Source organism: Paenibacillus sp. KS1, from assembly GCF_001680695.1.
In the GTDB taxonomy this organism is placed as follows: domain Bacteria; phylum Bacillota; class Bacilli; order Paenibacillales; family Paenibacillaceae; genus Paenibacillus_B; species Paenibacillus_B suaedae.
Map to the genome: position 1 here is coordinate 1 of NZ_MAIS01000056.1, position 40,863 is coordinate 40,863.

Here is a 40,863-nt window from a genome sequence, read left to right on the forward strand (position 1 = left end):
GTAACTTTGTAACTTTGTAACTTTGTAACTCTGTAACTAAATTGCGTTCAATCAGAACCCCCATTATTTCATCTGTTGCTCTGCTTCCTGCCAGACAGCGTGGCGTGCAGACAATCCCCACATTTTAAGTATAGTCATAATGGCAGGCAATGCCTGTTGAATAATGAGTGCGGTAATTCCGGTGAACACGGCCGCCGCCGTTGTGGACAATATGCCTACGCCAATCGTGATACCAATAAAGAGAAGTGACAATCCTAGAATGGGAAGCAAGCGACGAGTTCCGGCTCTGACAGATCGAATTAACGGTGTTTCTGAGGCAGCGCCGAAGTTAAGGAATAAGAACAATTGATGAACAAGCCAGCCGCCAATGAACCAAGCGATTACAAACGGTGCCACTGCCACGAGTAAGGAAGACAGAGAAGCCGATGTGGACAGGGCATGGGCCGCATAAGGAACGAACCATATAGCGGGTGCGATAATGAGCAGTGTCTCGAGTAGATAGAGGACAAGCATTGGCTTCCAAGCGAGCTTGATCCCTTGGAAGAAGGCAAGCCCCTGCTGCTTGGGCCGTGACATAGCATGGAATACACCCGCGTGAATGAAGGGGGTAAGCAGCATATGGACGGCAACGAATCCGAGGATAGCCCATAAGTAAGGGAAATAGTCATTCGTCTTCATTAGATAGAACTGGCTTTCGGTCAGAAAGAGCTGCCTGCTCATCTCGGTAGGTGCTGGATCTGGGTAACGGCGCAGGATAGGTGTTACCACTCCATCGACGAAGCGATAGAGGAAGAACCCCCATAACAGTTGGTACAAGAATAGAATGACCCATATATAGATGTGCTCTTTGCACCAATTCCAGCCTGAACGCACATAAGCCTTCACACTATCACCACCCCAAAATGTTCGTAACAGCTTCGATTACCTTGATGACGGATAAATTAACTCGTGTACGGACAGGTTCATCGACATGAGCACGCATATAATTATTGATGTGCTTGTTCTCAACGACAATCGAATATAGAGGATCAACCATGACCCAGCTGAGCGGCGCTTTATGGGTGACGGTATATTGGATGCGGTCTCCCTCTCCATTCCATCCCTTGCGAGTCGTCGTGCCATCCGAGAATCCGAATACGATCGGAATGGATGGATAATTGGCACCGAGCTTGCGGATATAGACAGTCGCTTCATATTGGGTAGACCCATTCGATTCAATCGTACGTGAATCAATGTTCTCCACGGCGAAGTCTGCCATCATGCCGTTGTACACATATTGTTGGAAGAAATCATTCCACTTGCGGTTAGTTACCTGCTCAACAACTCGCTGAAAGTCTGATGTAGTTGGGTACTTGAAACGGTACTTCTGCGTATAAGTTCTCATAATGCGGCTCATCATTTTTTCCCCGACCTGCTTCTCGATTGCAAGCAGCACCAGCTTGGCACGCATGTACACATTTTCCGCATAATGATTTTGATTTTTGTAGCGCCATGCATTCAGCTTCAGTGGAGCTGGATCTGTGATGTAGCTGGCTTGTATTGCGTTATTTGGAAGTACTCCGAATTCTTGCTCCATCAGCTTGTCTTCTGCATAGGAAGTGAACCCTTCATCGAGCCATGCTTCCTCGAATTCGTTTGAGGCGAGAAGTCCATAAAAGTATTGATGTCCAATCTCATGAACGACGGTACGTTCCAAATCGTAACCTGGACTCTCATCTTCTGCACCGAATGCTGTAATCAAGGTCGGGTATTCCATTCCTCCAGCTCCGTTGCCCAATTTAGGAGGCACGATAATGGACAAGGTAGAGTACGGGTATTTGCCGTACCATTCGCTGAACTTGGACAGCGCCGTCTTCGCAGCGTAGAAATAACGCTCCTTCAAATCTTTATGCTTCGGGTCTAAATATAACTTGATACGAACCCCTGGTACTTGGCTAGAAGAGAACGGCTCTTCAAAATAGACAAAGTTTGGAGATGCGGCCCACGCAAAATCATGAACATCATCCGCATAGAATTGATAAAATTTCTTTCTGTCTGCTATCGTAGGGGTTTTCGTTGGAAAGCCTGTAGCGCCTACGATGTAATTGTCGGGTACTTGAATGCGTACACTGTAAATGCCGTAATTGGAGTAAAATTCGGAATTACCGTGATATTGGTGCAGATCCCAGCCTTCTGATGCCCGGCCGCGTACCCCTGCCTTTTCATAGGCAGCAATCTTAGGGAACCATTGGCCAGCCATCACGAAATTATCGGCGTATCCCATACGTGCAAATATTTTCGGCAGTTTTACTTCAAAATCCATGCGAAGTGTGACTTTCTCTTGACTTCGTACTGGCTTGGTAAGACGCAGCTTCAGAAGCGTCTCATCCTTCGCGTTTCCGTCATCTGGCTGAATGTACTGTACCCGGTTCATCAGGGACATACCGTCAACCGTGGATAATGATTTTAGCGTCATGCTGCCATATCCATCCGCAGGGAACTTGTCTTCCCGCAATTTCCCGCCAGACTCCTTCATGAAGGTGGTATCGGGCGAACGGAAAGCGTTCGGATACATGTGGAAGAACAGTTCATTGACAGTCGATCTCCCAGGATTGGTCCAAGTTACGGTTTGCTTGCCGATAAGGGTATGTGTAGACTCATCCAGTTTAACTTCAATATGGTATTCGGCAATACGCTCACTCAGTACCTCCGCATTGGGGGTCTCCACGGCTTGCTGCGTAATGGGTTCCTGAACCGCCTGCTTGTTCACCTCGGGTCCAAGGGACGGAACGGATCCAGACGGCCAGAACCGAACGAGGAGGAAGCTGCAGGCGGCTAGGAACAAGGCAGTGAATAGAAGCCGGCGATATACATTGCTTCGGGTCATACGTTTTTACCTCCCGTTGACAAGCATCTACAGCATGTATATGTTGGCTTTTTGCAGATTATTAGCTAAAATGAAAATGATTTTGAGTACGTGGTAAGGAAGGAGCGCATGACGAAATGGAATCTTCAGATAAGAAAGTAAAGAAGCCGCTGGCATTGAACGTAATGAGCAGTGGTAAGCATAAAGGATTCGGTTCGGGTAGTATCGATCTGAACAACGTGTCGCCCGTCATCATCGATGAAGGAACGGCGTACATCGATCTAGGCGCGATGCATGCGAAGAGTAAGGTGGAGCGTGGAATTAAGTTCTCTACGAATAAAGAGGATGTTCCGAATGGCCGCCAATGCTGGATCGTATGGGTGGCAGTCGATCGTTCTGCGGAAGGTGCGTTCTACGGCGGCTTGGCTGCTTGTGAAATGCTGATCGACACGGAGGCGAAGCGCGGCTGGAAGATGCTCGCAGACCACGTCAATCGGATGGACTATGCAATGAAGCGCCGCGTGCTCGTCGAAGAGCTGAATACAGAAGACAAGGCAGCGCTGCGTGAGCTGCTTATGACGCACAATGCTGAGTGGTGGGAGCGTACGCCAGAAGAAGTGAAGGCACAGCTTGCCTAGCATAATCATTTACATCTAAAGAAGGCCGCTATTCCGATCTCGTGATCGGTGCAGCGGCCTTCTATTATTATAGAGATGAGTTTTGTTCCTACTCATACCTAGCAAGCGACTCATTACAACAAGGTGATTTAGGCGCGATATACAGGCATCTTCTTCACCTGTGCGACTCCTGTTTCGATTGCGACCTGAGCAATCGCAGATGCAACGCTAGGCACGACACGCTTATCGAGCGGGTTCGGAATAATATACGTTGGGCTGAGCTCTGCATCGGTAACAATAGCCGCAATACCGCGTGCTGCCGCCAGCTTCATATCATCCGTAATATCTGTAGCGCGAACATCGAGTGCGCCGCGGAAGATGCCAGGGAAAGCGAGCAGGTTGTTCACTTGGTTCGGGAAGTCCGAACGACCTGTACATACTACTGCCGCTCCAGCAGCAAGCGCTTCGTCCGGGAAGATCTCCGGCGTTGGATTCGCCATTGCGAATACAATCGGCTTCACATTCATGGAGCGCACATGCTCCTGCGTCAGCACCTTCGGTGCGGATACCCCGATGAATACATCTGCTCCGCATACAACATCGGTCAGCGTACCGTGTAGATGTCCGCGATTCGTTACCTTCGCCATGTCTGCTTGCGCAGGATTCATCCATTCCTCGCCTTCACACACGACACCCTTCAGATCCACTAGGGCAACATGCTGAATGCCTGCCTTCAACAGCAGCTTCGCTATGGCAATTCCAGCAGAGCCGGCGCCATTGATGACAACGCGTACGTCCTCCATCTGCTTGTCTACCACTTTCAGTGCATTGATTAACGCAGAGAGCAGCACGATAGCAGTGCCATGCTGATCGTCATGGAAGACGGGGATATTCGTTTCTTCCTTTAAGCGCCGTTCAATTTCGAAGCAACGTGGTGCCGATATGTCCTCCAAGTTAATACCGGAGAAGGTAGGCTCCATATTTTTGACGATGTTCACGATCTCATCTACACTTTGCGTGGATAGACAGATTGGGAAGGCATCGACATTGCCGAACTGCTTGAAGAGCATGCACTTGCCTTCCATGACCGGCATAGCCGCATAGGGACCGATGTCGCCGAGGCCGAGAACGGCCGAACCGTCTGTCACAACGGCAATCATGTTGCCACGTGACGTATACTCGTTGGCAGCATTCACATCATTTGCAATCAGGCGGCATGATTCAGCCACCCCTGGTGTATATACAAGGCTCAGATCCTCTGGGGATGTCACCTCAATTTTGCTAGTCACTTCAATCTTGCCGTGCAGCTTCTTATGAAGTTGTAACGACTCTTCTTTGATGTCCAGTGCGACTGGCATACTACAATCAGCTCCCTGTTTATCATTCCAAGGAGACTCGCTGCTGAACATAAGCCCCGCAAGCCCCATGCTACCATTGTGCTACGTTAGTGGGGAAAAGGGAAATACGTTCCGCATATAAGCTAATAAATTTTATTTATAGTAACGAAATGGAAGTTATGTCCTCTGTTATTTATCCGTTCGGCGTTATGCTTCTTGAAGTGGGAGCTGGCGCATGCACTCGATCATGCTGAGGCAGTCTTGCGACAGATGATGTCCTTCCTTCCAGCATAAATAAATATAGAAGTACAACGGATCCTCAAGTGGTATGGCTACAAGACCAGGCATATTTTTGACCGCCATAGAGACGATTAGGGAAATGCCTGCCCCACTGGCTACCATCGACTTAACGGTTTGAATTTCATCTGATTCAAATACAATATTCGGCTTGAATCCGTATGTTCCACAAGCGAGCATCAGTTGTTCATGATGTACATAAGCTTCCGTCAGCACGATAAAATGTTCATGCTTGAGTTCAGCAATGGATATGGACTCTCGAGTCGCGAGTGGGTGAGTGTCAGGCACACACACGTTTAAGTGATCCTCATAGAGCAGCACAGAATGGAGATCGGAGATTGGTTCTTGATCTGCCTGTCCGATAATGCCTAAATCCAGCTTACCCTCTTGCAGCAGCTCTGTTGTAATGCGAGAACCGTACTCGGTTACTTTAAATTGCACATGCGGATACCGCTTCCTTATGTAAGCGAACATGGAAGGGAACAGATAGGCTCCGATAATTGGCGGCAAGCCAAAATGAATGTTGGAGCTGTTATAATTACGAACCTCTACAATAGCTTCATCAATTTCAGACAAAATGTTATCGACTCTGGCTAGAAATAACGCCCCTTGCGGCGTGACATGCACAGCCTTCTCCTTCTTATTGCGTTCGAGCAATTGCACACCTAGAAATTCCTCCAGCCGATTTACAGCGGCTGTAATGCAAGGCTGGGACACATACAGCTGTTCAGCTGCTTTTGTAAAGCTATGCTGTTCAGTAACGGCCTTGAAATATTCAAGTTCCCGCAAATTCATGATGCTTGGTTCCCTCCGATATGATAATCCGATGCGAGTCCTATTCTACAAGAAACGAAGACGTTCATCGATGGATAAAGATTACAAAAGAATGAACTTAGGTATAACCATTGTACATCAAGATGATCCTAAGGGAAGCAAGTAGGGGTTGGGCAGGGTATCCAGCTGTCCCTTTACCGATATTCTAAAATGTGGTAATATATATGAATAACATGTTCTTCGGACTGAAGAACAGGAACAGGAGGTGAGGTAGGAGATGAATTTCAATACGCCGAACATTCGTATTAGCCAACTGCCAATGGCAATGTTTGGAATTACTCATGATGTACCTTTCAACGGGATACGTGTGTCCATTTTTACTAATACGAATACGACAATACGGCGTGAAGACTCTCCTGCCTTAACCTGATCGGATTTAGGTTTATTTAGGGCTGTAGGGATTTTTCCCTGCAGCCTTTTTTTGTTCCAGATCGGGAGGCAGCGTCTTGCTCACGCCCCGAGGGGGATATCGACATGATCATTAGCCTATGGCATGTGAAAAAATATTACGGAGCAAACTTGGTGCTCTCAGATGTGTCATTTGAAGTAAAAGACGGAGAAAAAGTCGGGCTGATTGGCCGCAATGGAACGGGGAAGACAACAATTTTGCAGATGCTAAGCGGGGCATCCACACCGGATCAAGGGGATCTGTTTATCCGCAAAGGCGCGACAATTGGATTGCTCGATCAGGTACCTTCTGCCCATGAATCCGCTTCTGTATATGATGTATTGGCTGAGAGTTATGCGGAAGTGCGCCGCCTAGAGCAAGAAATGAAGCAAGTGGAAATGACCATGTCAGACCCTGATGTCTCTGCAGATGAGAAGAAACTGAACCATATTCTGCAGCAGTATGGACAGATGATGGAGCAATTCGAGCGGGCAGGCGGCTATGAAATGGAGGCATCGATTCGGCGGATCAGTGCAGGACTCGGGATCGCGGAAGAGCAATATAGCCGCCCCTTCTCCTCGTTATCTGGGGGAGAGAAGACGAAGGTCGGCCTGGCTGCGCTGCTCCTGAAGCAGCCTGACATTCTGCTGCTTGATGAACCAACGAATCATTTGGATATGGCGGCCATCGAATGGCTGGAATCCTTCTTGCTGGCCTATTCGGGGGCGGTTATGATTGTCTCGCATGATCGTTATTTCCTGGATCGAGTTGCAGGTAAAATGATTGAGATCGAAGATGGAGAAGCGTTCATTTATCATACGAACTATACCGGCTATCAGAAGGAGAAGGAAGAGCGGCTGCTGCAGCAATTCGCTAGCTATCAAGAGCAGCAGAAGAAGATTAAGAAGATGCAGGATACAATTAAGCAGCTGATCGAATGGGGGAATCGTGCGAATCCGCCGAATCCAGGATTTCATCGCCGGGCAGCATCGATGCAGAAGGCGCTCGATCGTATGGAGAAGCTCAAGCGTCCGATATTGGAGCGGAAGACGATGGATTTGAAGCTGAAGCAGGAGGGTCGTTCTGGCAAGCAAGTGCTCGTGCTGGATGGGGTTACGAAAGCCTATGGGGAGCGCAAGCTGCTTAGCGGGGTGAGCGGGCTTCTGCTGTACGGCGAGCGTACAGCATTGCTTGGCAGTAATGGTGCTGGGAAGAGCACCTTGATGAAGATGCTGCTTGGCCAGGTTGATCCAGATGGCGGAGATCTCCGAGTCGGTTCGCGCGTGGAGGTTGGCTATTTGGCGCAGGAGGAAGCTCCGCCTTCCGAAAATAAGACGGTTCTTCGATATTTCTGTGAGGAAGTGGCCATGGAAGAGGGAGAGGCTAGGGGAGAACTGGCTAGATTCCTGTTCTATGGAGCGGATGTGTTCAAGCGAATTGCGCAGCTGTCAGGAGGAGAATGGAGCAGACTTCGATTGGCTCTGCTCATGTACCGGAAGCCGAATTTGCTCCTGCTCGATGAGCCAACCAACCATTTGGATATCGACTCCAGAGAAGCATTGGAGGAAGCGTTGGAGAACTTTCCAGGTACACTTCTGGTTATCTCGCATGATCGTTATTTCATTAATCGGGTTGTAAGCAAGCTGTGGGTGCTGGAGCAGGCAAGATTGTCTGTGCATATTGGGAACTATGATGAATGCCGGGAGAAGCTACAGACCTGGATGGATCACTCACGACAGCTGGGGGCGGTGTCTACTGGTGCACATACGGATGTGAACACGGTAGAGAGGAAGTCGCAGCAGCAAGATTCGAAGGCAAGCGATCCTGCTAAGAGACATGCAGATGACGTGCTTCCAAAGCAAGTGACGCGGAAGGGACAGACTGCACCCCAATGGGAGCGGGACATTGCGCTAGTAGAGGAGCAGCTGCGACAACTGGACGAGGAGATGGCTGCCTTGTCCATGCAGACCGATCAGGAGGTAGATTGGACGCTGTTGATGGCCAAGCAGCAAGAACTGCGGCAGCAACTCGAAGAGTTGTATGCTGGGTGGCTATCTATGGAGGAATAGTGGATTTGCCTAGAAATCAACAAACAATGGAATCCGCCGTTCTGCAGGGTCAATAACAATGGAATCAGGCCCCACTAAAAATAGAAAGACGCTTCCCAAACCACTGGATTCGTGGGAAGGGAAGCGTCTTTTTTTCATACGTGTTCCTATCGAGAAATAGGTCATCAAATTGCTGGGACACTGGGACAGCCTCGTTTCACATAGATACCGTTCCTTAATCCCCCCACCAGCGCTTCAAGTGCTGCCACCACGAACGTTTCTCAAGCTCTTTCGTTGGTCGCTTCTCTTCGTCTTTCCTCTGGTCTGTCGGGGATTGAACATGAAGATCGCACCAAGCGGTGGGCTCGGTTCCACTTACGAATGTCTCCAGGCGTTTATTCGGGCAGTTATCTCCTGCGAGCTTCCCAGTATCCGGATCAATATAGACGCTAACTACATTGTCCGGAACGGTAAATATTTTGGGTGGGACGTTGGACAATGCCTGTTCGGTATATTCAGCGAATATAGGCGCTGCCTTATGAGATTCCGTAACCGATATCATTCTGTCCTTGTCGTAGCCGACCCAGACGGCAGTTGAGAGTTCCGGCGTATATCCGACGATCCAAGCGTCCGTATCTGTCGTTCCTGTCTTGCCGGCGACAGGGCGTTTCATGCTGGTCGCTACGCGGCTGCCTGTTCCACCGGTTTCGAATACGCTCTCCATCAGGCTGGTGAGCACATACGCATCTGCTGGATTGACTACCTGCTCTTGTTGAATCGGTGGAGCCTCGTATAAGACACTGCCGCCGCTGTCGGTGACCTTCAAGACGGAGCGGGGGATCACACGCTTGCCTTGGTTACTGAACACACCGTATGCGGATGCCATCTCCAGTGGACTTACTGGGAATGTACCTAGCGCAAGAGAGGGGAGTGGCTTCATGTCACTGTCGATGCCAAGCCGCCGCGCAAGGGAGATCACCTGCTCAGGGCCAATCTGCATAATGGTACTTACCGCATAGATATTGTCTGACACAGCAATGGCGCGGCGCAGATCGATCTCGCCATAATACTTGCCGCCATAATTACTTGGCTTATATTGCTGTCTGCCATTGTCATATGTGAATGAAGTCGGCTGACTGACGAAGTGAGTCGCCGCTGTGATGGCTCGCTTCTCGAGTGCTGCTAGATAGACCAGCGGCTTGAAGGATGATCCAGGCTGGCGCGTATTGGCGAATACACGATTATACTGATTTAGCCGATAATTCTTGCCGCCAACCATCGCCTTCAAATAGCCGTTGCGTGGATCGATCGAGATAAGCGCAGCCTGCAAATCCCCTTCTGCAGGAATATACTTGGCGACAGCCTGCTCTGCTGCCGCCTGAGCCCGTTTATCAAGTGTTGTATATACACGCAGCCCCCCAGCCTCGATTGCTTGATCGGAAATGCCGAGTGAATCGAGCTCCTGCCGGACATAATCGCGGAAATAGGGGGCAACAAGCAGCTCGCTTCGCTCCTCCCTCGGTCGAATGGCCAGCGTTTCATTGTAGGCTTGTTGTGCCTGCTCTTGCGTGATGTATCCGGTCTCCACCATGCCCTGAAGCACAACCTTTTGTCTGTCCTTCGCATTTTTCATATTGAAATAGGGAGAATAATAGCTTGGGCCGCGTGGAATGCCTACAAGAATTGCACTCTCTGCCAGCGTCAGGTCACGAGCCTTCTTGCCAAGGTAGAGCTGAGCGGCGGCCTCGATACCGTATGCGCCATGGCCGTAATATACCTGATTCAAATACTGCTCCAAAATATCGTCCTTGCTGTATTTCATCTCCAGTTGAAGTGCATATTGCGCTTCCTTCACCTTGCGAGCCCATGTCCGATCGTGGTTGAGATACAGGTTGCGGGCAAGCTGCTGTGTCAAGGTGCTGGCGCCTTGTTTTTTGGACATTGATTCTATATTGACGAGCATTGCGCGAGCAATTCCTTTGAAGTCGATCCCGATATGACGGTAGAATTGCCGATCCTCTGTGGCAATGGTTGCATGAATGACGTCCGGAGCGATATCGGTCAGCGTAACCGGATGCTGCTGCTTCTGCCCGCTTGTTAGTGATGTAAGTTCCGCCCCCTGGCTGTCATAAATGAAGGAGGGCTTCTGCATATCAGACACAGGCAGATCCGTCATATATAGATACCCGAGCAGGATGCCGCAAGCACCTAGAAGGAGCGCGATTGAACCGCCAATGATTTTCAGCCATAGCCGCCACCCGCGCTTCCGCTTTCTCTCAGTCTTTTTGCCGCTTAACCGCTGCATGGCAGCGCCTCCTGTTCGACCGTCATCAGGCCATTTTGTGGTTACCATTCAGTATGGAAAAAGAGGAGGAAGGTTATTCCTTTTTGCTAGAATAAATTCACCGTTCACAAACTGTAAAAGGGTTGAAAACTATGAAAAACAGAATATTCTAGAGCATTTGTCAAAATTTCAAAAATCCAGTGATAAAGCAGCTTTCAGAGCTCTAATAGCTCTGAAAATTGTGCAAATATTCAACTTGACTTCGGAAAATGATTGCATTTTGGGGGGGAACCGATATAATACTTTGTGTTTGGTGCAAAATGGAGATGAAGTGTTACGAATGTTACACATAGGAACCATTACGAGCATTTCGGGAACTAAGCCAACGATACCATGATTATGAAAGAAGGTTGATGTTATGGAATTGTGGTTTACAGAGAAGCAAACGCCTACCTTTGGCATTACGGCAAAAATCCGCGAAACATTCGTGGAGGAGCAAACGCCGTTTCAGCATTTAGCGATGCTGGATACCGAAGAATTTGGACGGATGCTCGTATTGGATGGCATGGTTATGACGACGATCAAAGACGAGTTCGTATACCATGAGATGGTGGCACACCCGGCCCTTGTAACTCATCCGAATCCGAAAAAAGTACTTGTCGTCGGCGGCGGCGACGGCGGAGTTATCCGCGAAATCATGAAGCACCCTGGAGTAGAGAAGGCAGTCCTCGTTGAAATCGACGGCAAAGTCATCGAATACTCCAAGCAGTACTTGCCTGAAATTGCGGGCGAGCTGGACAACCCGCGTGTAGAAGTTATCGTGAATGATGGATACATGCATATTTTGAACAGCAAAAATGAATACGACGTCATTATGGTCGACTCCACAGAGCCGGTAGGGCCTGCGGCACCATTGTTCGAGCGCGGCTTCTACCAAGGCATCTATGATGCTTTGAAGGAAGATGGCCTGTTCGTAGCGCAGACGGATAACCCTTGGTTCAAGGCTGACTTGATCCAGCAGGTGAACCGTGACGTGAAGGAAATCTTCCCGATCGTACGCGTGTACGGTGCGAATATTCCGACCTATCCAAGTGGTCTCTGGACGTTCACAATGGGCAGCAAGCAGCACGATCCGCTGCAAGTGGACGAAGCGCAGATTCCGGAAATGGAGACGAAGTACTACTCTTCTCGTCTGCACAAAGCAGCCTTCTGTCTGCCTAAATTTGTAGAGGATCTGTGCAAATAAGATAGCGCAGGAAGATGGAGGAGCGAAGACAATGAAAATAGATCAAAAATATTCGGGCAATGTGTTCATTTGCAGCTCTGATGATTACGAGGGAGCAAAGGCCGTCATTTATGGCATGCCAATGGATTACACGGTATCCTTCCGCCCAGGATCGCGCTTCGGCCCAGGCCGTATCCGCGAGGCATCGGTAGGCTTGGAAGAGTACAGCCCGTATCTCGATAGAAGCATTGAGGAATTGAATTACTTCGATGCAGGCGACTTGCTGCTGCCATTCGGCAATGCGGCGAAGAGCCTGGATATCATCGGGGAATTCGTAGGCAAGCTGCTGGGCGATGGGAAGTTCCCAATCGGCCTTGGCGGGGAGCACCTAGTGACATGGCCTGTCCTGCAAGAGGTGTACAAGAAATACCCTGATCTCGCTATTATTCATATTGATGCGCACGCTGACTTGCGGGAGCAGTATGAGGGTGAGCCTTTGTCTCACTCCACACCAATCCGCAAGGCTGCTGAGATGATCGGCGGCAAGAACGTGTACCAGTTCGGCATCCGCTCTGGTTCGCGTGAAGAGTGGACGTATGCTCGCGAGAACATCAATTTCTTCCCGTTCGAAGTAGCTGAGCCTCTGAAGAAGGTTCTGCCTGAGCTGGCTGGCCGTCCGGTCTATGTCACGATCGATATTGACGTGCTTGATCCAAGCTGCGCACCGGGAACAGGAACGGCAGAAGCGGGCGGCATTACGTCGAAGGAATTGCTTGAAGCGGTTCATTCGATTGCCCGTTCGGAAGCCAATATTATTGGATGTGACTTGGTGGAAGTTGCGCCAATCTACGATCCAACCGAGCAAACGCCGATTACGGCGAGCAAAATCATTCGTGAGATGCTGCTCGGGTTCGTAAAGTAATGTAGTCTGTAACAAAGCAGCATCGTCCAAGCGCACGGAATCTGCATGCAGCAGAGGAAGTGCGCTTGTTTTTTAAGAAGCAGCAAAAGGGCAGGGCTTAGACATGCGTTACGATCCCCTTTAAAATATAGAGAAAGGGAGGATGAGAATGAGTAAGATGAAGATTTTACTTATTTCGATCACAACCGTATTCATTATTATCATCGTTGCATTAGGATTCATAGGGAATCATTTTTACAACATAGCGCTTAATCCGGAGACGGAGCGTCCGTTCCTCGACAACAATCCGGATCTTGATCGTGCGGTTCCGACGATGCAAGTAGATGGACAGGAGACGCAAGGAAATGAGGTGGCAAAAGAATGGATCGAAACGAAGCATCACGACGAGGTCACGTTAGCTTCTTTCGATGGTTTGAAGCTGCAGGGCTATGAGTATCGGCAAGAGAATCCCACGAATAGGTGGGCCATTGTCGTTCATGGCTATACGAGCTCCGGTAAGCAGATGTCGTATGCGGTCAAGAGATTCTATGATAAAGGCTATCATGTACTGCTCGTCGACTTACGAGGACATGGAAAGAGCGAGGGCTCCTATATTGGAATGGGCTGGCATGATCGACTAGACATGATGGGTTGGGTTCGCCAAATCGTCGAAGCTAACCCCGAGTCTCAAATTGCCCTGTATGGGGTCTCCATGGGAGGAGCGACGGTTATGATGACCTCGGGAGAAGAACTTCCTGCGAATGTCAAGGTGATTGTCGAGGACTGTGGGTACACGTCGGCTTACGATGAATTCAGCTACCAATTGAAACGGCTATTTCATTTGCCTGCCTTCCCGATTATGACGGCTTCCAATGTGGTCGCTAATATTAGAGCCGGTTATGACTTGCAGGAAGCCTCTGCCTTGAAGCAAGTAGCAAAGAGCAAGACTCCTATTCTATTCATTCACGGGGATTCCGACATGTTCGTTCCATATGAAATGGTTCATGAGTTATATGATGCGGCAAAGGTCGAGAAGGATCTACTGGTGATCAAGGGTGCAGGACACGGCGGCGCTCATCTTGCTGGAGCGGTATATTGGAATAAAGTATGGGAATTCACAGATAAGTTTATGGCGTCCTAACGAAATGACAAAATGAACAGAAGCCCTGCCGCCTCAAAAGGCTGCGGGGCTTTCGTGTGCAAACGACTGTTAAGATAAGAGAAACTTCCAAGCTAACCAGCATATCCCCACTCCGACCCACGAGATGAAGCCAAAGATAACGACGATCTTGTTCTCACTCCAACCGTATTTGAGTGAGTAATGATAGTGGATGGGCGCCATTCGGAACATTCTCAGCTTCGTTCTGCGGTAGTACCATACTTGTAGAATAACAGACAGTTGTTCTGCAAAGTAGACGAAGAAGAGGACCGGAATCAGGATCTCTACCTTCTCGAGTACCGCAAGGAATGACAGGGAGCCGCCGATGGCGAGCGATCCGGTATCCCCCATGAATGCACGCGCAGGATAAATATTATAAATGAACAGCCCAAGCAGACAGGCAATCATGATGAGCGAGAACATCTTCACTTCCATATGATCGGATATGAGGAAGAAGAAGAAATAAGTCGGGATCGACACATTGATAAGCAACCCATCCAGACCATCTGTAAAGTTAATCGCATTTGCCGAACCTACCACGAACAGTACCATAATTGGCACATACACGAGTAGAGGAAGATCGAGCGTTAGCCCGCCCCCAAGCACAATGGTCGTACTGACGTCAAAATGCTGAATGAGCACGTACAACAGAACTCCGGTAAAGGAGAATTGGAAGACAAGCTTCGCTTTGCCCGATATCCCGGAGGGATCCTGAAATACGGCCTTCTTCAAGTCATCCATTAGACCAACGGAACCGAATAGCAGAAACGTCGCTGCCAGAAACATCGTCATTGGCGATGGGTGATAGGAGACAGAGGTAATTACACCGATAATCAGAATAAGGCCGGCCATCAGCGGTGTGCCGCGCTTAGCTTGATGATCAGGCGGAAGCTCGGCTCGAATTGGCTGCGTCAGCTTCAGTGTCCGCAATCCCCAGATGAGCAGTGGGGTCAATGCGGCAACGAGCAGGAAGGACACACTCGAAATGCCTAATAAGGAAGGGTTCACAGACATTCACCTATTTGTATGTATTTTGTATAACTGAGTACAGTTTATTATAATTCACGGCAATGGACAAATATTCCTCTTGCATCGACAAGCACAGCATCCGCCGCATCGCCAACTTGTGGCGACTGGCGTACGCCTTCTTGACTTGGTGGGCACGTCGGGTCACTCCTCTAATAAATGGATAGTGCGTTGCGGTTCCTTCATATAAACACTGGATTTCTCTATCAACAAGATTAGCATGAAAGAAGATGGGAGAAAAATAAAGATAAAGCATAGATCATAACGTGAAAAAGGAGCTGTCTAGGACAGCTCCCGTTCTATTCCGTATCGTTAGACTGCAGAGGTTCCTGTACGTCTACGGTGGTTGCGATGTGCGGTTCGTTTTGTGTTTCGAATCATCATATAAATGCATAGCCCGAACAGCGGAGCGATGACCACAATGGTCGTCATGCCGACTGTAAAGAAGACAGAGTGTTCAATGCGGATGCTGTCGATAACAACCCATACTGACGAAGCTAGGTGGAGTACGAGCGTTATCAGGAGCAGCCAGTCGCTATGGTTCGTTAACCAAGTTAGAAGTACCGTCCATTCCACCATTTATCGCCCCCATACTCCTCGAAATAATGACATAAGCTGAGCAAATTATGCAGCAGCGGACAATCGAGGAATCATTTACTACTATCATTATAATTGAGGGAAGATTCGAATTTCCACGTCTTTCTTGAGGTATAACCTTACAAATTCGTAAGTTATCGTATTATGCCATAGATTGTCGGTTTATTGACCCTGCTATGCTTAGCTGCATCCCTAGGGCGCAAATAGGAAAAGGAGGTTGCAAAAGGCGGGCGTATACCGGATAATTTAGAAATCAGACTTTGGAGAATGGAGCTTGACAATGACGGAGCATCAGAGGGAAGCGGCTGATAGATTGCCGGTTCTTATCACGATTGACAGCCGACAAGATGATGAACGGGTCACGGAGCACGTACGGGGCGATTTATATCGGAAGGGTTCACATTTCTATATTCGCTATACTGAGACTCAGTCCCAGCCGGAGCGGGTGAAGCGACGAAGTGATTCTGCCGAAGATGCGAGTCGTACACAGGTTACACTGAAGGTGAGTGAGAACCAGGTGAAGCTAACGCGTAGAGGACAGGTTGAAGCAGAGCAGACATTTGCTCTTGGAGCGAGACAGAACGGTTACTATCGTTCATCTGCGATTCGCTTTCCTCTAACAACAGCGACATCGAAGCTGTCTTGGGACAAGCCTTGGCCGTTCGAAGGGCCGCTACAATTCGACGAATTGCGTATAGCGTGGTCGTATCAATTATATATAGAAGAACGCTGCACGGGGAAATTCAATATTCAATTACGTATTACACCCGCCTGAAACAGGCATGAACGATAAGATGCAGGAGGAACGAGACATATGAGCAGTGTAATGGAACGAGTAAACAATCAAGTGAAGCAAGCAATTGAGGATGCAATCGTACAGGCAGGTCTTGTAGCGCGCGAGGATATCCCTGCGTTCGTTATTGAGGTGCCGAAGGATAAGACGCACGGTGATCTGGCATCCAATATAGCGATGCAGTTGACGCGCATTGCGAAGCGCAATCCACGCCAAATTGCTGAAACGATCATCGAGAACCTGAACACAGAAGCGGCTTCCATTGAAAGCGCAGAGATCGCTGGACCTGGATTTATTAATTTCCGTGTGAACAAGAGCTATCTTTACGACATCTTGCACGAAGTGAATGAAAAAGGCAGCGACTACGGACGGATTGCGGCTGGCAGCGGTCAACGCGTACAGGTAGAGTTCGTATCTGCGAACCCTACAGGAAGCCTTCATCTTGGACACGCACGCGGTGCGGCTGTCGGCGATGCATTGTGCAACCTGCTTGATTACGCGGGTTATGAAGTAACGCGCGAATATTATATTAACGATGCAGGGAACCAAGTGAACAATCTTGCGAAATCGATTGAATGCCGCTATAAGCAAGCATTGGGACAGGATGCAGAAATGCCGGAAGATGGATATCACGGTGTAGATATTAAGGGCTTTGCGGAAGAGCTTGTTCAAGCAGAGGGCGATCGTCTGCTGTCCTTGTCTGAAGAAGAGCGCGAGCGTTATTTCCGTACTTACGGTCTCTCGAAGGAATTGGATAAAATCAAGCGCGACTTGAATCGCTTCCGTGTTCCGTTCGATGTATGGTTCAGCGAGACATCGCTATACGAGAACAATGAAGTGACGAAGGCGCTGGATGCGCTTCGTGCAAGCGGACATGTATTCGAGCATGAAGGTGCAACATGGCTGCGCACAACGACATTCGGCGATGACAAGGATCGCGTATTGGTGAAGAATGATGGTTCTTACACGTATCTGACTCCAGATATTTCGTATCATATGGATAAATACGGCCGTGGCTTTGACAAAATGATTAACATTTGGGGTGCTGACCACCATGGATACATCCCACGTATGAAGGCGGCTATGGAAGCACTCGGTAATGATCCAGATAAGCTGGTTGTGTTGATCGCGCAAATGGTTAGCTTGTTCCAAGATGGCGAGAAAGTGAAAATGTCCAAGCGTACAGGGAAAGCCGTAACCATGGAAGATTTGATGGATGAAGTGGGCGTTGATGCAATCCGTTACTTCTTCACAATGCGCTCGATGGATTCCCACCTTGACTTTGATATGGACTTGGCGATCTCCACATCCAATGAGAACCCTGTCTATTACGTACAGTATGCGCATGCGCGTATTTGCAGCATTTATCGTCAGGCGGAAGAACAAGGGGTTGCGTTGCAGCCGTTGAATGAGCTGAATTTGGCGAAGCTGACGGCTGAGCATGAATTCGACCTGCTTCGCAAGCTGGGTGAGCTTCCAGAGGAAATTGCGGTTGCTGCCCGCGACTATGCGCCACATCGTTTGGTTCGTTATGTGTACGAGCTGGCATCGCTCTTCCACAGCTACTACAGAGCAGAGCGTGTCATTACAGAGGATGCAGAGCAGACACAAGCTCGTCTAGCATTGCTCGGCGCTGTTCGTACGACAATTGCGAATGTACTTCGTCTCGTTGGCGTATCTGCTCCAGAACAGATGTAAGACAGCGCCTAACGAGAGTTAAATGTTCATTGCCTAATATAGAGCGTCCTGTGAGCTGAAACTAGCTTGCAGGACGCTTTCTTGTTCCCACAATAGTTAGTTATTCGGTAAAATAAGACCAAGAACCATCGAGAGGATCGAGCTAGAGAGAAAGTAGGTGACGAGGATGCTGTATCTGCTTCCGCTGATGATCGAGCGGGTTGGCGTATTACTGATCATCGCATTTGTGCTGTCGCGTATGAAGTCATTTCGACATATTGTTCATAATGAACACGGTACAGCTGAGAAATGGCTGCTGATCTTCGTGTTCGGCGCGTTTGGGGTAATCAGCAACTATACTGGTGTGCAAATTCATAATAGCTCGGTATATTCGCAAGCTTGGCATATGGATATAGAGACGGGGAGTGCCATTGCAAATACACGCATTATGGGTGTTGTCATTGGAGGACTGCTTGGCGGTCCATTTGTCGGAACAGGTGTTGGGTTAATTGCGGGCTTGCATCGCCTATCGCTTGGCGGCTATACCGCTGCTGCTTGTGGGATATCGACGATAATGGCCGGTATTATCACTGGGCTCGTTGGAAAGCGCTTTCGTATAATTCAAGGCAAGCATGCTGCATGGCATGCAGCGTTGATCGGCATAGGGATGGAGTGTGCGCAGATGGGCACCATCTTGCTCGTAGCGGAACCTTGGAGCTCTGCTTGGGAACTCGTCAAGCTGATCAGTGTGCCGATGGTCGCGGTCAATGGATTCGGCATTCTATTATTCATGCTGATTATTCAATCCATCTATGAGGAAGAGGAGCGCTCTCGGGCGCTGTTGACCCATAACGCTCTTCATATCGCCGATCAGACCTTGCCGTTTTTCCGTCAAGGGTTAAATAGCGATTCATGCCGAGAAGCGGCGTTGATCATATGGAAAGGTACGAATGCTGACGCGATCTCCATTACAGATGAGCATCACATTCTTGCGCACGTGGGCGCGGGGGACGACCATCATGTGCCGTTGCATGGAATATCCACGCAGTTGACGAAGCAAGTGCTGGAGGAGGGCATTGTTCATAAGGCATCCTCACGAGAAGAGATTCAGTGTTTCGAGCCGAGTTGTCCTTTGCAAGCTGCATACGTATTACCACTTAAGGTGCATGACCGTACGGTGGGCACATTGAAGCTGTACTTCAAGCAGCCCTCACGGCTGGATCGAGTAGAACGAGAGCTTGCAGAGGGTCTTGGCAAGCTGTTCTCCACCCAGTTGGAATTGGCGGAAGCAGAACGGCAGAGTCGGCTGCTAAAAGATGCGGAGATCAAGGCGCTGCAAGCTCAGGTTCACCCGCACTTTCTATTTAATGCCTTCAATACCATATCCGTTCTCTGCCGCACCGATTCGGAGAAGGCGCGCAAATTGCTGCAGCAGCTCAGTGTGTTTTTCCGCAGCAATCTGCAGGGCGCACGTAAGATGCTTATCCCGCTGCACAAGGAATTAGAGCATGTAGAAGCGTATTTGTCATTGGAACAGGCGAGATTCCCCGGCAAATATGTCGTAGAGACGGACATTGACGGTTCTCTTATGGACGTACTAATACCGCCATTCACGCTTCAGCCACTGGTGGAGAATGCGATTCGGCATGCCTTCTCCAAGGGATTTACTTTGTCGCAAGGAATAGTATCGATTCGGGCGCAGGTGAATGGAGCTAGCGTGACGATTACGACCAAGGATAATGGGAAGGGCATAGCACCAGAGTCCATGGCCGCGCTTGGCAATGAGGCGGTTCCGTCTGCAGAAGGAACAGGCACAGCGCTGTGCAATATTGTGAAGCGAATAGAAGAACTGTATGGAAGCAGGGGCTCGATTCAAATCGATAGTACAATTAGAGAAGGGACATCGGTCACGATTACGTTGCCGATTCATTATAGCGAACGGGGGGACATCGATGTTGAAAGTATTTATCGTGGATGATGAGCCGCTAGCGCGTGACGAACTCTGTTATCTGCTTCGCCGCACGAAACGGGTTGACGTTGTAGGAGAGGCAGAATCTATGGAAGAGGCGTTGAAGCGCATAGGGGCGCTACGTCCGGACGTCGTAGTTTCTCGATATTCAACTTGCCGAAGCGAGTGGGTTGGAGGCAGCAGAACGGTTGTGCGCGTTGGATGAGCCACCTGCGATTGTATTCGCAACGGCGTATGATGAATATGCGTTGCGTGCTTTCGAGTTGAACGCTGCTGACTATATTTTAAAGCCGTTCGATGAGCAGCGCATTCAGCTAACCGTCGAGAAGCTGGAGAAGCAGGGCTCGCGTTCAGTTACATTGATTCAGAATGAGGTAATATCACATTCCCGGTCTACCCCGACAGAACGGGTAGAGCGGCTTGCCATTACGACGGTGGATGAGCGCATTGTTGTTCTGCATGTGGATCGCATCGTGTACATCGGGTTTGAAGAGGGAAAGACAGTCGTCGCAACGACAGAACAGCGCTATCGTGTAGGAGAACCACTTAGTGTACTGGAGCGGAAGCTGATTCACCCATCCATTATTCGTGTGCATCGGGCCTACTTGGTGAATGTGGATCGCATTGTAGAGATTGAGCCATGGTTCCACTCCACATGCCAACTGAAGATGCAGGACGGATCCAGCTTGCCTGTGAGTCGTACCTATATGAAGGAACTTAAGCAGCTTCTAGGATTTTAAAATAATGGCGTTCACTAATCATCCAATCAATTTTGGTATGAGATGGAGAAGAGGCGAATAAGGATAGAAGAGAGGGTTGAAACGTTTGCATTTCAATCCTTTTTTTGTGCACTTCATCATGGACATGCGGCATTCTGCTTTGAAAACAGGGTAATGCTGTTTTCATAAGGTAAGATAACAGCAACAGCTCGAAAGGAGTGGACGATCATGAATGCGGTTTCAATAGTGATTGGTTCGATTTGCATCTTGATGATCACCTATCGCCTCTACGGAACATTTATGGCAAACAAAGTGTTAAAGCTAGACGATTCCAAGCCTGCTCCGGCGCACGAATTAAATGACGGCAAGGATTATGTGCCGACGAATAAATGGGTGACCTTCGGTCATCACTTCGCAGCCATTGCTGCGGCAGGGCCGTTAGTTGGTCCGATATTAGCTGCCCAGTTCGGTTATCTGCCAGGGCTGCTCTGGTTGTTGATCGGTGCCGTTATCGGCGGTGCTGTACATGATGCGGTTGTATTGTTCGCTTCCATGCGCAAGCAAGGCAAGTCGCTCTCTGAGGTAGCGAAGGATGAGCTTGGGCCAGTGGCAGGCTTCTGTACGGGCCTAGCGATGCTGTTCATTATTACGATTACGATGGCGGGTCTGTCGATGGTAGTGCTCCATGCGCTTGAACACAATCCATGGGGAACCTTCTCGGTAGGCATCACGATCCCGATTGCCATGATGGTTGGGATTTGGTACAAGAAGACAGGCAATTTGAAGCTTGCCTCTACCGTTGGTTTTGTACTTTTGATGGTCGGTGTATTTATGGGTCCCTACATTCAAGGTACCGCGCTTGGCCAATGGTTGACCTTTGATATGAAGACGCTGGCAATTATTTTGCCGATATATGCATTCTTTGCGGCAGCACTGCCTGTATGGCTTCTCCTTGCACCGCGCGACTACTTGAGCAGCTTTATGAAGATCGGAGTATTCATTGCTCTTATCGTTGGTGTGTTCATTATCAATCCTGATATTCCATTCCCTGCCGTAACTGAATTCATCAACGGCGGAGGCCCAATACTGGCAGGCCCAGTATGGCCGTTCATCTCGATCACGATAGCTTGTGGAGCAATCTCTGGCTTCCACGCCTTCGTAGGATCGGGTACGACACCGAAAATGCTGGATCGCTGGAGCGATATTAAAGTCGTTGGCTTCGGCGCGATGCTGGTCGAATGCGTTGTAGGGATTATGGCACTTATAGCGGCAACTGCCTTGCAGCCTGCTGATTACTTCGCAATTAACTCAACGCCAGAAGCGTTTAAGACGCTGGGCATGAATGTGGTTCATTTGCCGGATCTCGCGCGCGAGATCGGTTTGAACTTGGATGGCCGCACGGGTGGAGCTGTAACACTCGCAGTTGGCATGACGTACATTTTTACGAAGTTCCCATGGTTCGAATCGCTTTCGTCGTACTTCTTCCAATTTGTTATCATGTTCGAGGCGGTATTCGTCCTGACCGCAATTGATGCGGGAACACGTGTGGCGCGCTACATTATCCAAGACTTCTTCGGAGAAGTGTATAAGCCATTGAAACGAGTAGATTGGGTACCTGGCTCCATCTTTGCTAGTGCGCTTGCTTGCTTCTTGTGGGGATACCTGCTCTTCTCTGGCGATATTGGATCGGTATGGGCGCTGTTCGGGGTATCGAACCAGATGATGGCTTCCATCGGTCTTATCATCGGTGCTACGGTTATTATGAAGATTGCGGATAAGCGCTGGTATGCACTTACTTGTCTTGTGCCGCTCGCTTACTTGTTCGTAACCGTTAACTATGCGGGAATATGGATGATATCCAATGTGTACTTGAATCCAACTAATAAGGGCTACAGCATTCTGAATGCATCGTTGTCAATTATTATGATGGTGCTCGGAGTCATCATCCTCATCTCTGCAATCAAGAAGTGGACAGAGTTGTGGAACACGCCTCGAACGAAGCTAGATCCGGTAATGGCCTCCTAGACCACAGCACAACTACATGAATGAACTTCAAGGACAGTCGACTTGCTCGGCTGCCCTTGTTTTGTTTCCATCCATTCTCGTGTTTGTTCCCGTTCGGATCTCGTCAGCGTTCTGCTTCCTTAAGGAGGCGCATGACATCGATTTCTCCTAAACTACGAGAAGTAGTATTCCGGCTTCGCATCGGACTTGCCGATCGTCGCAGCAAGGTTTTGATTTCACCAGGCTTGAGACCAGGCTTCATGGCAAGCAGCAGAGCAATAGCGCCACTTACATGTGAGGTGGCCATTGAGGTGCCGCTCATTTCATGATATTTGCCCTTGATCCAAGCCGATACAATTTTATCGCCGGGTGCATAAATGTCGACGTAACGGCCGCGGTTGCTGAAGGAGGCAATTTTCCGAATTCGATCAGTAGCTCCAACCGAGATCGTCTGCAAGTAACGGGCGGGGTAATCAATAGACTTCCGCTTCGCATCATTGCCAGAGGAGGCGACAACGGTTACGCCAGCATTATAAGCGTTCGTGACAGCAGTGAGCAGCGACTTGCTGCGGGTCTTCATGCCGAAGCTCATATTAATGATATTCATACCATGGCGGACACACCAATCAATGCCTTGGATAATATCAGATACGAAGGCTGCTCCATTTTCATCGAATGCTTTAACGGGATGAATAATGGCGCGAGGAGCCACTCCGATAATGCCGTACATTTGATTGGCAGCGGCGATCGTACCTGCGATATGGGTGCCGTGGCCATTGTCGTCATGTGGGGGCAAACCGCGCTGGATCAGATTAATGCCGCGGGTGAGCGAGTGCCGAAGGTCAGGATGGTGGAAATCAGCCCCGGTATCAATGACACCAATATGAACACGATAACCGGTAGTCGTGCTCCAAGCTTGGGGTGCTTTGATGTGCTTAACCCCCCAAGGAATGCCGCGCTCCCAATTGACAGGACGCTGGGATACGGCGTGCATCGAGAGATGAATATCTTCTTCTACGATAACATCATAAGCGGTCGATAGCAGGGTGGAATCGAAGTCCGTTCTGGCCGGATATACCCAGCCATCAATGAGTGGAACCTTGCGAATATCAGCAAGCTCAGATCTGCTTGCTTCGAGTTCATGCAGCACCTCGGAGCATTGTTCATACTGTTCATGGGTGCGGAAGCGGATGAGCAGTTGTCGTTCGCAGGGCTTAGTGGTACTGAGCCCTTGAATAAGTAACTGGAGTAAGCCCGTAATATCCAATGTCGAGTCCCTCCCGACAGTTCCTTTGTAACGGTTGTTCAAAAAGCGTACATATGATAATCAAGTGAACCCGAACGAATGTGGATCGGTTGAAGCGTCTTTTTGAACAGACAATTTTACATATCGTATGCATCAGACCCCGGCGTGGACTGGGGTAGATGCCTTTTTTGCGAAAGATAGGCCTTCCACCGTGTCAAAAGACTTCCACGGACATAGTATGAAGAAGAGCCGACGAAGGGCTTAGCACACCCGATACGGGGCGTGAGCCTTCATCGGGTGCGGATACAGTCGAACGCGAAGGGATTCCCTTCGCGTTTCTATTTTTTGTCCGACTTGTGGCATTTCCTCGTCTATAGGAAGAAAACTTGCATTTTCACTTGAGATCGGGTTTACTTATGTGTGAACATGGATAAGTGAATGCAATTTGAACTTTTTAGAGAGAGAGGATGTGTCCGAATGAGCACACCGCTGGATTTGAAATTAGACCCTGAAAAAGTGCAAGAAATACCGATGGTGGATCTTGCCTTCATGGTACTGAAAGCTGCCAACACGCCTTTCTATTACCGCGATCTCATGAATGAAGTCGCTAAGCTGCGGGGTCTGAACGAAGAGCAAATTAACGATGTCATTGCGCAGTTATATACGGAAATTAACATTGACGGTCGTTTTGCTTGTGTTGGCCAGAACCTGTGGGGATTGAAGCGCTGGTATCCGGTTGACCGTTCTGAAGAGGCGATGACCGGGGGTGCACCTCGTCCACGCATCATTAACGATGACGACGATGATGATTACTCTGATGATGACGACAGCTTCAACAATGATGAAGAAGAAGACTTCGACTTCGTCGATGAAGATGGCGAAGAGGAAGAGGAGATCTTCGAGGATGAAGATTCTGATGTAGAAGATGATGTTGACATCGAAGAGGAAATCGATGAAGAAGATGCGGATCTGAATGAAGAAGAAAACGATGACTTCGAAGAAGAGGATGACCGGGAAGAGGATATGTAAGATCCTCTTCAGGATTTGATTTCGCATTTTAGAATGCCGCTTGCTTATTTTTCCTGTATATCCTAGCTGATCTGGGGTATGTTCAGGAGGGATACGTAAGCGGCATTTTCCATATAATCTGCCCCTGCGAAAAATCAACTCGATCTCCCTTGACACGAGAATGCCTACAGAGTAAACTAGCATATGGGCTTTGCATTTGCACGTAATTAAATAGAGTCATTTTCACATATGAAGAAAGTGCCCCGTGACACTACGGGAGTCACTTTTTTGTTTTTTTAGGATACGAATTGCAGTTTTTTATGGCTTTGTTGCCGATTGCAATTGGTACAATTTGATTCGTATAAAATAGCTCCCGTCCACTACGGAACACCATTTCCGGACATTTTAGACAGGAGCTTTTTTAATGACATTTTGCATCAATGAATATCGCATAAATGGGTTACGATAACATCATGAGATTATGGAACTCGCGTGTATCGAACCTGTTCTACAGACAAAGCCTCCCGAGAACATGTCTTGAATGCACTTGATCATAGGAGGGTTTCACCAGTGGCAAAGTATATTTTTGTAACGGGCGGCGTCGTTTCTTCTCTTGGTAAAGGGATTACGGCTGCATCCCTGGGCAGATTGCTGAAAAATCGGGGGCTCAAAGTAACGATCCAAAAATTTGATCCTTACATTAACGTTGACCCGGGCACAATGAGCCCTTATCAGCATGGCGAAGTATTCGTAACAGATGACGGAGCTGAGACAGACCTTGACTTGGGTCACTACGAGCGCTTCATCGACATCAACCTGTCGAAGAACAGCAACGTGACAACAGGTAAAGTGTATTCTACAGTTATTTCAAAGGAACGCCGCGGTGAATACCTTGGCGGAACTGTACAAGTTATTCCGCATATTACAAATGAAATCAAAGAACGCGTATTCCGTGCAGGTAAGGAATCCGGCTCTGATGTAGTTATTACCGAAATCGGTGGTACAGTCGGCGATATCGAGAGCTTGCCGTTCTTGGAAGCAATTCGTCAAATTAAGAGTGATGTAGGTCGTGACAACGTGATGTATATTCACGTTACCTTGATCCCTTACATCAAGGCTGCGGGCGAAGTGAAAACGAAGCCGACACAGCACAGTGTCAAAGAATTGCGCAGCATCGGTATTCAACCGAATATGCTCGTATGCCGTACAGAACATGAGCTTGCAGAGGATATGAAGCGCAAGATTTCCTTGTTCTGCGACATTGATGCGAACGCGGTTGTAGAATGCCGTGACGCTTCCACGTTATATGAAGTACCATTGATGCTTCATGAGCAAGGCATGGATGATTTCGTCGTCAATCACTTGAAGCTTCAAACACCAGAACCAGATATGGTGGAGTGGACAAAGCTTGTTAACCGTGTGAAGCAGCTTCAAGGACAAGTTGAGATTGCAATCGTTGGTAAGTATGTTGCTCTTCATGATGCATACTTGTCTATCGTAGAAGCATTGGCTCACGCAGGTATTGATGCAAATACAGAAGTCAATATCCGTTGGGTGAATGCAGAAGAGATTACAGAAGAAAACGTAGATGCAGAGTTGTCGGGTGTACACGGTATCTTGGTACCAGGTGGATTTGGCGATCGTGGTATCGAAGGAAAAGTAACAGCGATCCGCTATGCGCGTGAACAACAAATTCCGTTCTTCGGTATTTGCCTTGGTATGCAAGTTGCGGTTATTGAATATGCACGCTCTATCGCAGCATTGAATGGCGCGAACAGCTCCGAAATCAACCCAGCAACAGAATATCCGGTTATCGATCTGCTTCCAGAGCAGAAGGATATTGAAGATTTGGGCGGCACAATGCGTCTTGGCCTGTACCCTTGCAAGCTGCAAGAGGGATCACTCGCTATGTCTTGCTACAATGATGAGCTGGTGTACGAGCGTCACCGCCATCGCTATGAATTCAACAATGAATATCGTGAAGTAATTGAAGGTGCTGGATTGAAGATTAGCGGTACGTCCCCAGACGGCCGACTAGTGGAAATTGTCGAGCTTCCAAGCCATCCATGGTTCTTGGCTGTTCAGTTCCATCCAGAGTTTATCTCTCGTCCGAACCGTCCGCAGCCATTATTCCGTGAATTCGTCAAAGCGGCAATGAAGCACCGTGGATAATAACGCATAAAATATATGAAGCGAAGGCTTTCCTAATTGGAGAGTCTTCGCTTTTTTTGCTTTTATGTGGGAGTTGTGATGTTTTTCCTGAAAGAAGAAGGATTTTATTGTAAAGAAGCGAATATGTACAGTACATGTGGAGTGGTAAAATAAGCATGCAGTGTGAGAGATTAACTCATTCGAACTAGAGGATGCTGCACACTCGCTCGTGAGACGCGGTGGGAGGGGTACCAGTTGAGTAATAAGAAAGTATTGATTGTCGATGATCAGAATGGTATTCGGGTTCTTCTCATGGAAGTGTTCAGTAGCGAAGGATATACGACCTATCAAGCTTCCAATGGCAAGATGGCGCTTGAGATCGTAAGAGAGGAGTCGCCGGATATTGTCCTGTTGGACATGAAGATACCGGGCATGGATGGGTTGGAAATTTTGAAGCAGATCAAGTTGATGAAGCCGCATATGAATGTGATTATGATGACCGCTTACGGCGAGTTGGATATGATTAAGGAAGCTACGGACCTCGGAGCATTGATGCACTTTACGAAGCCTTTCGACATCGATGAGATGAGGGTTGCGGTCAATATGACATTAGAGCAGGGACAGCCGAATAATCAGATGACTATGCCTTCTTAGAAGTGGCGTACGAACGATAAACAAGAAACATGCCGGGGGATGCCCTGGCCTTCTTCAATGTTATCCGAGCAAGGTCGGAGGAAGGCCTTCAATTATTGCTATGTGGTACGAAGAACGAAGAATTGGACATGCCTCTAGTGGAGGGCGCTCAATAGAGACCCCATTAGGGGCTTTCCTCGTTTCTCGTGTTGTCTAATTCTGCCTATACTTGCTAAGCAAAATAACATCAGTAAGACAATAATGGATCATACCGAGGTGTTAATGATGATACGTGTGGCAGTTTGTAGTTATTGGCATGTTCATGCAGAAGAGTATACAGATTTCATCCTTCATCATCCAGATACAGAGCTAGTTGGAATATGGGATGAAGATGCCAAGCGCGGAGAGCGCTATGCAGGACGTTATCATGTGCCTTATTATCCGATCTTGGATGACATGCTGCTGAGAGAGGATATTGATGCGATTGTCGTAGTAGCGCCGACTTCCCTCCACGAGGATATTATGGTGAAGGCAGCGGAAGCTGGCAAGCACATCTTCACTGAGAAAGTATTAGCGCTTACGTCAGCTGAAGCGGAACGCATCGTGAATGCTGTGGAAGCCAATGGTGTTGTGCTGAATGTTGCTCTTCGGAAGCTGTATGAGCGCGATATTGTTACGCTGCGTCGGATAGTAGAAGAGGGTTCTATAGGCGATGTATCGCTTGTCCGTGTGCGTATGGCGCATAATGGAGCACTGGCAGGATGGCTGCCAGAGCATTTCTACAACCGGGCGGAATGCGGCGGTGGGGCAATGATTGATCTTGGCTGTCATCCGATGTACATTACCCGTGCACTGTTGGGAATGCCTGAGACCGTAACTGCGTCGTATGGCTATGTTACGGGTAAAGAAGTAGAGGATAACGCAGTTGCGCTGCTCCAATATACTGGAGGTGCCATTGGAATTGCTGAAACAGGGTTTGTTACCGGTCAATCCCCGTTCATGATTGAGATTCATGGTGCAAGAGGAAGCATTATGTACGGAATGCCGGATGAGCAAATACGCATTCGACTGAATGAGGGGGATGGTGAATGGAACATCGTTCCATTTGATGAACCGATCCCGAATATGTTTGAGCAATGGGTCGGTCATGTGCAGTGCAGAGAAGTGAGCATGGACAACGTAAAAATGGCGCTGGACCTGACAAAATTGATGGAAGCGGCCAATGAGGCAGCGGTTTCGGGGAAAGCGGTTGCCGTAAACGTAATGTAGCTGTTTTGTCAAGAGGTTGTTTACTTTTTCACGCTCAATTGTGATATAATAACACCGTATAAGATGTCGGCTATAATCTAGATAGACAGACGACGAACAACTTCCTAGGAGGATGGAGACCATGCCATTAGTTTCGATGAACGAGTTCTTGCCTAAAGCAAAAGAAAACAAATTTGCAGTAGGTCAGTTCAACATCAATAACTTGGAATTCACACAAGCAATTACAGAAGCGGCGATGGAAGAAAACGCACCAATTATCTTTGGTGTATCCGAAGGCGCTTTGCGTTACATGGGAATGGAGTACACAGTAGCAATGGCTGAGGCAGCTGCTAAGAAATCCGGCTTGCCAATCGCTTTGCACCTTGACCATGGTAGCACATTTGAAGTAGCTATGGCTTGTATTCGTGCCGGATTCTCTTCCGTTATGTTCGATGGTTCCCACCATGCATACGAAGACAACATCCGTTTGACTAAAGAAGTCGTTAAAGCAGCTCATGCTATGGGCGTATCCGTTGAAGGTGAATTGGGTACAATCGGCGGTGTTGAAGACGATCTTCACGTAGACGAAGATGCAGCTCAATTGGCTAACCCAGAAGAAGCAATCCGCTTCTACGAAGAAACTGGCGTAGATGCACTTGCAATCGCTGTTGGTACTGCTCACGGCATGTACAAAGGCGAGCCTAAACTTCACTACGATATCATTGAAGCAGTAGCTTCCAAAATCCCAGTTCCAGTCGTATTGCACGGCGGTTCCGGTGTACCTGACGAATCCATCCGCAAGGCGATCGCAGCAGGTGCAGGTAAAATCAACGTGAACACAGAAAACCAAGTTGCTTGCACAGCGGCTATCCGCGAAGCATTGGCTAAAGATGCGAACGTTATCGACCCTCGCAAATACTTGACGCCAGCACGCAATGCAATGGTTGAAGTTGTTCGCAACAAAATCCGCTTGTTCGGATCCAACAACCAAGCATAATCGATACTCATATTTATGTTTACGAATGCGGGAAAAGCACCGGTTCGCCGGTGTTCTTCCCTTTTTTGCGATTATTTAGCGTTATGATGAATGAACATGAATCCAATAAAGCATATGGGCGAGCCGAACCTGTGATAGGTGCGGCATGGGGGGAACTTAGCTTGTGATGGAAAAGTTAATGATTTGCGGTGGGCGGCCGCTGCGTGGCACTGTGCAGATCAGCGGTGCGAAGAACAGTGCAGTCGCACTCATTCCTGCGGCGATTTTAGCAGAGAGTGAAGTAGTGCTCGATAACTTGCCGGCATTAAGTGATGTTGCAACCTATACGGAGATTATTACCGAACTCGGTGGAGAGGCAAGCTGGGAAGGTTCTGCCTTGCGAATTGATCCATCTAGCATGATTTCGATGCCGATGTATAACGGACCTGTGAAGAAATTGCGGGCCTCTTATTATTTAATGGGCGCCTTGCTCGGCCGCTTTGGCGAAGCGACAATAGGCATGCCTGGAGGATGCAACTTTGAACCCCGTCCGATAGATCAGCATATTAAAGGATTCGAAGCATTGGGTGCTACGGTAACCAATGAACATGGAGCGATCCATATTTCGGCGCGTGAATTGCGCGGCGCAAAAATCTACCTCGATGTGGTTAGTGTAGGAGCAACCATTAATATTATGCTTGCGGCTTCCCGAGCCAAAGGCATCACCATTATCGAAAATGCGGCCAAAGAGCCTGAAATTATAGATGTGGCGACCCTGCTCAATGCAATGGGTGCCAAAATCAAGGGTGCTGGTACAGAATCGATTCGTATTGAAGGTGTAGAAGGGCTGCATGGCTGCCGTCATTCTATCATTCCGGATCGCATTCAAGCAGGAACCTATATGATCGCTGCTGCTGCAACGCGCGGCGATATTCTCATCGACAATATTATCCCTAAGCACTTGGAAGCACTTACGGCGAAGCTGGAGGAAATGGGTGTGCAAGTCGTAGAAGGGGACGAGTCCCTTCGCGTGCTTGGCCAGCCTGACTACGAGTCTATCGATGTAAAGGCGCTTGTATATCCAGGATTCGCAACCGATCTTCAATCACCGATGATAAGCTTGCTCACGCAAGCAACTGGTGTAAGTATGCTGTCCGATCTCGTATATAGCAATCGATTTAAGAATGTGCCTGAGCTGCTTCGCATGGGAGCCAAAATCCGTGTAGAAGGTCGCTCTGCTGTCATTGAAGGAACCAAGTTGCATGCCGCGAAAGTGAAAGCAGCGGATTTGCGTGCGGGAGCATCGCTTGTCATTGCAGGACTAACAGTAGCGGATGGCATTACTGAAATCTCCGGCGTAGAGTATATTGACCGTGGCTATGACAACCTAGTCACAAATTTGCGAAATTTAGGCGCTGATGTTTGGCGTCAGACGGAATAATTCGACGGTAATAGGGTAAAAATAGGATAATGATCATTTCGCGATCGTCAGTTAAGGTGTGGCGATGATCCCCATGATGCGCCCTGCTCATGTGGCTGTGCGGAATTTCATCTAGTATTCGTCGTTTGTGTATTGGACTGTGTCCGAAAGAGAGTGGAAGTGGAGCATTCTCTTTCGGATACAGAAGAAAATGCAACTTTTTGGCAGGATTGAACGTACGAAGATTATTTCCCTTTCTATTCCTTGGAGAGGCTGCAGCGTTTAGCACCATCACTTCCATAAGTGCTTCGCTTCAACGGCTATCTTTTACCCAGACCGAATGGTTCCCATCTGTTATCTGTCCACCATCTCATTGTATCAACCAGCCTTCATATCTCATGTTGACACGCCGCTGCGTTTATACGTAACGATTTCACAATGGACTTATCCTTCTGACATCATTTGTATTTATCAACAGAATAGGAGTTGTATTCATGGATTTACAAATTTCCGATTTGGAAACGAAGAAGCTGACCGAGCTATATAAACTAGCAAAACAATTTCAGATTCCTGGCTATGGTCAAATGAAGAAAAAAGAATTAATATTTGCTATCTTGCGCGCGCAGGCGGAACAAGGCGGCTTCATGTTTATGGAGGGAGTATTGGACATCCTTCCAGAGGGCTTCGGCTTCTTGCGTCCTATTAACTATTTGCCTAGCTCGGAAGATATTTATATCTCTCAATCTCAGATTCGCAGATTTGATTTGCGTACTGGTGATCTTGTATCGGGAAAATGCCGTCCGCCAAAAGAGAACGAACGCTATTTCGGATTGCTTCAGATTAACGCCGTCAATGGTGAGAATCCGGATGAAGCAGCTCAACGCTTGCACTTCCCGGCCCTGACGCCGCTATATCCAGAGAAGAAACTTGTGCTTGAGATGGCTTCCAACAAAGTGTCCACACGCATTATGGACATGCTCGCACCTGTTGGTCTTGGACAACGCGGGCTAATCGTCGCCCCTCCTAAGGCAGGTAAGACATTGCTTCTGAAGGAGATTGCAAATAGCATCTCGACCAACCATCCTGAGATTGAACTGTTCGTTCTGCTTATTGATGAGCGTCCGGAAGAAGTGACGGATATGCAGCGTTCTGTAAAAGGTGAGGTTGTAGCATCCACATTTGATGAAGTGCCTGAGAACCACATCAAGGTAACAGAACTTGTTCTGGAGCGTGCACTGCGTCTCGTGGAACATAAGAAGGATGTTGTTATCCTGCTTGACAGTATTACGCGCTTGGCGCGAGCATACAACCTCGTGGTTCCGCCGTCTGGCCGTACGTTGTCTGGTGGTATTGATCCAGCTTCCTTCCATCGTCCAAAGCGCTTCTTCGGTTCTGCCCGCAACATTGAAGAGGGTGGAAGCTTGACGATCTTGGCAACGGCACTCGTTGAGACAGGATCACGTATGGATGACATCATTTATGAAGAATTTAAAGGTACGGGTAATATGGAGCTTCATTTGGATCGTAAGCTGGCTGAACGCCGTATCTTCCCGGCTATCGATATTCGTCGCTCGGGTACACGTCGCGAGGAAATGCTGTTGTCGAAGGAAGAGCTTGATAAGCTGTGGGCAATTCGAAAGAACATGAACGAGTCTCCGGAATTCGTGGATCAATTCTTGAAGAAGATGCGTGATTCGAAGACGAACGAAGAGTTCCTTGCAGCACTTGATACGAGCGGAACACCAACCCCGCCTCCGCGCAGAACACGCAGCAGCTCTGTGAGCTCCTAAGCGCTCGTTCGCTGTTATGGCGGACAAGAATATGGTTATAACATGAGATTGCGAACTAGATGCAAACATGCTATAATCCATTCATGTGTTTTTATATACTCTGGGCACGCAAAGGGCTCAGGGCGGAAAGAGGTGAATTCGAGTGAAAGAAGCAATTCAACCGAAATACTTCATTACGACTGTAACTTGCGCATGCGGCAACTCTTTCGAAACAGGTTCCGTTAAAGAGAACTTGAAGGTAGAGGTTTGCTCCGCTTGCCATCCATTCTTCACAGGTAAGCAGAAGTTCTTGGATGCTGGTGGTCGTGTGGATCGATTCAAAAAGAAATACGGTATCTAATACGTCTATTTACGATATGGACTCCCTTGCTGGCAACAGCCAAGGGAGTTCATTTTTTTTTTTTTTTTGTTTTTTTTGTTTTTTTTGTATATTTTTATCCTCCCTGTCTTGATGCTTGCTGTCCGGAACTCGATTTCGCACAAAATGTCAAAACAATGGGGGAGGAAATACGATACGATAAAATGGAACGGGGATTTCCGAGGCATGTGCTGGCATTGCCTCAAGATGACTTGGGAGGGCTGGCAATGTGGCTGGAGCACGAGAAATGGATCAAAGAAGCAATAGCCTACATAGAACTGCATATTACAGAGGCCGTGGATGCAGCAGACATAGCTGAACATTGCACGGTCTCCCGTTTTCACTTTAATCGTGTGTTTCAGCGGCATGTGGGTGTCAGTGTGGGGACATTGTTACGGGAGCGCAGATTGGCAAGGGCTGCGGTGGAGCTGTTGTCAACGGACAAGCGCATACTGGACATCGCATTAGAATATCAATTTTCTGGGCAAGACAGCTTCACTCGTGCTTTTAAGCAACGGTATGGCATGACACCGCATGTATACCGCCAAGGTTTCCGATGCTTTTACACGCCAGAGGGGGATCATCGAATGGATGAGAACAATCAATCTGAGAATACCGGATATGGGATGATGCAGTCTGCTCCACAGGGATGGATCATAACAGGTGTGTATCCGCACCAATATAGCGTTACTCTTGATCACGTTCATGTATATCGCGGGAGGTCGTCAGGTACGATTCAAGGAAAAGTGGATGCGGATCCACGAGGATTTGGCACGTTGATGCAAATGTTCAAGGCTGAGAATTATGTGGGACAGCGCCTTCGTTTATCAGCGTTTCTGAAGACGGACGACGTGCAGGGATGGGCAGGCATGTGGATGCGGATTGACGGGAAGGATGAAGTGCCTATTAACTTCGACAACATGGACAATCGTCCGATTAGCGGTACGACCGAATGGAGGCCCTATGAAGTTGTACTTGACATTGCACCTCATGCGGAGGCGATTGCATTTGGCGTGCTATTAAGCGGTCCGGGTCAAGTCTGGGTGGATGGATTTCGCTTGGATATTGTTGATGAATCTGTACCTACTACGGGTGGACCAGCGGTGAATGATACAATGCCCAAAGAACCGGTGAATTTGGACTTTGAATTGGGGCCACAGTAGAAGGAGCGGAGCGTGAACGGCATGATCGAAAGGTTGTTTGAGCTTAGTTTGGGATTTATATGGCACATCATCAAGGGTGAGCTGCCCTTGTCCATTGTCGGAAGCACGCTTTTCTTGGGGGTTCTATTTGTTGCGGCAGGAGCGTGGAGTGAACGGCGCAAGCATGCGCGATCGGAACAATTTGGGCATCGTTTGCAAAGAGGAACGGGTACGTTGTTCAAAGACGCATTCATTGTGATGGTTGCTACTTTCTTCGTTGTTGGGGTTGAATACGGTATTTTTCGCTTGGCTGCAAGGGCCCTTCCTGCTTGGGGGTGGCCAGTTCTGCCGGATGGTAATGTTGTACTGGCATGGCTCAGTCTCGCTGTCACAAGTTTCGCATTAGTAGGGGTTATCATTTTGGAGCTCATCTGGGCGGCTAAGACTGTGTCCCTTGCTTCATTCTGGGTCATTTATGTACTGGTATATGCGGTGTTATCAGCTTGTGGACTGCAATGGCTGTATCCGGTATCAGGTGCTACGCCGTGGATTTATTTAGGATCTGGACTTATGAGTTCATTGCTTTGTGTGCTGTTGAAGTATTTGCAACAAATGGAAGAAGATGCGGATGGCAGTAAGGAAGAAGCAGATGCCATATCTGTTAACAAATGACGTCAGTTGCACTTTTGCAGCAAATCGTCTATACTAAGTTATGCCGTGCTAGACGGGGAGGTAGCGGTGCCCTGTAACTCGCAATCCGCTGTAGCGAGGTTGAATTCCTGTTAGAGGTTTTGTCGATGTGGGGTTTGGCGTTTACACTCGGTGTTGACGGCTGGGTCCTCCGCAATGGGTGCCTATGAACTTGGTCAGGTCCGGAAGGAAGCAGCCATAAGTAGGAGAGCTCATGTGCCGGAGGGAAGCCTGGCCTGAGTCGTAGTGTAGAAGTGCCGCTCGGATCGCAATTATCAATAACAGGTGCACGGTTCATATAGTGCATACGAGGACACCGGGATAACCGGTGTTTTTTTGTTTCAACTAATATGAATACATGTTCATATTATATATACAGCAGGAAAAATATTGCCTGATGGCGAAGTTTAGAGTGAACAGCAAGTGAGCGGATATCTCATTTTCGTTTCTGCAAAAAGAGGTGAGTGTATGATCGATTCAAGCATGCCGTTACACGGCGCTCTGTCGCAGAATTCTATGTCTGATTCCTGCAATGAAGGAGCAAATGTACAGGCGGCGGATACGGAACTAACGCTGCTGCAGCAATTTGCCGGTGCTTTTATTCAGGATGTGAATTTAGGGATCATGCTGCTGAATAATCAGTTCACATTGGTAGACATCAGTGATATGGCGTGCATAGTGATGGGATGGGAGAGAGAGAAGGCGCTCGGGAGACGGGTCAATGAGCTGTTTGGTGACATGCCTACAGAGCATCATCTCGTACAACGTTCTCTGCTTGAAGGTGTGAGTGTGCGGAATCATGCTGTCTCTTGGTGCAATGGTGTGGATCGATATGAGCTTCTTATGGATTCGAATGTCATGCGTGATGAACAGCAGCAGATCGTAGGTGCTTATGTGCTATTCAAGGATGTGTCAAATTTGCGCTCGTTGGAGGAGCAGGTACAGCGAAGCGACCGTCTGGCGATGATTGGACAGATTGCCGCAGGAACAGCTCATGAAATTCGTAATCCCTTGACCTCTATTAAGGGGTTTCTGCAAATGTTCAAGAAGACGCTGCGTGACAAGGGGATGGCGAAGGAAGTCCATTACACCGAGATCATGCTGACCGAAATCAACCGAATCAATGAGTTGGTTGGGGAGTTTCTACTCTTAAGCAAGCCGAAGCATGTCACGATTGAGCGTGTGAATGTATATCAGGTGATGAATGATATTTTGCCGATTATTCGGAGTGAAGCAGTGCTGCACGGCGTACATGTTCGATACGAGGCGGGAGAGACTGTGCCGAACGTGGTTGCCGATCGCGAGCTGCTGAAGCAAGTGTTCATCAACATCGCCAAAAATGGTATTGAGGCGATGGTGGAGGGTGGCACACTTACGGTAAGTGTGAAGCGGGATAGTGTGGAGCAGCGTGTGTTGATTGATATCCATGATACGGGGCCGGGAATTCCTGCGTTCCTCGTCGATAAGATATTCGATCCCTTCTTCACCACGAAGCAGAATGGGACAGGGCTTGGATTATCGGTATGCCAACGGATTATCCATGATTTGGGCGGCACGATACGCGTTTCATCCAAGGGGTTTGGCACGACATTCACGCTCGCTGTCCCTTATCAGGGTTCATAGCAGCAGTGACGGACGCCTCTCTTTTCCAAAGAGAGGGAATGGCTGTTTTTTTAGAGGTTATGATATAGTATAATAAGTAAAAACGTTTTCGAGGTTGCATCATGGCTCATATCGCATTGTATCGCGCATGGAGACCACAGTCATTTCAAGACATGGTCGGACAACAGCATATTATTCAAACGCTGCAAAATTCGCTGCGGGAGCAGCGTTTTTCGCATGCATATTTGTTCAGCGGTCCGAGAGGAACCGGGAAGACAAGTGCGGCGAAAATATTGGCGAAGGCTGTCAACTGCGAACAAGGGCCAGGCCCGGAGCCTTGCAACGCTTGTGAAGCGTGTCGGCGCATAACAGCTGGCGCGGTGATGGATGTAGTGGAAATCGATGCTGCATCGAATCGCGGCGTAGAGGAAATTCGCGATCTTCGCGAAAAGGTGAAGTATGCGCCAACGGAAGTTCGCTACAAAGTGTACATCATTGACGAAGTACACATGTTGACGACAGAAGCTTTTAACGCCTTGTTGAAGACGTTAGAAGAGCCGCCAGCGCATGTGATGTTCATCTTGGCGACAACGGAGCCGCATCGACTTCCGGCCACGATTATTTCGCGTTGCCAGCGATTTGACTTTCGTCGAGTTTCACTTGCTGAGCAAGTACAGCGCTTGGCTCAGGTGTGCGAAGACGAGAGCATCCAGGCAGATCATGACAGTTTGACTTATATTGCGAAGCTGTCTGATGGCGGGATGCGTGATGCGATCAGCTTGCTGGATCAAGCTGCCTCCTTTACTAATGGAGCCATTACCTATCAACAGGTATTGGACATTACAGGAGGTATGCCCGAAGAGAGGTTCGCAGAGCTTGCCCGAGCAGTACAGGCGGGTGATGTAGGTTCTGTCCTTTCGGTGGTTGAGCAGTTGATGCAGGAAGGCAAGAGTGCGGATAAGTGCATGGAAAGCCTGTTGTACTTTTTCCGAGATCTGCTTATGATGAAGATGGTGCCGAGCGGGGATGCGCTAACGGACCGGTTGACTCGCGTAGAGTCTTTCCGTGAAATGGCGGAGGGATTCACAGAGAGTCGTCTATTTCATATCATTGATACGCTGAATCGATACCAGACGGATATGAAGTATGCTGTGCAGCCGCAGACTTTATTCGAAGTCGCGCTGCTTCAATTGGCAGCTTCAGGGCAGCGTCCATTGAATCATTCTATGGACACTGGTGATTCCGTTAAGGGAGATGTTCGGCTGGATGGAATGGAACATTCATCCTCCCTGCAACATTTGCGTCAACAGATTACGTCCTTAGAGACGAAGGTTGAACAGCTGATGAAGTCAGGTGGAGGCCGTCAGGAACAGGTAGCGCATGAGCGTACGCCTGCTGCGATTCGCCCATCTGGACACGTATCCAAGTTCTCTAAGCAGCCACCGCAGTTCACACGGTACCTTGCGAATCATAACAGCACCGAATTCAATCGCATTCGGGGCACTTGGGGACAAGTGCTTCAGCGAGTGAAGGAAGCCGGTGTTACCATCCATGCTTGGCTGGTTAATGGTGAACCTGTATCATGTCTAGAGGATCGAATTCTTATCGGTTTCAAAAATTCGATTCATCGTGATACGACAGAGAAGCCGACTAACAAGCAGGTGATCGAGCAAGTGCTATCCGACACCTTCGGCAAGCCATACCAGATGGACACGATGATGCTCAAGGACTGGGAAGCCGCAGCGGCCCGGACCGAAGACAAGGAAGAGCAGGAGTTCCAACTGGAGCCAGAGGGCCAAGAAGGCCGCAATAATTCTCAAGAACCATGGATTGACGAGGCTATCCAGCTATTTGGAGAAGATCTCGTTGTCATAAAAGAGTAACTTTTATCAAATGGAGAAAAAAGGAGATTCACGGCGATGAACAATATGAACCAAATGATGAAGCAAGTTAAAAAAATGCAAGAGCAAATGTTGAAAGCTCAAGAAGAATTGGCTGAAAAGAAAGCAACTGGTACATCTGGCGGCGGAGCTGTTACTGTAGAGGTTAACGGCCACAAAAAACTACTTAGCATCTCCATCAAACCAGAAGTAGTGGATGCAGAAGATATCGAAATGCTTCAAGACCTTGTTATCACTGCAGTTAACGATGCGTTGACTAAAGCAGAAGACATGGCAAATGACGACATGTCCAAATTCACAGGCGGAATGAAAATTCCTGGCTTGTTCTAATGTAGAGAAACACGAATGTGAGGCATATACCGATTCTGGTATATGCCGTTTCTACCATTTAGGGGACATTTTTTGATGTGAGACGATGTTGAGTTCGTTGATTAAGCTATCGTAAAGGAGAGCCCGCATTGTATTATCCAGAACCGATCGCCAAGTTGATCGAGGCATTTACACATTTGCCCGGTATTGGGCCGAAGACAGCGGCTCGTCTTGCGTTCCATGTACTCCGCATGCAGGAAGATGACGTTATTGATTTTGCAAAGGCGCTCGTTAATGTGAAGCGGAACCTGCACTACTGCTCTGTGTGCTGCAATATTACAGATATTGATCCTTGCCGTATCTGCTCGGATAAGACACGTGACGCCTCAGTAATGTGTGTTGTTCAGGAAACGAAGGATTTGGTTGCGATGGAGCGTACGAAAGAGTTCATGGGTTATTACCATGTGCTACAGGGCGCGATATCACCAATGGAAGGCGTAGGCCCAGAGGATATACGTCTTGCTGAGCTGCTTAAGCGTTTGAGTGATGAGCGGGTCAAAGAATTGATTTTGGCTACGAATCCAAATATTGAAGGGGAAGCAACAGCGATGTATATTTCGCGGCTTGTGAAGCCGTTCGGCATTCGTGTAACGAGAATTGCTCATGGACTTCCTGTGGGTGGTGACCTGGAATACGCCGATGAGGTGACCTTGTCTAAGGCGTTAGAAGGCCGGAGGGATGTTCTGTAATGGTGGAGCTCCATCGTGAGCAGGCCTGAAATGTTGTTTCTTCATGATTTGATATAGAAGCTCTCGAATATCGAGGGCTTTTTTTGTTATCTATAAGAGGAATGATTGATATCCTGTTCATTAGAGTGCTGTCTCGCATGGTCGAAGCAGCTCATAAAGAGGTTCTAGTCTTGTCCCGACGTTCATATTCATGACTAAAGTGAATGTGGGGAGGGGAACTCATGTGGAAACGTATGAAGAACTGGTTCATGCGAAATAGGGACAAGCGTGAGTATGGGTTAATGTTGTCTGAGCAGCAGCTTCTTATGAGGGATATCCGTAATGCGGTTGCGGAGTGGAGAATGGCTTGTGTGCGATTTGAGCATGCACTAGGTACAGATGAGGTGGATTATGCGATTTCGACGCTTGAGGCAGCTGAGAAGCGGATTGCCATGCTGATGAAGAGAGCCAAGCGCGCAGGGATGCATGCATTGCGGTTAGGGGAGGTATTATAGTGACGAAAATGCTGTTGGTTGGTCTGCTCCTTGTGTCCATTGCTGGATTGTTCATTGTGCTATTTCGTCAGCGGCTGGCATGGCGTGGTATCATAACCTTTCTTCTTCATGGAGTTAGCGCATTTGCGCTGTTGTACATCGTGAATTCGACGGGGTGGATAGCGGGAATCCATGTACCTATCAACCCTGCCACATTAACAGGAGTGGGGCTTCTGGGTATCCCGGGACTCGCGCTTATTGTTTCCCTTAAAATGGTAGGTATTTAGTGGTTGACGCACCCCTTGCCTTTATGATAAATTAATCAATGTCGCTTCGGACATGAGTTAACAAACTTAAAACAAAAAACAATCTCGAAAAGAGATTGAAAAAAAGTTTTAAAAAAGTGTTGACAAGAAATGAACGAAATGATAAGATATAAAAGTCGCC

The 40,863-nt window shown here is 48.4% G+C and carries 34 protein-coding genes, 1 other RNA gene and 1 pseudogene; 28 read left to right on the forward strand and 8 right to left on the reverse strand.

The genetic code is table 11. The annotated features are described in order from the left end of the window. Positions 1–63: 63 nt before the first annotated feature. Together BBG47_RS18130 and BBG47_RS18135 are read right to left on the reverse strand one after the other, a co-directional pair. On the reverse strand, positions 64–885 hold the full coding sequence (locus BBG47_RS18130) for a carbamoyl transferase (protein WP_065292879.1): 822 nt from the start codon (positions 883–885) through the stop codon (positions 64–66). A 4-nt stretch (positions 886–889) separates the two neighbouring features. Continuing rightward, the gene (locus tag BBG47_RS18135; protein ID WP_021253455.1) at positions 890–2,866 is read right to left on the reverse strand and encodes a M1 family metallopeptidase; all 1,977 of its coding nucleotides are present in this window, start codon (positions 2,864–2,866) and stop codon (positions 890–892) included. 116 nt (positions 2,867–2,982) lie between these two features. Between BBG47_RS18135 and BBG47_RS18140 the strand changes: the two genes are divergently transcribed. After that, positions 2,983–3,483, forward strand: a complete 501-nt coding sequence (locus BBG47_RS18140) for a YwhD family protein (RefSeq protein ID WP_021259752.1) — start codon at positions 2,983–2,985, stop codon at positions 3,481–3,483. Between the two features lie 128 nt (positions 3,484–3,611). On the opposite strand, the gene BBG47_RS18145 is transcribed toward BBG47_RS18140, so the two are convergent. Further along, complete coding sequence (locus tag BBG47_RS18145) at positions 3,612–4,820, reverse strand: NAD(P)-dependent malic enzyme (protein ID WP_065292880.1); 1,209 nt, start codon at positions 4,818–4,820, stop codon at positions 3,612–3,614. Between the two features lie 186 nt (positions 4,821–5,006). Next, positions 5,007–5,891, reverse strand: a complete 885-nt coding sequence (locus BBG47_RS18150; RefSeq protein WP_021253452.1) for a LysR family transcriptional regulator — start codon at positions 5,889–5,891, stop codon at positions 5,007–5,009. Between the two features lie 256 nt (positions 5,892–6,147). Here BBG47_RS18150 and BBG47_RS30000 point away from each other — a divergent pair, with 256 nt between their 5' ends. Together BBG47_RS30000 and abc-f are read left to right on the forward strand one after the other, a co-directional pair. Continuing rightward, complete coding sequence (locus tag BBG47_RS30000; RefSeq protein ID WP_175400571.1) at positions 6,148–6,300, forward strand: RAxF-45 family protein; 153 nt, start codon at positions 6,148–6,150, stop codon at positions 6,298–6,300. A 104-nt stretch (positions 6,301–6,404) separates the two neighbouring features. Continuing rightward, positions 6,405–8,387, forward strand: a complete 1,983-nt coding sequence (gene abc-f, locus BBG47_RS18155) for a ribosomal protection-like ABC-F family protein (RefSeq protein ID WP_065292881.1) — start codon at positions 6,405–6,407, stop codon at positions 8,385–8,387. A 214-nt stretch (positions 8,388–8,601) separates the two neighbouring features. Here the strand turns inward: abc-f and BBG47_RS18160 are convergent, their stop codons facing one another. Then, on the reverse strand, positions 8,602–10,671 hold the full coding sequence (locus BBG47_RS18160; RefSeq protein ID WP_065292882.1) for a transglycosylase domain-containing protein: 2,070 nt from the start codon (positions 10,669–10,671) through the stop codon (positions 8,602–8,604). 397 nt (positions 10,672–11,068) lie between these two features. Between BBG47_RS18160 and speE the strand changes: the two genes are divergently transcribed. From speE to BBG47_RS18175, 3 genes are all read left to right on the forward strand, one after another. Further along, positions 11,069–11,896 (forward strand): polyamine aminopropyltransferase, encoded by an 828-nt coding sequence (speE, locus tag BBG47_RS18165; RefSeq protein WP_021253449.1) that lies wholly within the window; start codon positions 11,069–11,071, stop codon positions 11,894–11,896. A 31-nt stretch (positions 11,897–11,927) separates the two neighbouring features. Further along, the gene (gene speB, locus BBG47_RS18170; RefSeq protein WP_021253448.1) at positions 11,928–12,797 is read left to right on the forward strand and encodes an agmatinase; all 870 of its coding nucleotides are present in this window, start codon (positions 11,928–11,930) and stop codon (positions 12,795–12,797) included. Positions 12,798–12,954: 157 nt separating this feature from the next. Then, a complete protein-coding gene (locus BBG47_RS18175; RefSeq protein ID WP_065292894.1) occupies positions 12,955–13,917 on the forward strand; it encodes an alpha/beta hydrolase in 963 nt (320 codons plus the stop codon). A 69-nt stretch (positions 13,918–13,986) separates the two neighbouring features. On the opposite strand, the gene mraY is transcribed toward BBG47_RS18175, so the two are convergent. After that, complete coding sequence (gene mraY, locus BBG47_RS18180) at positions 13,987–14,943, reverse strand: phospho-N-acetylmuramoyl-pentapeptide-transferase (RefSeq protein WP_021253446.1); 957 nt, start codon at positions 14,941–14,943, stop codon at positions 13,987–13,989. A 330-nt stretch (positions 14,944–15,273) separates the two neighbouring features. After that, a complete protein-coding gene (locus BBG47_RS18185; protein ID WP_065292883.1) occupies positions 15,274–15,540 on the reverse strand; it encodes a hypothetical protein in 267 nt (88 codons plus the stop codon). Positions 15,541–15,838: 298 nt separating this feature from the next. Here BBG47_RS18185 and BBG47_RS18190 point away from each other — a divergent pair, with 298 nt between their 5' ends. The 5 genes and pseudogenes from BBG47_RS18190 to cstA all read left to right on the forward strand — a co-directional run bounded on the left by BBG47_RS18190 (position 15,839) and on the right by cstA (position 22,741). Further along, positions 15,839–16,333, forward strand: a complete 495-nt coding sequence (locus BBG47_RS18190; protein WP_065292895.1) for a YwiB family protein — start codon at positions 15,839–15,841, stop codon at positions 16,331–16,333. Between the two features lie 39 nt (positions 16,334–16,372). Then, on the forward strand, positions 16,373–18,049 hold the full coding sequence (gene argS, locus BBG47_RS18195) for an arginine--tRNA ligase (protein WP_065292884.1): 1,677 nt from the start codon (positions 16,373–16,375) through the stop codon (positions 18,047–18,049). A 166-nt stretch (positions 18,050–18,215) separates the two neighbouring features. Then, entirely contained in the window at positions 18,216–20,006 is a 1,791-nt protein-coding gene (locus BBG47_RS18200) for a sensor histidine kinase (RefSeq protein WP_065292885.1), read from the forward strand. Further along, a pseudogene (locus BBG47_RS18205) lies at positions 19,981–20,737 on the forward strand (LytR/AlgR family response regulator transcription factor). The gene BBG47_RS18200 and the pseudogene BBG47_RS18205 overlap by 26 nt, the downstream one beginning before the upstream one ends. A 207-nt stretch (positions 20,738–20,944) precedes the next feature. Next, positions 20,945–22,741 (forward strand): carbon starvation protein CstA, encoded by a 1,797-nt coding sequence (gene cstA, locus BBG47_RS18210; protein WP_065292886.1) that lies wholly within the window; start codon positions 20,945–20,947, stop codon positions 22,739–22,741. 103 nt (positions 22,742–22,844) lie between these two features. Here the strand turns inward: cstA and BBG47_RS18215 are convergent, their stop codons facing one another. Continuing rightward, positions 22,845–23,987, reverse strand: a complete 1,143-nt coding sequence (locus tag BBG47_RS18215) for a S8 family peptidase (protein WP_028532432.1) — start codon at positions 23,985–23,987, stop codon at positions 22,845–22,847. Positions 23,988–24,443: 456 nt separating this feature from the next. Here BBG47_RS18215 and rpoE point away from each other — a divergent pair, with 456 nt between their 5' ends. From rpoE to BBG47_RS18300, 17 genes are all read left to right on the forward strand, one after another. Beyond that, entirely contained in the window at positions 24,444–24,995 is a 552-nt protein-coding gene (gene rpoE, locus BBG47_RS18220; RefSeq protein ID WP_065292887.1) for a DNA-directed RNA polymerase subunit delta, read from the forward strand. Positions 24,996–25,544: 549 nt separating this feature from the next. Continuing rightward, positions 25,545–27,146, forward strand: coding sequence for a CTP synthase (locus BBG47_RS18225; protein WP_065292888.1), 1,602 nt, complete (start codon positions 25,545–25,547; stop codon positions 27,144–27,146). A gap of 234 nt (positions 27,147–27,380) precedes the next feature. Next, positions 27,381–27,779 carry a response regulator gene (locus tag BBG47_RS18230; protein WP_021253435.1) on the forward strand — a complete coding sequence of 133 codons (399 nt, stop codon included), beginning with the start codon at positions 27,381–27,383 and terminating at the stop codon, positions 27,777–27,779. A gap of 264 nt (positions 27,780–28,043) precedes the next feature. Next, positions 28,044–29,027 (forward strand): Gfo/Idh/MocA family protein, encoded by a 984-nt coding sequence (locus BBG47_RS18235; RefSeq protein WP_065292889.1) that lies wholly within the window; start codon positions 28,044–28,046, stop codon positions 29,025–29,027. A gap of 121 nt (positions 29,028–29,148) precedes the next feature. Continuing rightward, complete coding sequence (fba, locus tag BBG47_RS18240) at positions 29,149–30,003, forward strand: class II fructose-1,6-bisphosphate aldolase (RefSeq protein ID WP_021253433.1); 855 nt, start codon at positions 29,149–29,151, stop codon at positions 30,001–30,003. 166 nt (positions 30,004–30,169) lie between these two features. Continuing rightward, the gene (locus BBG47_RS18245; RefSeq protein WP_021253432.1) at positions 30,170–31,423 is read left to right on the forward strand and encodes a UDP-N-acetylglucosamine 1-carboxyvinyltransferase; all 1,254 of its coding nucleotides are present in this window, start codon (positions 30,170–30,172) and stop codon (positions 31,421–31,423) included. Positions 31,424–31,896: 473 nt separating this feature from the next. Next, positions 31,897–33,192: a transcription termination factor Rho gene (rho, locus tag BBG47_RS18250; protein ID WP_021253431.1), complete on the forward strand. Its 1,296-nt coding sequence runs from the start codon at positions 31,897–31,899 to the stop codon at positions 33,190–33,192. Between the two features lie 142 nt (positions 33,193–33,334). Then, on the forward strand, positions 33,335–33,532 hold the full coding sequence (gene rpmE, locus BBG47_RS18255) for a 50S ribosomal protein L31 (protein ID WP_021253430.1): 198 nt from the start codon (positions 33,335–33,337) through the stop codon (positions 33,530–33,532). A 182-nt stretch (positions 33,533–33,714) separates the two neighbouring features. Next, on the forward strand, positions 33,715–34,713 hold the full coding sequence (locus tag BBG47_RS18260; protein WP_254659856.1) for a helix-turn-helix transcriptional regulator: 999 nt from the start codon (positions 33,715–33,717) through the stop codon (positions 34,711–34,713). 12 nt (positions 34,714–34,725) lie between these two features. Then, entirely contained in the window at positions 34,726–35,364 is a 639-nt protein-coding gene (locus tag BBG47_RS18265) for a hypothetical protein (RefSeq protein ID WP_065292890.1), read from the forward strand. 43 nt (positions 35,365–35,407) lie between these two features. Further along, positions 35,408–35,675: signal recognition particle sRNA large type (gene ffs, locus BBG47_RS18270), an RNA gene on the forward strand. Between the two features lie 223 nt (positions 35,676–35,898). Then, positions 35,899–37,005: an ATP-binding protein gene (locus BBG47_RS18275; protein ID WP_090514527.1), complete on the forward strand. Its 1,107-nt coding sequence runs from the start codon at positions 35,899–35,901 to the stop codon at positions 37,003–37,005. Positions 37,006–37,106: 101 nt separating this feature from the next. Continuing rightward, a complete protein-coding gene (dnaX, locus tag BBG47_RS18280) occupies positions 37,107–38,867 on the forward strand; it encodes a DNA polymerase III subunit gamma/tau (protein ID WP_065292892.1) in 1,761 nt (586 codons plus the stop codon). 36 nt (positions 38,868–38,903) lie between these two features. Then, complete coding sequence (locus BBG47_RS18285; protein ID WP_021253425.1) at positions 38,904–39,215, forward strand: YbaB/EbfC family nucleoid-associated protein; 312 nt, start codon at positions 38,904–38,906, stop codon at positions 39,213–39,215. Between the two features lie 128 nt (positions 39,216–39,343). Then, positions 39,344–39,943: a recombination mediator RecR gene (gene recR / locus BBG47_RS18290; protein WP_021253424.1), complete on the forward strand. Its 600-nt coding sequence runs from the start codon at positions 39,344–39,346 to the stop codon at positions 39,941–39,943. Between the two features lie 221 nt (positions 39,944–40,164). Then, complete coding sequence (locus BBG47_RS18295) at positions 40,165–40,437, forward strand: DUF2508 domain-containing protein (protein WP_251489930.1); 273 nt, start codon at positions 40,165–40,167, stop codon at positions 40,435–40,437. 8 nt (positions 40,438–40,445) lie between these two features. After that, on the forward strand, positions 40,446–40,703 hold the full coding sequence (locus tag BBG47_RS18300; protein ID WP_065292897.1) for a pro-sigmaK processing inhibitor BofA family protein: 258 nt from the start codon (positions 40,446–40,448) through the stop codon (positions 40,701–40,703). Positions 40,704–40,863 lie beyond the last annotated feature (160 nt).

Coding starts and splice junctions, on each gene's coding strand:
- BBG47_RS18135 (WP_021253455.1), bottom strand. CDS start 2,866: ATGACCCGAAGCAATGTATATCGCCGGCTTCTATTCACTGCCTTGTTC.
- BBG47_RS18140 (WP_021259752.1), top strand. CDS start 2,983: ATGGAATCTTCAGATAAGAAAGTAAAGAAGCCGCTGGCATTGAACGTA.
- BBG47_RS18145 (WP_065292880.1), bottom strand. CDS start 4,820: ATGCCAGTCGCACTGGACATCAAAGAAGAGTCGTTACAACTTCATAAG.
- BBG47_RS18150 (WP_021253452.1), bottom strand. CDS start 5,891: ATGAATTTGCGGGAACTTGAATATTTCAAGGCCGTTACTGAACAGCAT.
- BBG47_RS30000 (WP_175400571.1), top strand. CDS start 6,148: ATGAATTTCAATACGCCGAACATTCGTATTAGCCAACTGCCAATGGCA.
- abc-f (WP_065292881.1), top strand. CDS start 6,405: ATGATCATTAGCCTATGGCATGTGAAAAAATATTACGGAGCAAACTTG.
- BBG47_RS18160 (WP_065292882.1), bottom strand. CDS start 10,671: ATGCAGCGGTTAAGCGGCAAAAAGACTGAGAGAAAGCGGAAGCGCGGG.
- speE (WP_021253449.1), top strand. CDS start 11,069: ATGGAATTGTGGTTTACAGAGAAGCAAACGCCTACCTTTGGCATTACG.
- speB (WP_021253448.1), top strand. CDS start 11,928: ATGAAAATAGATCAAAAATATTCGGGCAATGTGTTCATTTGCAGCTCT.
- BBG47_RS18175 (WP_065292894.1), top strand. CDS start 12,955: ATGAAGATTTTACTTATTTCGATCACAACCGTATTCATTATTATCATC.
- BBG47_RS18185 (WP_065292883.1), bottom strand. CDS start 15,540: ATGGTGGAATGGACGGTACTTCTAACTTGGTTAACGAACCATAGCGAC.
- BBG47_RS18190 (WP_065292895.1), top strand. CDS start 15,839: ATGACGGAGCATCAGAGGGAAGCGGCTGATAGATTGCCGGTTCTTATC.
- argS (WP_065292884.1), top strand. CDS start 16,373: ATGAGCAGTGTAATGGAACGAGTAAACAATCAAGTGAAGCAAGCAATT.
- BBG47_RS18200 (WP_065292885.1), top strand. CDS start 18,216: ATGCTGTATCTGCTTCCGCTGATGATCGAGCGGGTTGGCGTATTACTG.
- cstA (WP_065292886.1), top strand. CDS start 20,945: ATGAATGCGGTTTCAATAGTGATTGGTTCGATTTGCATCTTGATGATC.
- rpoE (WP_065292887.1), top strand. CDS start 24,444: ATGAGCACACCGCTGGATTTGAAATTAGACCCTGAAAAAGTGCAAGAA.
- BBG47_RS18235 (WP_065292889.1), top strand. CDS start 28,044: ATGATACGTGTGGCAGTTTGTAGTTATTGGCATGTTCATGCAGAAGAG.
- fba (WP_021253433.1), top strand. CDS start 29,149: ATGCCATTAGTTTCGATGAACGAGTTCTTGCCTAAAGCAAAAGAAAAC.
- BBG47_RS18245 (WP_021253432.1), top strand. CDS start 30,170: ATGGAAAAGTTAATGATTTGCGGTGGGCGGCCGCTGCGTGGCACTGTG.
- rho (WP_021253431.1), top strand. CDS start 31,897: ATGGATTTACAAATTTCCGATTTGGAAACGAAGAAGCTGACCGAGCTA.
- BBG47_RS18260 (WP_254659856.1), top strand. CDS start 33,715: ATGGAACGGGGATTTCCGAGGCATGTGCTGGCATTGCCTCAAGATGAC.
- BBG47_RS18275 (WP_090514527.1), top strand. CDS start 35,899: ATGTCTGATTCCTGCAATGAAGGAGCAAATGTACAGGCGGCGGATACG.
- dnaX (WP_065292892.1), top strand. CDS start 37,107: ATGGCTCATATCGCATTGTATCGCGCATGGAGACCACAGTCATTTCAA.
- BBG47_RS18285 (WP_021253425.1), top strand. CDS start 38,904: ATGAACAATATGAACCAAATGATGAAGCAAGTTAAAAAAATGCAAGAG.
- BBG47_RS18295 (WP_251489930.1), top strand. CDS start 40,165: ATGTGGAAACGTATGAAGAACTGGTTCATGCGAAATAGGGACAAGCGT.
- BBG47_RS18300 (WP_065292897.1), top strand. CDS start 40,446: ATGCTGTTGGTTGGTCTGCTCCTTGTGTCCATTGCTGGATTGTTCATT.